The organism is Embleya sp. NPDC005575 (genome assembly GCF_040605455.1).
In the GTDB taxonomy this organism is placed as follows: domain Bacteria; phylum Actinomycetota; class Actinomycetes; order Streptomycetales; family Streptomycetaceae; genus Embleya.
On record NZ_JBEXCV010000039.1, the window covers coordinates 1 to 57671 of the forward strand.

Consider the following 57671-nt stretch of genomic DNA (forward strand, 5'->3'; position numbering starts at 1 on the left):
CCGCCAACCGCTCCACCGTGGCCCGCTCGAACAGGTCCGTACGAAACTCCACCGCGCCCCGCAGACCACCACCCGACAACTCCACAACCGTCAGCCGTAGGTCCGTTCCGTCGCCGTCCGCCGGCCGGTTGTGGAGCGCGGTCGGCGCGGCCTCGTGGCCCGCTGCCGGCATGGCGAACATCGGCGTGCGGGACAACTCGCAGGCGGCGTCGAACTCCTCGACGAGGCGCGCGAACGGCAGGCCGCCGTGCTCGTCGGCAGCCGCCGCGGTGCGCACGACCCGGTCGAGCAACTCGGTGAAGGTCGGATCGTCGGACAGGTCGGTGCGGATGATCAAGGTGTCCGAACTCCCGCCTGTCGCAGGGAAGTCGGCTTCGGCGGCGGGAGTGCCGACAGCGATGTCGTCCTGGCCGCTGTATCGGGACAGCAGCACCTGGAGGACCGACAGCAGCGCCGTGGACAGGCGCGCGTCGCGGCCGGCCGCGAGCTTCGCCAGTCGGCCGTGCACGTCGGCGGGGATCGCGAAGGTGATCGCGTCGCGGTCGGCCGCACCCTCTGTCGTGGGCCGGCGCCGGTCGGTCGGCAGCTCCAGCGGTTCCAGACCGGCCAGCGTCTGCTGCCAGTAATACAACTGGTGATCGGTCACCGTTCACTCCCAATATCGTCGGCGCATTCGGAGATATCCGCGATATGGAAGCTAGGGCGACCCCGTCGGCGACCGCAGTGGTCGGAAGTGCCGCACCGGCAGGTGGTCAGAAGTACCCAGTTTTCCCGGTGCGTCCTGCCGGAGACGATAAGCCCGTCACCTGTGGACAACCAGGTCACCCGGCACGGTGGAAGACCATTCACGATTTCCGGCCCCGATCGTCTCCGATCGCGGCCTCGCTCACGACGTGGAAAGGCAGGTCGGTTGTGGCACTGCGTCGGCAGTCCCCGAGCAGCGAATTATCCCGAGCCCGCAATATCGTGCTCAGTACGATCCCGTCCGATTCGCACACCTGGAATCTGCTGTTTCTCCAGTTGTTCCTGGAGGAGCACGGTTGTGTGGTCACCAATCTCGGCGCCTGCGTGCCGCTGGAGACCCTGGTGGCGGAATCGGTGCAGAGTCGGCCCGATTTGATCGTGATCAGCACCGTCAACGGACACGGCCTGCACGAGGGGCTCGAACTGGCCCGGGCGGTGCGGGCCACGGCGGAACTGCGCGGGGTTCCGCTGGTCATCGGCGGCAAGATCGACACGTCCGGATCGCATACCGCGGCGGATTTTCGCCCGCTGCTCGACGCGGGCTTCGACGCGGTGCTCGTCGGCGAGACGGCCGTACCGGATCTGCTGTCCTGGCTGGATCGTATTCCGGTCGAGGAATCGGTCGGATCGCTCGAGACGGCATACGCCGATGCGACCTTCTGAATCCGACCGAGGCGGCGCATTTCACGACTTCCTGGCCGCTGCCCGTCGTTCGCGCACTCTGGTCGTACAACCCCGGATGGGATTCGGCGACCCTGTCCGGATGCGGGAGGGCCTGATCGCCACCAAGGGGGCGGCGGCCACCACGGTCGGCACCCTGACCCTGGACAGTTTCACCCGGGTCGGCGATTTCGGCTCGGTCGAGCGGGCCCTGAGCGAGGGTCGGTGCCTCAACGGCTACCCGATCGTCAACCTCGGCGCGCACACCACGAGGGCAATGCTCGACGGCGTCTGCGGGCGGGATTTCCCGCTCCAGGTCCGGCACGGCTCACCGCTGCCGGGGCGCATCTTCGACGCGCTGATCGACGCCGGCATCGACGCCACCGAGGGCGGCCCGATCTCGTACTGCCTGCCGTACAGCCGCACACCCGTGCAGAAGTCCGTGCAGGCGTGGCGGGAGGCCTGCGTCAAGCTCGCCGCGTTGCGCGAGCTTGGTGTCGAGCCGCACCTGGAGAGCTTCGGCGGGTGCATGCTGGGCCAGTTGTGTCCACCGTCGCTGCTGATCGCGATCGCCGTGCTGGAAGGCATGTTCTTCCGGCAACACGGCCTGCACAGCATCTCGTTGAGCTACGCCCAGCAGACCAGTGCGGAACAGGACCGCGAGGCCGTGCTGGCCCTGCACGAGATCGCCGGCGAGCTGCTGTCGGACACCGCCTGGCACGTGGTGATCTACGCGTACATGGGCCTGTATCCGAGCACCGTGCCCGGCGCGCTGGGGCTGGTCGAGGACGCGGCGCGGTTGGCGGTCCGGACCGGGTCCACCCGGCTGATCGTCAAGACCGCGGCGGAGGCGGAGCGGATCCCCTCGATCGCGGAGAACGTGACCGCACTCGAAGTGGCCGCCGAGGCGGCCCGCGGCACCGACGGGAATCCGCCGGCACCGCCGTGTACGGGCATCAAGGCCGAGGCCCGCGCGCTGATCGACGCGGTCCTGGACCTGAACGCGGACCTCGGCAAGGCGCTGGTAAGGGCGTTCGCCCAAGGCTACCTGGACGTGCCGTACTGCCTGCATCCGGACAACGCCGGCCGCACCCGGAGCGTGATCTCCGATCGCGGTCACCTGGAGTGGTCCCGAACCGGCTCGCTGCCGATCGGCCACCTCACGCCCACCCATCGGGCCGCGCAGCCGACCTCGGCCGGTCTGTTGCACGCACTGAGCTACGTGAAATCCCGCTACGACGACGCCGAGCTCGTCGTGCCGGGCCGACCCGGTTGATTCGAGGGAGGTCGATTTCCGTCCGTAGAACGGCAGTTCACCAATCCCACGCGCGTTTCCCGAGTAAGGACCGGACATGGCCATGCGTATCGATCAAGCCCTCGTCGTAACCGCCGCCGACACCCTCCCCTCACCCAGGGTGCACCTGGGCAACCCGCGTACCGGCGCGACGCTGCGAATCCAGCAGACGCTCATCGCCGGTGCTCGCGAATTCCTGCGCGCCGGCGGGGCGGTGGAGATGTCGCACCCCATCATCGGACCGGTGACCGACCCCGGTTCGCGCGGCGCGAAGCAGGCGGACATCGACTACTACGGGCACCAATACAAGCTGATGACCAGCGCCATCCTGTACAAGCAGGCGTCGTTGCTGGCCTTCGACCGGATCTTCCTGGTCGCGCCCAACGTGCGGCTGGAGCCGATCGAGACGAGCTCCACGCACCGACACCTCACCGAGTTCCGGCAGATCGACGTCGAGGTCGCGGGGGCCAATCGGGATGATGCGATGGCTCTGGCCGAAGGGGTGGTCCGGCACGCGGTGACCAAGGTGCTCGTCGAGTGCGCCGCGGACCTCGCGATCCTGGACCGCGACCCGGCGGTGCTGGAGGCGTTCATTCGGGAGCCGTTCGCCCGGGTTCCGCACGGCGAGGTGGTACGGCGGTTGCGCAGTGGCGGATACCCGCAGGCGCCGGGCACCGAGATCGAGTGGGAGGCCGAGGAGCTGATCTCCCGGGACGCGTCCGCGCCGTTCTTCATCGCGGGCTACCCCAAGGGATCCCGGGGCTTCTACGACAAGGAGAGCACGGCGGAGCCGGGCACGCTGCTCAACTTCGACCTGATCGCGCCCGAATCCTGCGGCGAGTTGTGCAGCGGCAGCGAGCGGGAGTTCGAGTACGCCAAGATCATCACCCGGATGCGCGAGACGGGCGAGAACCCGTCGAAGTACGCGTGGTACCTCGACGTGGTGCGCAACGGCATCCCCGCCAGCGCCGGGTTCGGTATCGGCGTCGAACGGCTCACCCGCTGGGTCGCCGGACTGGACTCGGTGTGGCAGGCGACCGCGTTCCCGAAGCTCGCCGGGGTCGTGTCGCCATGACCTGTCTCGACGCCCCCGGATTCCCCGAGGCCGCCGTGCGACACCGCGCCCGCGAGGGCGTGGCGGCCGTCTTCCCGCCATCGGCCGCCTACGGCACCACCGTATTCGGCGCCGAGCCGACCGGCCGGGGCGGGTTGCCCGGCGACGACATCGACGCGTTGCGGCTGGCCCCGCCGGTGTTCATGCCGGGCCGGCTCGCCACGCTGATCGAGTTGGGCCGCGAGCCGCTGTATTCCGACGTTCGCCTGGACGCGGACTTCGGCGGCCTGCGCTCACCGCTGCCGGTCTACGTCTCGGCGCTCGGCTCCACCCGGGTGGCCAGTACCAGCCTGGCGATCAGTCGCCAGGCGGGTCGGATCGGCATGCCGATGATCATCGGCGAGAACGTCGCACCGATGAACGGCTTCCGCTCCACCGGCGACGAGCACCGCAAGGGCCTGCTGGAGCGGATCCACGCCTACCTGGAGGAACTGCCGGACGGGGTCGGTGGGATCTGCGTGCAGCAGAGCACCGAGGACGCCAACTCCGAGGTGTGGAACCACGTGTACAGCGATCCGGCGGTCGGCGAACTGCTCGCCACCGGCCGCCTGGTGTTCGAGCTCAAGGTCGGTCAGGGAGCCAAACCCGGACTCGGCGGACTGACCATGATCAGCGAGGACGCGGTCGCCGGGCTGGACGAGCAGTACGCGATCGAGCGGCTGAACTCCGGGGGTGCGGTGCTGCGTTGCTCGTGCCCGGGGACGTTCACCGAGGAGATCTTCCGACAGCAGATCCATCTGATGCGGAACAACTATCCGCGCGCTCGCTGCTGGGTCAAGCTCTTCCCGGGCCGCGACGTCGGCGCGGCCGCCTCGGTCGCCTGGCGAGCCGGCGCGGACGCGGTCACCGTGGACGGCGCGGAGGGCGGGACCGGCTGGGCGCCGACGTCCTTCCTCGACCACGTCGGCCTGCCGCTCGCCGAATGCCTGCGCCGGGTGCGCCCGGACGAAGGCACGTTGCTGACCAGCGGCCGGGTGTGGGACGGGCCGCGCGCGGTGAAGCTGCTGGCGCTCGGCGCCTCGGCGGTGGGATTGGGGCGGGCCGCGCTGATCGCGGTCGACGAGGACCCCGAGCGCGGACTCGAACGGCTCGCCCATGCCCTGGCGTTCGAGATGCGCCTGCTGATCAGCGCACTGGGCAAGTACGGCACGGACGAACTCGGCGGCGAGGACCTGTGGGCGCCGGCCGATCGAGCGCCGCTCGGGGGCGGGTGATGGCGATGCCATGCCCGGCCGCGCGGCCATTGGGTATCACTCATCGATCGTGGGCGGAGGCCTCATCGTGATCTATGACAACGCCTATGACGTCGTGACCGACGACATCTTCATCCGGCTCCCGGAACTGGCCCGCAACGCGGACGTGTTCCTCAAGATCGAGGGCCTGAATCCGGCCGGCTCGGTCAAGCTGAAGACGGCGCTGAGCCTGATCGAGGACGCCGAATGGCACGGCGGGCTCAAGCGCGGGGCCAGGATCATCGAGTCCTCGTCCGGGAACCTGGGCATCGCGCTCAGCTCGATCTGCGCCACGAAGGGCTATCCCTTCACGTGTGTCGTGGACCCGAACACCTCGACCACCAGCACCGATCACATGCGGGCCCTGGGCTGCGAGGTCGTGGTGGTGGACAACCTGGACGCCAACGGCGGCTACCTGCAATCGCGGATCGCCTACATCCGCGAGCGCATCGCCGCCGATCCGGGCATGGTGTGGCTCAACCAGTACGCCAACCCGGCCAACCCGCGGGCGCACTACGTGCAGACCGGGCGCAGCCTGCTCAAGGAACTCCAGCAGATCGACTACCTGTTCGTCGGGACCGGGTCCACCGGGACGTTCGTCGGGTGCGCCGAATACCTGCGCGAGTACTCGCCGGAGACCCGGATCGTCGCGGTGGACGCGCTGGGCTCGGTGATCTTCGGCACGCAGCCCGGGTCCCGGTGCATCCCGGGCCTGGGCGCGAGTCGCCGACCGGAGTTGTGCCGGCCGGAACTGGCCGACGAGGTGGTGTTCGTCGCCGAGCGGGACGCGATCCGCGAGTGCCGCCGGCTGGCCCGCACCCAGGGCCTGCTGGTCGGCGGTTCCACCGGATCGATACTCGCCGCCATCCGACAGTACGCCGGACCCTTTCCGCCGGGGAGTCGGGTCGCGGCGATCTCCCCGGACCTGGGCGAGCGCTACCTCCGGACGATCTACAACGACCTCTGGGTGAGCGAGCGGTTCCGTGATCCGGTGTAGCGCGGGAGTTCGCCCGCCGCCCGCTTCCACCGGAACCGAGGCCCGTGCCGTATGCGAAGCCCGTGTCGGAGTCGAGGCCCGAACCGCAGTCCGTGCCGTCGCCGGTGTCCGCACCGGCGGCCGCACCGGCGTCCGTACCAGCGACAAAGGTGGTCCCGCATGTCTTTCCACGTGATCGATGCAACGGTCGCGCAGGAGGTGATCGCCGCGTCGCCGGCGACGATCCTGGAACTCGTCCGCGACACCTATCTCCAGCACAGCGCGGGCGCGACGGTCAACCCCAACAGCTACTTCCTGCGCTTCCCGGAACAGCCGACCTGCCGAATCATCGCGCTGCCCGCCCACCTGGGCGGTGAGCAGCCGGTGTCCGGGCTGAAGTGGATCGCCAGCTACCCGCCCAACGTCGCCCGGAACCTGCCCCGCGCGTCCGCCGTGCTCATCCTCAACGACGCCGAGACCGGATATCCCTTCGCGTGTCTGGAGGCCTCCGGGATCAGCGCCGCCCGGACCGCGGCCTCCGCGGCGCTGGCGGTGGAGACGCTCGCGCCGAGCGACCGCCCGCGCACCGTACTGTTCGTCGGCGCCGGGGTGATCGGCCGGACCGTGTCGGACTTCCTCGCGGCCCGCGACCTGGCCGTGGCCGAGTGCCTGGTCCACGACCACGTGGACGCCTACGCGCAGACCTTCGCCGGGTATCTGCGGGCCACTCACGACTGGTCGGCGCAGGCGGTGACCGACATCGATTCCGCGCTGGCCACCGCGGACCTGGTGGTGCTCGCCACCACCGCGCCCGCCCCCTGGCTCGGCGATGCGCAGACGCTGCGCCCGGATCAGCTCATCCTCAACCTGTCGCTGCGCGACGTGCATCCCACCGTGATGATCAAGTGCCACAACGTGCTCGACGACTTGGACCACTGTCTGACCGCGCAGACGTCCCCGCATCTGACCGAAATCGAGTACGGCACTCGCGACTTCATCGACGGCACGCTGGCCGACGTGCTGCTCGGCCGAGTACGCGTGTATCCGGACCGGCCGATCGTCTTCTCGCCGTTCGGCCTGGGTGTGCTCGACCTCGCGGTGGGCCGGCACATCTACCGGGTGGCCCGGGAGCAGGGGCGGGCCACCGAGATCCCGGCCTTCCTGCCCGAACCGACCCGCTGGTGAACCGGACCCGCCGGCGAACCGGAGCGATCGGTGAACCGGAGCGTTCCGTGAAGCGGACGCACCGGTGAAACGGAGTAACCGACGAACCTGACCCACCGGTGAACGCGCCCGACGCCCCGTCGCAGCCCGAGCGGCGACCCGACCGGTACCACCCGACGCGGCGACCACCCGCCGGGTGGTGCCGGCGCGGGTCCGGGCATACGGTCGAACGAGTGGGCGAAACCACCGCCCGCCCGGGCGGCGCACCGCACCTCCCGCCGGACGGCGCCGCACCGACGCGGCCCTCGGCAGAGCGCAGCCCCGTAGGGCTCGCAGGACCCGCAGGATCCATCATGGCGACACCGTACGCGTCACACTCGCAGACCGCCGCGGCATCCCATCGAAGCGGCGGTAGTGGCGCCGCGCTCGCGGTGATCGCCTCGTGTCAGTTGATGGTGGTCCTGGACATCACCATCGTGAACATCGCCCTGCCGCACATCCAGCGCTCGTTGGCGTTCTCCACGACCAGCCTGTCCTGGGTGCTCAACGCGTACACGCTCACCTTCGGCGGCCTGTTGCTGCTCGGTGGGCGGGCCGGCGACATCCTGGGCCGGCGGCGGGTGTTCATCTTCGGCGTACTGTTGTTCGCCTTCGCCTCGTTGCTCGGCGGACTCGCGCAGAGCGCCCCGCAACTGCTGGCCGCCCGGGCGCTCCAGGGGGTCGGCGGCGCGATCGCCTCGCCCACCGCGCTCGCGCTGATCACGACCACGTTCGCCGAGGGCCCGGCCCGCAACCGGGCCTTCGGCGTGTTCGCGGCGGTCTCCGCCGGCGGTGGTGCGATCGGACTGCTGGCCGGCGGGATCCTGGTCGAGTGGTTGGACTGGCGGTGGGTGTTCTTCGTCAACGTGCCGATCGGCGTGTTCATCGCCTTGGCCACGCCGCGTTACATCCGCGAGTCCGAGCGACATCCGGGCCACTTCGACCTGCTCGGCGCGCTCACCTCCACACTCGGCGTCAGCGCGCTCGTCTACGGCTTCATCCGCGCCGCACAGGAGGGCTGGCGGGACGGCGTGACCCTGGCCGCGTTCGGGATGGCCGTGCTGCTGCTCGCGACCTTCCTCGTGGTCGAGCGCAACTCCCGGCAGCCGATCACCCCCCTGGCGATGTTCGCCGACCGCAACCGGGCGGGCACGTACGGCATGATGTTGTGCCTGGCCGCGGCGATCTTCGGGATGTTCTTCTTCCTGACCTTGTTCGTGCAGGACATCCTGGGCTTCAGCCCACTGCGGGCCGGTCTCGCGTTCCTGCCGATCAGCGCGGTGATCGCGGTGGGTGCGGGGGTCACCTCCCAACTGCTGCCGCGCTTCGGGCCCAAGCCGTTCATGGTCGGCGGCGCACTGTTGGCGGCGGCCGGACTCGCCTGGCTCACCCGTACCGACATCCACAGCACCTACCTGGGGAGCATCCTCGGGCCGACGCTGGTGTTCGGTGTGGGTATGGGCATGCAGTTCGTGTCACTGACGCTGATGGCGGTGTCCGGGGTCGCGCCCCGGGACACCGGCGCGGCGTCCGGCCTGCTCAACGCCATGCAGCAGGTGGGCGGATCGCTCGGGCTGTCCATCCTGGTCACGGTCTTCGGCACGGCCAACCGCAACGAGGCCAAGGATCAGGTGCCCGACTTCCTTGCCCAGGCGAGCCCGGCCGAGCGGGCGAACTTCGAGCGCACGGGCATGCTGCCCGCGCCGTGGAGTGACCAGGTGCTGACCACGGGCATCTCCGCCGCGTTCGTGGTGGCCGCGATCTTCGCGGTGATCGCGGCGGTGGTCGCCCTGTTCGTCATCCAGGTACGTGCCTCGGACCTGGAACGGCTGCGCGGCGGAGCGCCCGGGCCGAGCGGTTGAGCGGCGGGGCACTCCGAACGATGGCTGAGCGACGGAGCGCCCGGGCCGATCGGCGGAGCGGGTCGCCACACGCACCTGGACACGATGACTCCCACCAGGCGTACGCACCCGGCTCCGGGCCGGCCGCCGGACCGATCGAGGCCGTTGGGGTGGCCGGCCCGTCCGGCGCGATCTGGAGGAGATCGGGCGACGGGATGCCTACAGCGCCTTCCGGCCTGGTCGGCGAACGCCCCTAGCCGGCGGCCCGAGGGTGTCGCTACGAGCCGGACGATCCCCGGGTGGTTCCGCTGGTCAGCGCCCGGGTAGAGGCGTTGGTGTTCACGGGCCGCGTGGCGGATCCAGTAGTTCTCGAAGTCGCCGTTCGTGATCAGAGCGCGGAGCGGGAGGACGGCTTCGGCGCCGTCGAGTCCCCAGCGGGCGCCGGTCGTGTCGAGGCGGTCGGCGATCAGGCGGCGGCAGGCGTCGTCGACGGCGCAGGTGGCGATCGGCCGGCCGGATAGCCCCGCGGGACCCACCAAACAGGCGAGATCTATTCTTGCCCCCTGATGTCAGTGATTCTCAACAGGGGGACGCTTGCGAACAGTTCCACGCCGTTCCATAGGGCTCTTGGCGACATGCGCCGCGGTGATATCCGGTGGGGTCTTCGTCGCCACTCCGTCCGGGGCCGCGGCCCCGAACTGCTCACTTGGCTCGGGTCCTTGGCTCAGTCCCGAGGTGACTGTGGCTCCGGCGGCGACCGCGGCACCCGGCGTCCTCATCGGCTCGGTCGCATCCGCGGACGGCTCGACCGCGGTATACAACGTTTCCGGCGACGACGGCCGACTCCTGTACACCCGCAACCTCTGGTCCACGAGATCGGGCGTCGTCGCCTTTCAGTACCAGGGCCACCCGGCATTCGCCCAACGCGACGGGTACGTGTGGCAGGTCAAGACCGCCGACGATTCCGTCATCCGTGAGATCCCCGACGAGAACTACGCCGAGGGCGTCGAGCACAACCTCACGCCGTCCGCCGACGGGACGCGGGTTCTCCTCTCGACCTCCGAGGAAGTCAAAACCGACCTCAGGCCCTTCGGCGGCACGGCCAACGCCGTGGTGCAGGAAGGCGTCGTCCAGGAATACGACCTCGCCACCGGGGCGAAGCTGTTCGAGTGGAAGAGCCTGGGCGCGTCCGGTGTGCCGCTCGGGGACACCCGGATCAATCTCGCGCAGTCCGGGGATTATCTTCACCTGAATGCCGCGTCGTACGATTCTGACGGCAATGTTCTTGTTTCCGCGACCAACACCGGCGCGGTCTACAAGTTGAACAAGTCGACGGGCGCCATCGCGTGGACCCTCGGCGGCGAGCACAACCAGTTCACGGTGTCCGGTGACACGACCGGACTCGCCCGCCCGCAGGATGTCCGCCGCCAGGCGGACGGTCGGCTGAGTGTCTTCGACGACCACGCCGCGCCCGCCGGCGCCCGCGCCGTCACGTACACACTGGACGAGCAGGCAAAAACCGCTTCGCTCGCGCAGCAGTTCGTACCGACGTCGCCTCTGTCCGACGCGGGAACCGGCGGCAGCCAGCCGCTCCCGAACGGCAACCACCTTGTCACGTTCGGCGCCCAGCACCTCGTCCGCGAGTACACGCCGGACGGATCCGTCGCCTTCGAGGCCCGGTACCGGGACAACGCGGTGCCGTACCGCGTGCAGCGAGGCACCTGGACTCGGGCCAAGGGGCCCGACAGCGTGGTGCGTACCCCGTGCTGGTCGGTCACCGAGGGCGGCTCCGTCAGCACCGCGGCCTCGTTCAGCACCATGGCCTCGGCCGACGGTGTGACCGGTGTGACCGCCTGGGAGGTCTGGGCCGGCGCGACCGCGCAGGGCGCGCTGCACAAGGTGTCCAGTCACCCCGTCACCGGCTACTACTCGCCCGTCGAAGCCGCGCTCAACTGGTCGGAAGCGTGGATTCAGCTCCGCGCGGTCGGTGCCGATGGGCAGGCTCTCGTGACGGCGGCCCCGGTCGGCCGCGGGCTCATCTCCGAGAAGTACGCCGCCATCGGCGGCCCCGGCTCGTGGCTCGGCAACCCGGTCGACGCCGCGTACACCGACGCCAAGGGCCGACCGGCACGGGGCTACGAGCACGGCTTCATCGTGGACGGCGGGGTCACCCTCGGCGGCGTACGCCAGGTCGCGGCGATCTCCAAGCAGGTCATGGCGGTCTACCTGGGGTCCACGTCGACCCTCCCCGGCGGCAGCGTGGGCGTCCCCATGGGCGACACCACGCCGCTCCCCGGCGGTGGTGACTCCACCGAGTTCCTCCAGGGCTGGGTCGTCGGCGCGGAGGGCCAGGGCTGGCACGCCATCGACAAGCGCCTGTACGCGGAGTGGACGAAGAACCGCCGGCTCGGGTTCCCCACCGCCAACCAGGACTACACCTGCGGGAACTGGTACGACTACCAGTTCCTTCCCGCATGGCGGGTGCGCTTCGCGGGGGCGGAACTCCTCGGTTACTCGGGAACGGGGGACTACAACCGCGTCTACACGGTCCAGGGCTCGATCCTCGGTACTTGGCAGCGCCTGGGCGATCGATGCGGCCCCCTGGGTCTGCCGGAGTCGAACGAGACCGCCACAGCCGACGGCGTCGGTCGCTACAGCGCCTTCCAGTACGGCGTCGTGTACTGGTCTCCGAACACGGGGGCATTCCAGGTAGGCGGCAACATCCTCACGCGGTGGACCCAACTCGGCCAGGAGCACGGCTTCCTGGGCTATCCCACAACGGATGAGAGCTATGCGGTCGGCGGCCGCTTCAACCACTTCCAGGGCGGCTCGATCTACTGGAGCCAGTCCACCGGTTCGAACGAAGTGCACGGCAGCATCCGGCAGAAGTGGGCCGACTACGGCTGGGAGAGGAGCTTCCTCGGCTTCCCCGTGACGGATGAGCTCGCCACTCCCGACGGCGCCGGACGCTACAACCACTTCCAGGGCGGCTCGATCTACTGGGCGCCGTGGACCGGTACGCACGAGGTCCACGGCAAGATCCGCACCACCTGGGAGAACCAGGGCTGGGAACGCGGCCGCCTCGGATATCCCACGAGCGACGAGTTCACCCCGCGCGCGGGGCAGCGGCAGAGCAACTTCGAGGGCGGATACATCCTCTGGACTGCCTCGACCGGGCAGACCCAGGTCTTCTACACCCGCTAGTCATACTGATCACGAGCGGTGTCGACGCTCGTCTGGTCTTGATCATGACGAAGACCTCCGATGTGGTGGAGCTGTCTGGGACTGCCCCATCGGAGGTCTTCATGTCCCACCGTAAACGCCCGGCTGACCGTGTTTGGACGCCGGATCCTGGTCGAACGGGTCGCGTCGGCCGTCCGGTTGCGCACGTCGCCGCCGAGATGGGCGTCTCGCGTACGACCGCACCAGTGGGTGCGCCGCCGGCGCACCCACTGGCGAACCCGGCCTGCTCGACCGCTCCTCACGACCGCGCACGACACCGCACCGGACCGCAGCCGCGGTGGAAGCGGCGGTGTGCCGGCTCCGGGCCGAGCGCAAGCTCGGCCCGGCCCGCATCGGCCCGATCCTGGGCTTGCCCGCCTCGACCGTGCACCGGATCCTGGTCCGGCACGGCCTGCACCGCCCGGCGTGGATGGATCGGCCCACGGGCCGGGTGATCCGCCGCTACGAACACCCCGCTCCGCGACCTGGTGCACGTCGACGTCAAGAAGCTCGGCCGGATCCCCGACGGCGGCGGCCACAAGGCCCTCGGCCGGGAAGGATCCCGCCGGACGAAGACCGGCGTCGGCTTTGACTACGTGCACTCCGCCGTCGACGACCACACCCGCCTCGCCTACAGCGAGATCCACCCGGACGAGAGGGTCGCCACCTGCGCCGGGTCCCTCACCCGCGCCGCCGCGTCCACCGCACGTTCGACCGGATCACCACCGTCCTGGACCCGGCTCGCCGTGACCGACGCCGCCGACTGCTCGCGGCCGAAGCCGACCGCGTCGCCGCGGCATGGGAGTCGCCCGCGAACGCGATCGCCCTGCTGGACGACCTGGCCGAACTCGGCCTGCCCACAGGAGTCTGCGCGGCCGACCGCGCCTACACCGGCCAACGCCCCAGAAGTTCCGGACCCCAGTCCGCCGCCGGGGACGAGTCGAAGATTCGTCCGGTTTCCCGTGAGCCGAATGATTGTTTCCCACAGGGCGCGGCGTCAAGGATCGACCGCGCCCCTGTGTGCGTGACTACGAGCTCGGCTCGGGCTCGACGAGGGAGGCGATCGTGGATATCACCTCGTTGAGCGTCGTGACCGTGGTCGTGGGGAGGTCGTCGAGTTCCCCACGGTCGAGCGCGACCGCGTAGATCGTTTCCAGCGTTCCGGCCAGTGGATGCAGGTCGTCACGTACCGGTCCCGGGTCCAGGGATTGCACGGTGTACTCGATGTCGTCGACGAGCCGACGGAGGGAGGTCTTCCCCTCGCGGAACTCGGCCACGCTCTCCCGGATGTAACCCAATCGAGCCTGATGTGTTGCCACCTTGCCGTTCTCCGTTCGCATGACCGTCCGGGCGTCTCGGCCCGAATATGCTCACGATACGTCGCTGAACCAGCCGCTTCCGCAGGCTGATCGCGACATGGCCGAGCCCTGAACATGCCGTCTCCCCAGGCGTATACGGCAGTTTGGCTTTGTTCACGAGAACAAGCAGCGGATGTTCGCCACTTCGGGAGGCACCTGGCACATCGAGGGCTCGAACGGTGACGCTACACACCGTGGCGGTGCACGGTCCCGCGCGACGAATGAAAAACATGTTGGCCGGTCCACCGCGGAGTTGCGATGATGCCCCCTGTTTCTCTGGCGGAGGACATTTGTTCGTCTTCGTGTGTGCCGGGTGTGGCGCCGGGCTGACCATCCCGCTGTCCCAGGTCGCGCTGCCCGTCCACGCCCATCAGAAGTACGGGAACGGGATTCAGCTCCCGGTGCTCATGGAGTCGGGCACGTTCGCCGTGGAACGGGAGCCCTGGGGGCCGCCGTGGCGGATGTGGGAGGACATCGATCCGGACGAGGCAGCGGCCCGCGGCATCCACGCTCCGGTCCACGCCTTGTCCGCCGCCGCACCCGGCACCGTCGTCATCGCGCCCGGGGATTCCCGCGGCACCGTGCTCATCCCGGAGAAAGGCGGCGGCTACTGCTGTGGCCTCGACTGGGGTGACGGCCCCAACATGGCCTGCGAGGCGTGCGGCCTGCCCGTGGCGAACCGGATCGACGACTGCTCACTCTGGCAGGCGGTCTGGCTCGCGCCGGACGCCGTGCACCGCCTCGCCGTCGGCAACGCCGACACCGCACCGCTCTCCTGGGCCGAACTTTTGGTGGAGGGGAAAGGCACACCCCCGATCGAGCCGATCACCCGATGGGGCTCGCTGCTCGGCCTGGACCACTGGTGGTCGTGGAGCCCGCAGTGGGAGGCGGCAGCGGGACGGGCGCTGGCCCACCTGTTGGCAGCCTCGGACGGCCGACCGGTGACTGTCCCGCACGGCCTGATCGCGGAGGTGTTCCAACGTGCCCTCGACGCCTTGCTGCCCGCGGCCCGGCCGGCGCTGCGCGCCGTCCTGGCCGGACCGGGGCTGCCCGCCCCCGACACGGACGCCGAAGTAATCCTCGTGCCGACCCACCCGCAGACGGGGCAACCCTGGAGCCCGGCCCGCCCGTGCGCATCGGCATACCCGGTTCCGCTGCCGTTCGGGGTGTGGATGTGGATGGCCTTCCCCGAGCCACACCTCCACCTCCCCGCGTCGGGAACCATGCCCGACGGTGTTCTCCGCGACGACCCGCCCGCGCCGCGCCCCCATCACCCGTTCCGGGCCGACCCGGGAACCTTCCGGCACACGCTGGTCCGGTTGCCGGCCGTCCGCAGCCCGTGGCTTCGCGAGATCCTCGAAAACCTCACACACCACATGCGCGCCGGTCTCTTCTAACCGACCGACGCGGGGCGCCGGGTACTCACTCTCCGGAACCGCCGAAATCGAACAACACCAGGCAGTGGTGCCTCCCGAAGTAGGGTTCTGGCCCAAGTTTTGTGGACGGCACACACTGAGTCACGACCGTGGGTCGTCTGGGCCGTGGGGAAGTTGCCCGAAATTGGCCTGTGGTCGGGTTGGTATGGCTGACAGTTCGGTGTCGTGGATGAGATCTTGCTTCGACCTGCGGAGCTGCTGTTTCCGTCGATCGTGAACGTCGCGGTGTTGTCGATCGACGCGGACAACGAGGCCGTGCGAGTCGAGGCCCGGTGCACGACGGCCGGTGCCTCCTGTCCCGCATGCGGAACCTGGTCGAACCGTGTTCACGGTTCCTACCTGCGGTTTCCCGCCGATATGCCGTGCGGAGGGCGGCGGTTGGTGCTGCGCCTCCGCGTTCGCCGGTTCGTCTGCCGCGGCGAGTCGTGCGCTCGGAAGACGTTCGTCGAGCAGATACCGATGCTGACCCGGCGCCACGGCCAACGGACTGAGCGCCTGCGTCACACGTTGGCCGAGGTCGGACTCGCGCTCGCCGGGCGGGCCGGCTCCCGTCTGGCTCGCGTCCGGGGGGTTTCGGTGAGCCGCAGCACGATCCTGCGGTTGGTCGAGGCCCTGCCCGAGCCGGTCGTTCCCGCCCCGCGCGTGGTCGGCGTCGACGAGTACGCAACACGCAAAGGCCGGTTCTACGGCACCGTGCTGGTCGAGGTCGAGACGCGCCGGCCGATCGACATGCTTCCCGACCGGGAGGCGGCGAGCCTGGCCGCCTGGCTGACCGAACGGCCGGGGATCGAGGTCGTATGTCGAGACCGCGCCCCGTTCTTCGCCGAGGGCGCCACTGCCGGCGCACCCCAGGCCGTCCAGGTGGCCGATCGATGGCACCTGTGGAACAACCTCGGCCAGGCCACCGAACGAAGCGTCGCGGACCACCGCGGATGCCTTCGTGTCCTGGTCCCGGACGTGCCCCGCACCGGTCCGGAACCCGGGTCGGTCGAAGTCGATCCGTCGGGCTCGCCGTGGCCCACCGGCCACCGGTTCGCCGACCGGACTCGGGCCAACCACGCCAAGGTCCACGCGCTGTTGGCCGCCGGCAACAGCCGCCGCGCGGTCGAGAGACAACTGCGGATGACCAGTCGCACCGTGAAGCGCCTCGCCGACGCGGCCGTTCCGGAAGACCTCTTCCGGGGGCAGTGGCAGGGCCGTCCGTCCGTGCTCGACGCCTACAAGCCCTACCTGGACGACCGCTGGAACCAGGGATGCACCAACGCGTGGAAGCTCTGGGAGGAAATCGTGCCGCTCGGCTACCGAGGCAGCTACCAGCGAGTCCGCGCGTACTTCCGCGCGAAGCGCCTCTCGCCCGATTCGCCGGCCACAACTCCACCCTCTCCTCGCACGGTTGCCGGATGGATCCTCCGCCACCCCGACTCCCTCGACGAGGCCGAACACCTCCGGCTCAAAGCCGTTCTGGCCAACTGCCCGGAAATCAACGCCCTCACCGGCCACGTCCGATCCTTCGCGCGAATGCTCACCGAACGCCGAGGCGAACAACTCCCGGACTGGCTCGACGCAGTCCGCCAAGACGACCTTCCCGCCCTCCACACCCTCGCCGCGGGCATCGACCGTGACCGCGACGCGGTCATCGCCGGCTTGACCCTGCCCTGGAATTCCGGCGTCGTCGAAGGACACGTCAACCGCATCAAGATGCTCAAGCGCCAGATGTTCGGCCGCGCCGGATTCACCCTGCTACGCAAGCGCGTATTGCTCGCCACCTGATCAACGGCCCGGCTCCTGATGGTAGGACTTCGTCCACGGGAAGAAGCGAGGACGGAGGCGATGCACGGCATGGACGCAGTGGTGGCGATCGGTTTGATCCGCATGGCGGCCGCAGACCGAGTTCTGGCGCCTTGGCAGCGTCCCTCGGACGAACGACTTGTCCAATTGGGCCTGGACGCTCTTCTGGCCGACGTCGAGGCCCCCTCGCTTGCGCTCCTGGCCGGGCTCGGGCGCAACGAGTACCACGAAGCGCCCGAGCTGTTCGAGCGCGTGCTGGAGGAACTGGGTCTGCTGCCGCTGATGCCGGAGGATCTTGCCGAGGCGCGATGGATCGTGGCCCTGTGGTGGGCCCGACGGATCCTGGAGCGAGACCTTGATCCGCTATGCGGAGCCAAGCTCATCCGTCTCGAAGTCGCGGCCGAACTCGACTACCCCGACATCCTGCAGCCGATCGTCGATCTGGCGATGATGATCGAGCCACTCGACGATCAGGCCCAGAATCAAGGGAACGTCCGGGGCGATGTCATCGCTGCAGCACAGGCCTTTCTCAACGCAGAAACCCACCGGAGAGACAGCGCATGAGCTGTCTCGATCGTTACCGAACGTGATTGCTCCACAGAACCTGAGGCAGAACCCGAAGTAGTGAACATCTGCTGTCCGTTCTCGTGGACAAAGCCACCAAAAGCCGAAATTCCGCCCGACCTCAACGGTCGAAACGGGATCTCGTCAATTCATCTCAGGCCATCTCAAGAACGGCCCCTCTGTGGGGCGTTCACGAGTTGGGTGTGACCTGGAACGAGTGGCCGCATGCGCGTTCGATTTCCCGCGCGGCGAATGATCGTTTCCCGTCGAGTCAACGAAGGCCTGTCGTGTCGCAGCTGCTTGCCGACCGAACCCTCCGGGCTGCTTCATGCCTCACTCGCATCGCCCTCGCGGAGAGTCGATGTCGATCGGGAGTATCGCGCTCGGACTGCTTCCACGATGTCGTGCTCGTTGGCTGCTCCGGGTTGTGCGGCCACCGTCCAAGACGTGCTGTCGAATGCCTCGAGCACCACCAGGCAGTGGGAGAAGTCGTCGACGTCGAGTTCGGCGGCAACGAGTTGCTCAGCCGACCGCACCGCGACGACGAGAAGGAAGTGATTCGACTCGAGGCTCGTGGCGAATGTCTTCAGTTCGGGCCAGTGCAGGACGAAGCCCGTCGGGCTCGCGTGGACCATTTCCTCGAATGCGTCGATGCTCATACCGTTGGGCATGATTCCCGTTCCGTCGCATTCCAGGATGCTCCAGACCCAGTCGTTGTCCGGGATCGAGGGCAAGAGGTCCGCCAGGCGGACGTAGTTGCCCGGGCCTTGCATTCGAAATGTCGTCGAGTCCATCACCGAAAAACCGTTCCGCTCGTACCGACTGGCTCTTGCGCTCACTCGCCCCGGGCTCGTGACTACACCCGGTCTGCCCTGGGCGGCGCTTCGCGACTGCCGTGCGGATGCGCCGCCGTGCCGGTGCAAAGCCGGTCCGGGTCGGATCCGATTGTCGGTCGTGATGGCAGATCCCCAATGCGTAAGGCACACCTCGGTCGCGTGACCATCTTCCCGCCCCACGATCGTGCCGATGCTCCGGGTACCGCAGCGTGTCCCAGCGAACGGCGTTGACCGGCGCACGGATTCGGGAGCGCCCGCGCGATTGCGTGACCCGGGTGTTTGAGGCCCGATGCCCGGGCCTCCGCCGCGACTGGTTTGCGGGCGGGCCGACTGCATGTCCGGCGAACCGGGAAAGTGGTGGTTGTGGCTAATCCGGCCGTCGGGCAGCGGGACCCAGATCGCGGCCGTCGAGGACTTCGATGTGGGTGATGGTCGTCGTGGTGGGATCCAGGCTCAGCCAGATCACGACCTCTCCGTCACGTTCCAGCTGAGCCATGAAGGAGCAAGACGAACCCACCGGTGCAGTCAGCAGGTTGGTACACGTCGGCGAGCACGTACATGGTCCGAAATACCGCAGGTCGCCGACTACGTCGGCCAGGGCGTCATCGCCATCGGCGAGCAACAGCTCGACGATCTCGGCGGCGAGCTTCGGGAAGACGTCTACCACCCTCGGATACTGAACTGCCGTCATGGCAAAGAACCGTACAGGTGGTGCGTCTTCCCGATCCGAGGCCAAGAGGCAAGCCGAGGGGGTCGGTTGGCTTGGGGCCCGAGTTGGTGTGATCCGCAGCGAAGTATCGAACGTGCACGCGAATTCCCGTGGTAGAGGTGATCGTTCCCGCGAACGTGCTGAGGGAGTGCCAGGGGTCGACGGGCTCAGGCCGGTTCTGTGCTGCCGACAACTGTGACGGCTATCAGCGCTATCAGGTTGTCGGTCCAGCAGTCCGATTGCTTGGTGGCGACGTCGGTACCGCAGCGTGAGCAGACGAGGTTGGGGCCGTCCTGCCCGTCGAGCCCGCAGCATCCGACGCTACGCCCGGAGTCGGGGTGCAGGGCGGTACCCGGCACGTCGTCGGGATGCAGGATGAACCGGGTGGCGTCGTGGTTGATCGCATAGGTGCCCTGCGCCACCGCCGGGTCGGCGATGCGGTGGTCGAAGAGGACATCGCCGGGCGGGGCAGCCTGTGCTTCACGAAGATCGTTGGTGAGACGGTGTTCGCAGTTCGTGCAGGTGAAGACGGTCACCAGGGCATTGTGCCGGGTTCAGTCACACCCGGCTGTGGTGGGTTGTCCCTGAGCTGTGTGAGCCGAACGGCATCGACCCGGTCGCCGGAGCCGTGCTGGTGCTCCGGGGTCCGCAGCGTGCTCCGGCGAACGCCGTCGACCGCCGCAACGGATCCCGGAGCGCCCGCAGGACTGCGTGACCCGAGTGTTCGAACCCTGACTCCCGAGCCTGCACTGCGGTTGGCCCGCAGGCGGGTTCGGTGCCACGTGATCTCCGGGAGTTCACCTTCCTGATAAGGGAGTTGCCGAAGAACGAATCGCTCCGAGAATGGGCGCGAGGGGTATTGGGAACGTTCTTCGGATCGAACGGACGTCACCGCTCGCGAGATTTCTCGAACGGATATCCGATGCGGTGCCCCCATGAAATGGGTACCCCTTTTCCATTGTTTGCGGTTCGGCTGCAAGGGGCGTCTGCGTGTCTCTACGATATTGAGGGACGTCGACACGGTTCGGAGGGTCGCATGCTCGAAGAGGACCAGGTACCCGAATGGGACGCGTGGTCGGGCGAACTCCGGGAGTTCATGGACTTTCACGCCGCCCGGGTCGCCGACATGAGGACATCCCGGGATCGCCTGCTGGCGGAAGTCGCCGCCCTGGACGAGAGGTTGGTGCAGGCGGAGGCGAGCCTGCGGCATCTGAACGACATGCTCGCCGAGTTCAAGGCGGGGAGCCGGACGCCCGACCCCCCGGAGCCCGATCACCACCCCACCACCTGCGACGACGAAGAACCACGGGGTCCCGGTCCCGCTTCTCGGGGCGTGCCCGCGGAACGCAGGAATGGTCGTCCCACGGGAACGGGGCTGAAATCCGGGCAGTTGGCGCAGGCGGTGCTGCGGGTGTTGGCGACGTCAGGCAGGCCGATGCGGGCGCGTGAGATCACCGAGGCCCTGGGCCGGCCGACGCACCGCAAGAAGGTGGAGACGACCCGCGTCACGGCGAAGAGGCTGGCTACGCAGGGCAAGCTCGTGGAGGTCGAGCCCGGCCTGTTCCGTATGGCCAATCCACTTCGGGGGGGTGGCGTGAAGTGATATTCGATGCCCCTCGTCGGGATGAGGGGAGACAGGAGAGGCGCCGACGGGATTAAGGGTCCCGCCGGCGCCGGTGACGTGGTCCCATCTATGGGTTCACGCATTCCCGAGACTAGGGCAATTCGGCTCGTCTCGTGGGTCGCGTGGCCTAATTCGTCGTCCCCGGATCCGATACGGAACGGGGACGGGAAGGCCGGTCCTCATGCGCGACATGCGCTTTTGCCGTGAACGACGGATACAACGCGACCCCCAGGAACGCCTCGAGTCGGGAGACCGTGGCGACGTCGGGCCACGCGGCCCCGGCGAGGAGGTTGGCGATCGTCTGCCGGTTCACGCCCGAGCCGATCGCGGTCTGACGCAGGCTCAGGTCCCGTTGTCCCATGAGGGTACGCAGACGCCGGGCGATGGTTTGGACCACGGCCGCGGCGATGTCGGTGATGTCGGCTTCGGGCCAGGATTCGGGATCGCGGGCCAGCTCGAGAGGGCTTCGTTGCCGCGTCACACCTCCGACCATGTGGTTGCACTCCTTCGTGTGGTTGTGGCGACCGATCCCTGGTCCGGCCGGTTGACTAGCACCTTTACTTTCGCCATGACGCTCGGCGAGGAGGTCTCACGGCGAATCGCCGGCTATCGACCCCGCATGCCCGCGCACGTGTGGGTGAGGGTGGGCCCACAGGTGCGGGCGGTGGTGGCCGCCGCCCGACCGGCGACGCCCGATCAGGCCCGCCAGGCGATGCACGCCCTCGCCCGGTTGGCGTCGTGGGCCGACGCCGGCGGAATCCCGCCGGAGCCGGACCTGTGGTTGCGCACCGAGACCATCGACGCGTTCGTCCTGGCCGGTTGCGCGAGCCGAAGCCCTCGCTCGGCGGTGACCTACCGCTCGATGCTGCGGCGGTTGCGCGATGCCCTGGTCTGGGTCCGGCGGGGCGAGGCGCCACCGGTGAGGATGGCCGTCCCCACACCCCGAATCGCCCCCTACGACATCGGCGAGATGAGTGAACTCCGCTGCTGGGCACGGTTGTTGCCCGGCCAAAGGCGAGCGGACGCACTCGGGCTCCTCGCGCTGGGCGCCGGATGCGGCCTCGCTCCGGGGGAGATCGTCGCCGCCCGGGGCACCGACTTTCGGGTGACCGGCAACGGGGCGGTCGTGTTCGACCCGCCCGGGCGGGGACGACCGCTCGCCTGCCGGGCCGACTGGGAGGACGAGTTGGCCGAACTCGTGGCCGAGGCGGGTCCGTTGCCCCTCTTCCGGCCGGGGCGCACGACGGCGGCCTCGCGGAACCTGATCGGTAACTGGTGCACGCGAACCCGCACCGACCGGCGTCTGCCGCGTCTGTCCACCCGCCGACTGCGAGCGACGTGGATCGTCGATCTCCTCACCGACCGCATCGACCACGCGGTGATCGCGGAAGCCGCCGGGATGGCCTCGCCGGCCGCGTTGGCCGCCTACCACCGCTTCGTCCCCGAACTGGGCGAGACCGAGGCACTGGCTCTGTTGCGTGGGCATCGCCCGTGATGCGCCCACAACGGGACCCGGCCCGCGCGTCGCGGCTGCGACCGGGACGACGCCCGGACCCGAGCCGGATCGCGGACTCCAAGGTCGGGCAGTTCCTCACCCTGCTCAACGCCTCCGGCGTCGTCGCCGAACTCGACGCGCTGCTGGCGGGACGCCCCGGCCCGCGCGGCATCCCACCGCGCACAGCGCTGGTCGCGCTGATGCTCGCCGCGCACCACACCGGCCGGGCTGCGGTCGCGGACGCCTGGTGGATCCTGCACTTTCGACTCTCGCCCACCGCCAGGACCTGGCTCGGCCTGCCCACGCACCCACCCGCGGACGCCCACGCCCGGATCGCGAGCAGTCGCCGGCTCTACCGGGCCGTGGACCGGATCACCACCGCGCTCGACCCGGCGCGGTGCGACCGCCGCCGCAGGCTTCCCCGCCACGAGGCCGACGCGGTCGCGGCGGTGTGGGACGCGCCCGAGCACGCCGCCGCGGTCGAACGTCTTCGCGCCCTGTTCAACCGGCTCGTCCTCACCCCCGTCCGTCTCGCGCGGCGACGCGGTCACCTGCGCGGATGGCACGGAACGCTCGGCATCGACGCCACCTCGATCCCGGTGATGTCCCGGCCCGCGGGCATGCGCAGCGGGCTCGGCTCGGTCGAGGTCACAGCGGGGTGGCACTTCAGCGGAGGATCCGACGACGGGGTTTTCGGCTACAGCGCCCACCTGATCGTGGCCGCGCACCGGGGGCGCCGAACCTCGGTCCCCTACCCGCAGTTGTGTCTGGGGTTCACCCTCGACTCGCCGAGCCGGCGCGTCGGCGCGAACGCGGTGGCCCGGCTGGAGGACCTGGCCCAACTCGACCCGCCCACCGACCTGATCGCGGTCGACCGGGCCTACACCGGACAACACGACACCGAGTTCCAGATCCCCGCCCGACGCATGGGCCACCTCCTGGCCCTGGACTACAAAGTCGCCGAACGAGGACGCCAGGGCAGCCACCGCGGATCCCCGCTCGTCGACGGGGTTCTGGCCTGTCCGTGCATGCCCGAACCCCTGCAGACGGTGACCACGGGTCTCGACGACGACCAAGTCCGGGTCCGCGGCGAGGAACTCGACGCCGCAGTCGCCGCCCGCGATCCCTACTGGCTGCACCGCAAACAAGGCCCCGACGAGCGTGGTTCCATCCGCTACCAGTGCCCGGCCGCCGGCCCCTCGCCCAGCGTCAACTGCTCCCGGCGCGACCGTCTCCACCCGCCGAAAGGCACCCCGGGGCCGCGTCCCACCACCCCGATCGACCTCACCGACACCCGATCCCGACGCGCGCACCCGGCGGCCAGGCCCACGGTCCCGATCACCGACGCGGAACGGCTCGACCCGCCACCGCCCGACCACCTGCCGACGATCTGCCGGCAGACGACCATGACCGTCCACGCGGACGAGGCCCTGCCGAAGTATCGCCAGGACCTGCCCTACCTCGGGGTCTCCTGGCTGGCCGCATACAAAGCTGCCCGAAGCCATACCGAAGGGCTCAACGGGCGGCTGAAGGGACAACACTTCAACATCGGTGACGCACTCAGGCGCCCGATGCGCGGACGCGTCGGCCACCACCTGGCCGTCGCCGTGATCCTCATGATCGCCAACCTGGCCATTCTCGACACCTGGGTCGAACAGAACACCGGCGAACCCCTGCCCGACACCGACGACACGCACCGGAGCCCGGTCGAGGCGGACCACGCAACGACCCTCGATCTCGGCCGCACCACCCGGCCGCCGCCGGCCGCCCTCGAATAGCCACCCGAACGACCAACCCCACGGCACGATCCGAGCGCCACCACGACCACCCCGGGTCGTGGGGCGCTTCCGCATGCGCGCATCACCAGGACACGCACCGCGAGACCCCACCGACCACCACCCGACACCGCACACCAGCACGAATACGCCCCGAAATGCCGAAATCCCGCCCGACCTCAACGGTCGAAACGGGATTCGTCAATTCAAATCAGGCCGTCTCAAGAACGGCCCTCTGTGTCCGAGGGGGGACTTGAACCCCCAAGCCCTTTCGGGCACTAGCACCTCAAGCTAGCGCGTCTGCCAATTCCGCCACCCGGACCGGGTGGTCTCCGCTGGTGTTTCGTGCGGCGACGTGGAGAACCATATCAAAGATCCAGGTGGGGGCTTACCTGGGTTCCGGGTGAGTCAGGTCGCAGCCGGTCACCGACTTGGCTTGACTGTGGAGGGCTCGGAGGACCTGGGGGCGGGTGAGGCGGCCGGAGAGGACGTCCATCTGGCGGCCGTCCTCAAGGGCGACGAAGTTTTCCGCGAGGAGGCGGGCGCTGTCGGTCAGGCGGAAGTGGCCCTGGGCCTCGCCGAGGACGAAGACGCCGTAGTAGACCGCGATCTGGCGTTCGGTGAGGGTGTTGTCCAGGGCGGCCACTCGGGAGTCGCGCAGGCTCATCGGCCAGAACTCGAAGAGCAGGTGGGGGAGGGTGTCCTCGGGGCCGGTGGCGACGCCGGTGGAGATGACCGTGCGCAGGCGGTCGCGGGCATCGGTGAGTTGCTCCACGGCCTGTTCGCGCTGGTGGCAGAAGCGGTCGATGGCGTTGCGGTAGGTCTCCTGGAGGAGGTCCTCGACCGCTTCGTAGTAGTAAAGGACCGCGCCCGAGGTCAGGCCGGCCTCGTCGGCGATGTCGCGTAGGCGGAGGTCGGCGAGGCCTCGATTGAGGACGGCGCGTTCGGTGGCTGCGGCGATCTGGGCCCGGCGGCCCTCCTGGTCCTTGCGTCTGGCCATGGGGTGGATTCTGCCCTGTCGTGGGAGTGCGGGTTCCTTGGCGTTCCTTGAAGATTCTTTGAAGGTCCTTCAGATTATCACGGAGGGTGCTGCGCCGGTACGGGAAACGGGTCTTGACCAGGTGGATGTGAGTTATTTGAATGTGCGTTCAAAGAACTCCTGTCCTTGTGACACCCCTCGTGACGCGCCTCTCGGGCTCCGTCCCGCCGCTGTTCCACCTTTGTCCCACCCCCGCCCCGGCACCCTGGAGTACGCATGAGCACGGCCCAAGCGCCCGAAGCATCCGGAGCGGCCGAATCCCCGGGAGCACCCGCTGCGCCGGAAGCCTCGGACAAGGGTCTGCGGTCCGGATCGGTCGGCCTGCTCGGCACCGTCGCGCTCGGCCTGGCGTCGGTCGCGCCCGCCTACAGCTTCGCCGTCACCCTCGGCTTCGTGACGCTGGTCGCCGGAGACCTCGCGCCCGCCGCCCTGCTGGTCGGCTTCGTGCCGATCCTGCTCACCGCGTTCGCCTTCCGTGAGCTCAATCGATCGATGCCGGACTGCGGCACGACGTTCGTGTGGGGGACCCGTGCGTTCAGTCCGTACCTGGGCTGGCTGTCCGGCGGCTGGGTCGTGCAGGTCTGCACGGTGATCGCGATGACCGCACTCGCTCAGGTCGCCTCGGCCTACCTGCTCGACGTGATCGGACTGGACGCGTTCACCGACGACACGTGGGCGGTGGCCGGCACCGGCGTACTGATCCTGGCCCTGGTCACCGTGATCGCCTATCGCGGCATCTCGATCGCCGCGGGCATCCAGTACTTCCTGCTCGGCCTGCAACTGGCGGCGCTGCTCACCTTCGGCATCGCGGCGTTCGCGCAGCACGGCGAGGCGGCCGGCGCGTTGTCGCCGACGTTGTCCTGGCTCAATCCGCTCGGGTTCGACGGTTGGGGTGTGTTCGCGCAGGCGGTACTGCTGTGCCTGTACATCTACTGGGGCTGGGACGCGCTGATCACGGTCAACGAGGAGACCAAGGACAGCGCGAACACGCCCGGCAGGGCCGCCGTCATCTCCACCGTCGTACTGCTCGCGACCTACCTGTTCACGGCGTACGCCGCGATCTCGTACGCCGGCGTCGGCTCCGATGCGCTGGGGCTGGGCAACGAGGACAACGCGGCCGACGTGGTCGCGACGCTCGCGCCGGGCCTGGTCGGCTCCGGTCTCGCCGCCGTACTGAAGCTGTCCGTGGCGATCTCGGCCATCGCCGCGCTGCTCACCTGCGGCGTTTCCACGTCGCGCGGCACGTTGTCGATGGCGGCGCACGGGGCCGCGCCGGCGCGGTTCGGCCGGATCCACCCTCGGTACGCGACGCCCGGATTCGGCACCGCTTTCTTCGGTACGGCCGCCGCGCTCGCGCTGGTGGTGCTGTCCGCGCTGTCCGGCGACTTCCTCGGCGACGCGATCGGCTCGGTCGGTCTGCTGATCGCGTTCTATTACGCGATCACCGGCTACGCCTGTGTCTGGTACTTCCGGCGCGACCTGCGCGAGGGACCGCGCGACCTGCTCTTCAAGGGGATACTGCCGCTGATCGGGGCGACGATGATGCTCGCCGCGTTCGGGCGCAGCGCGTACGACATGTGGCAGCCGGACTATGGGCACACCTCGGTGTTCGGGGTGGGCGGGGTGTTCCTGCTCGGGATCGGCTCGATTCTGCTCGGTGTGGTGGTGATGCTCGCCTATCGGCCCAGGGCCCGGCGCTTCTTCGCGCACGGCCGGGCGGAGGTCGCCCGGGTGACGGTGACCGACGACGTGCTCGCGGGCTGAGCCCGACGCGGCGCCCCCACGCCGAGGATTCGACTCGCAGCCCGTCCCACGGTCCGCTTCACGAGGCAGTCGGCGCGCCGCCCGATCCGCGAACCGACCGCCCACTGCCGATGACCCTTCTCTTACAGCACCAGGGAATTCCATGCGCATCCTGAACATCGCCGCGATCCAGACCACGGCCGTGCCCCTCGACGTCGACGCGACGTGGACCCGCTTCGCCGAGCAGGTACGCACCGTGCGGAAGCTCTTCCCCCACGTGCAACTCGTGCTCGCGCCCGAGCTGTTGCTCGCCGCGCCCGGGTCGATGTGGGACACGCCCGCGTCCTGGATGACCGACACCGCCGAGCCGATCGACGGGCCGACCGTGCGTCGGGTCCGGGACCTGGCCCGGGAGACCGGTCTGTGGCTGGTGCCGGGCTCGTTCTTCGAACGTGCCGAGGACGAACGGATCTTCAACACCGCGATCGCGGTCTCGCCGGCCGGCGAGGTGGTCGCCACGTATCGCAAGGTCTTCACCTGGCAGCCCTACGAGGACGCCGAACCAGGCCACTGCTTCGAGGTGTTCGACATCCCGGACGTGGGCCGGATCGGGCTGGCGATCTGCTACGACGGCTCGTTCCCGGAAACGGTGCGGCAGTTGGCGTGGATGGGGGCCGAGGTGATCCTGCAACCGGTACTCACCACCACGCGCGACCGGGAGATGGAGCGGGTCTGCGCGCGGGCCAACGCGTTCAGCAACCAGGTGTACGTGGTCAACCTGAACATCGCCGACCCGGCCGGAGTGGGGGAGAGCCTGATCGTCGACCCCGAGGGGATGGTTCGGCAACAGGCGGGCGGCGGTGAGGAGGTGTTGGTGGACGCGCTCGACCTGGACGCGGTTACGCGGGTACGCCGGTTCGGCACGGCGGGCCTCAACCGGCCGTGGACGCAGATCGCGAAGGACGGCGCGAAGCTGCGACTGCCCGCGTACGGCGGCGGCGGGATGGTCGCGCCGGAGTGGGTCGAGCGGGACTGATCGGCGCGGGACGCCTGCGGCCGACCCGGTACCGGAGGGAACCCCCGGTGCCGGGTCGGCCCGTTCCCGTCCACGGCCACGGAAGCGCGGTGCACGCCTCGGCCGGAGAGGGGCGGTGCATGCCTCAGCCGCGGAAGCGCGGCTCACGCCTCCTTGATCAACCGGGCCTCCTCCTTCGCCGACAGCCCGACGGACAAGGGCGGTTCGCCCCGAGCGCGGTCCCAGGCGAGCACGTCGGCCGCGGTTGCCGACAGTGGTGTGGTCGGCATTCCGGCGGCTCGGGCTCGGGCGGCGCTGCGTTGGCGGGTGTGCCATTGCTCCTCGGGGCAGACCAGTGGGAACGGACCGGAAACCGCGTCGGGCGAGACCGGCACGATCTCCACCTCGGTGCCCGCCACCTGCGCGCAGACGCCGACCAGTTTGGCCAGTGTGGTCGGTTCGGCCGGGCCCACCGCGTGGAACGCGCCCGGTCGGTCGTCGATCAGCAGGCGGGTGACCAGGCGGGCCAGGTCGCGCGAGTCGACCACCTGGATCGGCTGTTCGGGCCGACCCGGCAGCGCCACCCGCCCGCCGCGCGCGGCCCGGCGGGACCAGTACGTGAAGGTGTCCTGCACGTCGTGCGGCCCGGCCACCTTGCCCGGCCGCACGATCGTCGCGCGGTCGCCGTACCGGGCGAGCACGTCGTCCTCGCAGGCGACCTTGCATGGTCCGTAGGTGTCGTTGTCGAGCACCTCGGTGTCGCGAACCGGTGCGCGCCGAGGGGTGTCCTCGTCCGAGTCCGGGCCGATCCCGGACTGGACGTACACCGCGTGGCTGGAGAGGAACAGGTACCGCCCGATCCGGTCGCCGAGCACCGCCATCGCCTGTCCGACGTGGCGCGGGACGTACCCGCTGACGTCGACCACCGCGTCCCACTCGCCCTCGCGCAGCGCCGTGTAGTCGCCGGTGTCGCGATCACCGATCCGTCGGCTCGCTTTCGGGAAGAGCTCGGCGCCGGTGCGGCCCCGGCCGAAGAGGGTCACGTCGGCGCCCTCGCGCAGCGCGTCCTCGACGATCGCCCGACCCACGAATGCGGTGCCTCCGAGTACAAGAATTCGCATGGTTCGCGACCGTAGCGGGTCGGACGGTCGCGACGTGGTGGTCCGAATGCTTGTCAATCACGGTTGACAGACGGTCTGTGTCAACATAGGTTGACAGTCATGACCGAAGCAACCGACCTCGCCAGTCGTGCGGGGGATCGCGATCCACGGGTGGGCCTACGGGCCGTGGCCGCGCTGCGCCGGCTGCTCGAACAGCTCGAGGCCGTGCAGGTGCGCAGTGCGCGCGTGCAGGGCTGGTCGTGGCAGGAGATTGCTGCGGAGCTCGGGGTGAGCCGGCAGGCAGTGCACAAGAAGCACGGGAGGAACTGATGTTCGAGAGGTTCACGGACAGTGCCCGAGGCGTCGTGTACGGGTCCATCGAGCAGTCGCGGCGGGCCGGGGACGCCTGCGTGGAGGAGGGACACATGCTTGCGGCGCTGCTGGACGCGGAGGGTACGCGGACCTCGGTCGCGCTGGCCACGATCGGGTTCGTGGCGAGCCGCGACGAGATCGAACGCGGGTTGGCCCGAGCCCGGCGCCGCGGCGGCATCTCGCATGCCGACGAGGCCGCGCTCGCGGACCTGGGGATCGACGTGGGCGAGATCGTCGCGCGCGTCGAACAGACACACGGCGAGGGCGCGTTGGCGCCGGCCCGGCGGACCCGGCGGCTGTGGCCGTTCGGCGGTCGGACCGGGCACGTACCGTTCACGCCGGGCGCCAAGAAGGTGCTGGAACAGTCGCTGCGCGAGTCGGTCGCGCGCGGTCAGCGGCACATCGGCGACGAGCACATCCTGCTCGCGCTGACGGCCCGGCCGGGGGTGGTCGCGGACCTGCTCGCGGAGTACGGCGTCACCCACACCGCGGTACTGAGGGCGCTGGCGCCGAGGGCCCAGGCGGGTTGACGGGGCCTCGTTCCGGCGTTCGGCCCGGGCCGCCCCGCGCTCGCGCCCGCCCGGGGACCCGGGCCACGTTGGTGGCCGGGCCGACGCCGCGCCACATTGGCCGCGCTCGCCCCGTGTGCTCGCCGGGCGGCCCGGGTCACGTCGACGGGACCGCCGCCGGCGCCGTACCGACCGGGCCGTACCGACCGCGCCGCACCGACCAGACCCCCCGCACCGGCCACGCGCGCTCACTGGGTGACCCCGTTACGTCGGGGGCCGATGTCCGCGCTGTGCCGGTCGGGTCCACATCGGCCGCGCCGCCGGGCAACCCGGGTCACGCCGGCGGCGCGGCGCGGGCCGCCGTTCGCGCCAACCGTTCGCGCTGCCCCGACCGGGCTGTACCGACCGGCCCACAGCAGACGCGACACACCAGCACGCCGCCACCGACCCGGCCACATCACACGCACCGCACCGCACCGCACCGGGCGGATCGTGGCGTAGACCTCGCCTCCGCCCGGTGCACCCGCACCCGCACCCGCGCCCGCCCTGTCCGGCTTCGTGAGCCCGGCTCTCACGCGATCGCAGCAACCACCGACCTCACTCCACCAACCCGGCCCGTCGCAGCGCGTCCGCGATCGCGCCGCCGCCCCCGGCCGGCCCCTGCGGACCGCGGGTCTGCTTCGGCGGCGTGGCGGCCCGTCGTCCCTGACCCCCGCCACCCGCAGCGCCGTTGCCGCCCTGGCGCGCACCACCCTGGCGGCCGTCTCCCGACCGCCCTTCGCCCCGCCGCCCGTCGCCCTGCGGTCGGCCCTCGCGCGGCCCGCGCTCACGTGGGCCCCGGTCGGCGCGGTCCCCGCGATCCGCACGTGGCCCGCGCTGCTCCGCCTCGTCCTCCAGGCGCAGCGTCAGCGAGATCCGCTTGCGCGGGATGTCCACGTCGAGCACCTTGACCCGGACCACATCGCCCGACTTGACCACGTCGTGCGGGTCGCTCACGAACGTCTTCGACATGGCCGAGACGTGCACGAGGCCGTCCTGGTGCACGCCGACGTCCACGAACGCGCCGAATGCGGCCACGTTGGTGACCACACCCTCCAGGAGCATCCCGGGTTGCAGGTCGGACAACTTCTCGACGCCCTCCTTGAAGGTCGCCGTCTTGAACGCCGGTCGCGGGTCGCGGCCCGGCTTCTCCAACTCGCGCAGGATGTCGGTCACCGTCGGCAGGCCGAACTTCTCGTCGGTGAACGCCTTCGGGTCCAGCGCGCGCAGCCTGGGCGCCGCGCCGATCAGGGTCCGCACGTCACCGCCCGCCGCCGCGGCGATCTTGCGCACCACCGGGTACGCCTCCGGGTGCACGGAGGACGAGTCCAGCGGGTCGTCACCGGCCGGGATCCGCAGGAAGCCCGCAGCCTGCTCGAACGCCTTCGGACCCAGCCGCGCGACGTTCTTCAGGTCGCGCCTGGTCTTGAACGGGCCGTTGGCGTCCCGGTGTTGCACGATGTTCTCGGCCAGCGTCGCGCCGATCCCGGACACCCGGGTGAGCAGCGGCGCGGACGCCGTGTTGACGTCCACGCCGACCGCGTTCACGCAGTCCTCGACCACCGCGTCCAGCGACCGGGACAACTTCAGTTCGGACAGGTCGTGCTGGTACTGGCCGACGCCGATCGACTTCGGGTCGATCTTGACCAACTCGGCCAGCGGGTCCTGGAGTCGGCGAGCGATGGAGACCGCACCGCGCAACGACACGTCCAGGTCCGGGAGTTCCTGCGAGGCGAACGCCGAGGCGCTGTACACCGACGCGCCCGCCTCGGAAACCATCACCTTGGTCAGGCCCAACTCGGGGTGCTTGGCGATCAGTTCGGCGGCCAGCTTGTCGGTCTCGCGCGAGGCGGTACCGTTGCCGATCGCGATCAGGTCCACCCGGTGTGCGGCGGCCAGCTTCGCGAGTGTGGCGATCGACTCGTCCCACCGGCGACGCGGCTCGTGCGGGTAGATCGTCTCGGTGGCGACCACCTTGCCGGTGTCGTCGGTGACCGCGACCTTGACCCCGGTACGCAGGCCCGGGTCCAGACCCATGGTGGCGCGGGTGCCGGCCGGCGCCGCGAGCAGCAGGTCGCGCAGGTTGGCCGCGAACACCCGGACCGCCTCGTCCTCGGCCTCCTGCCGCAGCCGACCGCGCAGGTCGATGCCCAGGTGCACCAGGATCCGGGTACGCCAGGCCCAGCGCACGGTGTCCGCGAGCCACTTGTCGGCCGGACGGTCGCGGTTGACGACGCCGAACGTGTGCGCGATCGAGCGCTCGTACTCGGTCGGGCCGTCGACCTCCTCGTCCGTCGAGGGCGCGAGGGTGAGGTCGAGAACGTCCTCCTTCTCGCCGCGGAACATGGCCAGGATCCGGTGCGAGGGGAGCCGGGTGAACGGCTCGGCGAAATCGAAGTAGTCGGCGAACTTGGCGCCCGCCTCCTCCTTGCCTTCGCGCACCTTGGCGACGACCCGTCCGCGCGTCCACATCTTCTCGCGCAGCGCGCCGATCAGGTCGGCGTCCTCGGCGAACCTCTCGACCAGGATCGAGCGCGCGCCGTCCAGTGCCGCCTGGGCGTCGGCGACGCCCTTGTCCGCGTCGACGAACGCCTCGGCCGCGGCGACCGGGTCGCGCGAGGGGTCGCCCAGCAGGTCGAGCGCGAGCGGTTCCAGGCCGGCCTCGCGGGCGATCTGCGCCTTGGTCCGCCGCTTCGTCTTGTACGGGAGGTAGATGTCCTCCAGTCGGGCCTTGGAGTCGGCCGCCAGGATCTGCGCCCGCAGGGGGTCGTCCAACTTGCCCTGCGCCTCGATCGCGGCGAGCACGGCCGTGCGGCGCTCCTCCAACTCCCGCAGGTAGCGCAGGCGCTCCTCCAGGTTGCGCAGCTGCGTGTCGTCCAGGGTCCCGGTGACCTCCTTGCGGTACCGGGCGATGAACGGCACGGTCGCCCCACCGTCGAGCAACTCGACCGCGGCCCTGACCTGCCCCTCCCGAACCCCGAGCTCCTCGGCGATCCGCCGATGCACATCCTGCCGCACGACCTGCTCCGAACCCTGCTGCCCCGACACCGACATCGTCACGTCCCGATCCACCTCATCACCAACCATCACCCCCGGCATTCTCCCGGGCTCGCCCACGTTTGTCGTGCAGCGGGGGCGCGCGGTGCGTCTCGAACACAGGCATTCGCCCCGACACGGTGGACGGACGTCCGGTCCGGAGCAGGCGATCAGCCGTCCCAGGGATCCCACTCGGCCGTATCGAACTCGAACCCGAACGGCGCCGGAGGGTCGCCGTCGCCGACCTCGAACATGTTGAGGTCGGTGGTCTGCACCGACCGCCAACCGAAACCCGGAACCGAGAGCTCCGCGGCGAAGAGACCGCCACGTCGGCGGCCTCCTCTCCGATCCGAGTCGAGCGATGCCGTGCGCGCACGGGTGCCGAGATCAAGGCTACCGAGGGACGAAGTGGACCGAGGCCGTATCGCCGGGCGCTACGCCGGGTGCTCGCGCAAAGCCGGGACGCGGGTGGGGCGGGGGCGTTTTTGGGCTTCGAGGAGGGGGAGGGTGCGCATCGGGACGACCTCGGACAGGACGATCACGCTCGTGGAGCGGACCACCTCGGGGATGCGGTTGATGTCGATCAGGATCTGTTGCAGATCCTGGTTCGAGGTGGCGGCGATCCGACAGTGCACGTCGCCGGTGCCGGTGGTGCCGTACGCCTCCAGCACCTGGGGGACCGCGCTCAGTGCGGCGGCCACGCCGGACAGGCCGCCCTGGGCGATCTCCAGTGTGACGAAGGCCAGAACCGGGTATCCGGCGGCGACCAGATCGACCTCCGGGCCGTAGCCGGTGATCACTCCGGCGGCCTCCATGCGCTCCAGGCGGGCCTGGACCGTGGCGCGGGAGACCCCGATCACCCGGGACAGCTCCAACATGCCCGCCCGCGGGTGCTGGCGGCCCGCTCGGATGAGACGCACGTCCAATTCGTCGAGCGTGCTGCGCGAATCCTGAAGATCGTCCCGCATATGGCCGCCTCACCTAGGCAATCTGTATAGCTCCCGGGCTTGATGTTGTCAGATGTTGCATTCGGAAGTGTACTTCCGGCATCCGTTCCTTTCCGAGGGGATCGCGCGTCATGAGCACCTTCACCACCCTTGAGGACACCGACGCCCTCGTCGGCGCCGTCGAGCACGACCCGGCGGGGGACCCGTTCCCGGTCGTCGCGATGGACCATGTTCGTTTCTTCGTCGGCAACGCCAAGCAGGCCGCGCACTACTATTCGACGGCGTTCGGGATGACCTGCGTCGCCTACCGCGGGCCCGAGACCGGGTGCCGCGACGTCGCCGAGTACGTGCTCGTGTCCGGCAAGGCACGTTTCCGCATCACCGGCGAGGTCCACGCCGGCACCGAGGTCGGCGTCGCGACCGCCGCCCACGGCGACGGCGTCTCCGACATCGCCATCGAGGTCCCCGACGTCGACAAGGCGATCGCCTTCGCGCGGGAGAACGGCGCGACCGTGCTGGTCGAGCCGCACGACGACACCGACGAGCACGGCACGGTGCGTACCGCGGTGCTGGCCACCTACGGCGAGACCCGACACACGCTGGTGGACCGGTCCGGCTACAAGGGCCCGTTCCTGCCCGGCTTCGTCGCCGCCGAGCCGCTGTTCCGCGCCAAGCCGGCCGAGCACCCCAAGCGCTACTTCCAGGCCATCGACCACTGCGTGGGCAACGTCGAGTTGGGCCGCATGGACGAGTGGGTCTCCTTCTACAACCGCGTCATGGGTTTCACCAACATGAAGGAGTTCGTCGGCGACGACATCGCCACCGAATACTCCGCGCTCATGTCCAAGGTGGTCACCAGTGGCAACCATCGGGTGAAGTTCCCGCTGAACGAGCCCGCGATCAGCCGCAAGAAGTCGCAGATCGACGAGTACCTCGAGTTCTACGGCGGCCCGGGCGTGCAGCACATCGCGCTGGCCACCGGCGACATCGTGGCCTCGGTGCGCGCGATGGCCGAGATGGGCGTCGAGTTCCTGTCCACCCCGGACAGCTACTACGACACGCTCGGGGAATGGGCCGGCGAGACCCGGGTACCCGTCGAGACGTTGCGCGAACTGAAGATCCTGGTCGACCGCGACGAGGACGGCTACCTGTTGCAAATCTTCACCAAGCCCGTCCAGGACCGGCCGACCGTGTTCTTCGAGCTGATCGAGCGGCACGGTTCGCTCGGCTTCGGCAAGGGGAACTTCAAGGCGCTGTTCGAGGCGATCGAGCGCGAGCAGGAGCGGCGCGGCAACCTCTAGGTCCCGTCCGGCAGGACAGGACCCAGGCCGTGGGCCGGCCGTCGCGCGCGGCGGCGGTCGGCGGAAGTCGGGCCGGGCACGGCGGCACGGGTAGCAGACGGAGGAGTCGGGCAGTCATGGCGTACTACCGCAGCGTGGGCGAGGTGCCGCCGAAGCGGCATACCCAGCACCGCCGCCCGGACGGCGGCCTGTACTACGAGGAGCTGATGGGTGAGGAGGGCTTCTCCTCCGACTCCTCGCTGCTCTATCACCGCGCGATCCCGTCGGCCATCGCCGACGCGAGCGTGTGGGAAGTCCCCGACCAGAGCGTCACCGCCAACCATCCGCTCAAGCCGCGCCACCTCAAGCTGCACGAGCTGTTCGCGGACAACGAGTGGAAGGCGGTCGACGCGGTCACCGGCCGCCGGCTGGTGCTGGGCAACGGCGACGTACGGATCTCCTACGTGGTCGCGGGCAGCCCCTCGCCGCTTTACCGCAACGCGCTCGGCGACGAGTGCGTGTACATCGAGTCCGGCTCCGGGACGGTGGAGACCGTGTTCGGCGCGCTCACCGTCGGCCCCGGCGACTACGTGATACTGCCGCGCGCCACCACCCACCGGTGGGTGCCCGGCACCGAGGAACCGCTGCGCGCGTACTGCATCGAGGCCAATTCGCACATCACGCCCGCCAAGCGCTACCTGTCCCGGTTCGGCCAACTGCTCGAGCACGCGCCGTTCTGCGAGCGCGACCTGTGCGGGCCGGTCCAGCCGCTGCTCGCCGAGGGCACCGACGTCGAGGTACTGGTCAAGCACCGCGGCCTGGGCGGCGAGATCGCCGGCACCCGCTACGTGTTCCCCACCCACCCGTTCGACGTGGTCGGCTGGGACGGGTGCCTGTACCCGTACGTGTTCAACATCTCCGACTTCGAGCCGATCACCGGCCGGATCCACCAGCCGCCGCCCGCGCACCAGGTGTTCGAGGGGCAAGGCTTCGTGATCTGCAACTTCGTGCCGCGCAAGGTGGACTACCACCCGCTGTCGATCCCGGTGCCGTACTACCACTCGAACGTGGACTCGGACGAGGTCATGTTCTACTGCGGCGGCAACTACGAGGCCCGCAAGGGGTCCGGGATCGGCCAGGGCTCGATCTCGCTGCACCCGGGCGGGCACGCGCACGGGCCGCAGCCCGGTGCCTACGAGCGCAGCATCGGCATCGAGTTCTTCGACGAGCTCGCGGTCATGGTGGACACCTTCCGCCCGCTCGGCGTCGGCGAGGGTGGCCTCGCGAGCGAGGATCAGGGTTACGCGTGGACCTGGGCCGGGAAGGCGCCTCGACCATGAGCGCACCCACCGACGCCCCCGAGACCCTGTACCAGGCACTGTTCACCGGACTGTGGGACGACGCGGCGTTGTTCCCGCCCGGCAACGCCCCGATGACCGAAGCGGTGCCCGCGCACCGGCTGTACCGCACCGAATGGTTCGCACCGTTCGTGCGCAACTTCCTGGTCGGCACGGCACACGTGCCCGACCTGCTCGCCCTCGCCGATCCCGACGCGCCACTGCGGATCGTGCTCGTGGCCCCCGGCGGCCCCGCCACCGTGGGGCCCGCCGTACGCACCATCCTGAACACCCCCGGGTTGTTCCTGGAGGGCATCGAGGTCGCCGGCGACGGCGAGATCGGCAAGGCGGTCGCGGCGCTGCACGAACACCTGCCGGAGATGACGGCGGGCTACGTCGAGGTCCTCAAAGGCGCGGGCCTCGACGCTGACCTGGACAATCTCGCCGGCACGTACGGGCGGCCCAAGTTCCGCACCGGCGGTACCGCCGCGCACGCGTTCCCGGACGAGGCCGAGCTGGCCGCGTTCGTGTACGCGTGCCGGATCCGCGAACTGCCGTTCAAGGTCACGGCCGGGCTGCACAACGCCGTGCGGCACACCGACCCGACCACGGGTTTCGAGCACCACGGTTACCTCAACCTGTTGCTCGCCACCCACCACGCCGTCGCCGGCGCCGAACCCGACGCGCTCGCGGACGTACTCGCGCTCCGCGACAGCGCGGAACTCACCCGGATGGCGCACGATCTGACCCTGACCGAGCGCACCCGCCTGCGCGGCTACCTGACCTCGTACGGCACCTGTAGCGTCGCCGAGCCGCTCCAGGACGCGCTCACCCTGGGTCTGCTCGGCGAACCCCCGCGTCACCGCGACTGATCCGATCGAGGAGCCTCACGCCATGCCCACCACCTGGGTCCCGCTGCCGACCGACACGGTGTACGGCATCGACAACCTGCCCTACGGCGTGTTCACCACCGACCGCGAGCCGGATCGGCCGCGCGTGGGGGTGGCGATCGGCGACTTCGTGCTGGACGCCGGCGCGGCGGCGCACGCGGTCGGCGCGCCGGCCGACGTGCTGGACGCGCCGAGCCTGACCGCACTGATGGCGGCCGGCCGGGCGACCTGGAGCGCGGTGCGGGCCTCGCTCACCACCTGGCTGACCGACCCGGACCTGCGGGCGAGCGTCGAACCGCACCTGATCTCGCGTCAGGAGGCGGTGCTCCGACTGCCGTTCGAGGTCGCCGACTACGTCGACTTCTACGCCTCCGAGCACCACGCGAGCAACCTCGGCAAGATCTTCCGACCCGGCTCCGAGCCACTGACGCCGAACTGGAAGCACCTGCCCATCGGTTACCACGGCCGCGCCGGCACCGTGGTCGTCTCGCACACGCCGATCGTGCGACCCAGCGGGCAGCGCAAGGCGCCCACCGACGCGGCGCCCTCGTTCGGGCCCACCCGCCGGCTGGACATCGAGGCCGAGGTCGGCTTCGTGGTCGGCGTCGGCTCCGAACTCGGCACTCCCGTGGGCCTGGGCGACTTCGCCGAGCACGTGTTCGGCGTGTGTCTGCTCAACGACTGGTCCGCCCGGGACATCCAGGCCTGGGAGTACGTCCCGCTCGGCCCGTTCCTGGGCAAGTCCTTCGCCACGTCGGTGTCGCCGTGGATCGTCCCCCTCGAGGCACTCGGCGTCGCGCGCGTGGCACCCCCCGCGCGCGACGTCGAGCCACTGCCCTACCTGGACGACCGTGCCGGCGAACCGTGGGGCCTGGACCTGGCCCTGGAGGTCCGGCTCAACGGACACCTGATCTCCCGGCCGCCGTTCGCGGCGATGTACTGGACCGCCGCACAGCAGCTCGCACATATGACCGTCAACGGCGCGGCGCTGCGCCCGGGCGACCTGTTCGCCTCCGGCACGGTCAGCGGCCCCGATCTCGATCAGCGCGGCGCGCTGATCGAGATCACCTGGAACGGCGAGAACCCCCTCAAACTCCCGGACGGGTCCACCCGGACCTATCTGGAGGACGGCGACGAGGTCACGATCACCGCTACCGCCCCCGGTCCGAACGGCACTCGTATCGGATTCGGCGAGGTAAGCGGGCGAATCCTGGCGGCGCGCTGACTCGATGCCGGCTCCCGCAACTTGCGGGAGCCGGCATTTCGCCGTGGTGCGACCGCGCTGCGGCACATGGCCGCGCGGGGTGTCCGTGTCGCCGTTTCCGGGCCATCGCGCCGGGGCCCACGCCCGGCCCTCGTGTCGCGCCGTGTCGGCCGCGCACGGATCCGTGCGTGCGGCGATCTCGGCCCGAATCGCCGAATCGCCGAATCGCCGGATCGGTGGTCGACCGGGCCCGGTAGGCGTGCATGGCCGAAAAGTGACGCACCGCGTCCGTCCCGATCGCGGCGGCACACTCGCTGCGCAGCGCCCAGATGCCGGGTGCGGCCCGGCCGACCGTCCATCCGGGATCACTCCGGGACGGCCACCGGCGGCGTTCGGGCGGCCTCCGGGCGACTCCGAGCCGTCTTGGGCGGTCGTGTGCCCGACGTACTTGCGGCGGCCCGTGCGGGCGAGGCCAAGGCGGCCTCGTGCGGCTGCGCCGTGCCCCCGGCCGGCCCGGCCACGGTTCGCCGCCGATACCGTCGACGAGCGTCCGCAGCGGATGTGGCCCTCGCGGTCCACGTCTCGGGCGCGTGCATACGCTGCCCCTTGGTAGGTCGGGTGACCCGCCGGGGACGGCGGGAGCCGCCGTTGCCCGCCCGGGACGGCCGGAGCGGCCATCCCTCGCCCAGGAGGGCCGGAGCCGCCGTTCCCGGCCCGGATTCCGCCGGGGACTCGTCCAGCACCGCGAGGCACCGAGCGGTGGAATCCGGCCGGCCGTTCAACCGATCGAGGATGTCGTGGACCTCGCCGAGCACATCCTCGGCGGTGATCCACGGATCCGGTTCGTCGAGGCGCCACGACGCGGTCTCGTGCACCGGCCGCTCGCACCCGCCTCGATCTCGGTCGCGACCCACCCGGACTCCACCTGCTCGGTGAATTCCTCGAAAGTGACCGGGTCACCCGATACGAGTCACCCGATCGCAGGTCATCCGTTCCGGATCAACCGGTCCGGATCGCTCGGTGCTGGCCGCTTTTGTCGTAGTAGCCGGGACTGGCCACCAGCGCGGTGCGGAAGTACAGGCCCTCGCCGACCACACCGTTGTTGTTGCCGTGTCCGGGCACGAACGGTTGCCACAGTGCCACCAGCAGGTCCGGGGCCACCAGCGAGGCGCCCTCGGTCTCCACCCGCACGGGTGTCAGTTCACCGAGCAGTCGGGTGACGTCGACGGCCGGCGCGCCGAAGACATCGATGCCCAGACACAACACCGTGTCCGCGAAGTCGTCCTCGGACCGGTGCACCTCGATCGCCTCGACCAGCCCGTCCTTGTCGCTCACCACATGAATCGAGAGGTCCGCACCGAAGTGGGCGAACCCACGAGTGCGTCCCGACAGATCTCCTCCGAGTTCGCGCAGAGCCGCCTCTGCCTCGTCCATGGACATGCCGATCTTGATCGGCCCTACGCCGTAAGGCGGATCCAACTCAAGCTGCACGTGATCTCCCTCGCCTCGAACAACCGAGTATGGCGCACCGTCATCGAGGCCCCTCGCACCCGGTTGCCGGTTCGGCGTGGCAGGCCGACCCGGTACCCGTACCCGAACGGCAACGTTCCGGTCGGTGTCGGCGCCGGCTTCGGCTTTGTACCCATTCGGGTCAATCGGGCCGACCGCCGACACCGGCTCCGGGAGCGTCAGCGCGGGGTGCCGAAGACCTGGGTCCACGAGGTGCCGTAGGTGCCGCCCGTGACATACCCGACACCGATCTCGGTGAACTCCGGGGTGAGGATGTTCTTGCGATGGCCGGGAGAATCCATCCAGCCCTGCACCACCTCGGCCGGGCTCTGCTGGCCGCAGGCGATGTTCTCACCTATCCGGCTGTACACATAGCCCGCCGCGACCGCCCGGTCCCACGGCTCGCGGCCGTCCGGATCGGTGTGCGAAAAGAACGCCCGGCTGATCATGTCCGCACTGAACGCCTGTGCACACGCCGTCAGTTGTTCCTGCGGCGCAAGCGGGCGCAGGCCCTGCCGGGCCCGTTCGACGTTGGTCAGCTCGACCACCCCACGCTGGAACTCGGTGAGCCCCGACGGGGTTTGCGTCTCCTCCTCGACCTCGACGCCGAAGTCCCGAGCGATCCCGGCCAGCCCGTCCGCGTAGCCCTGACCCAGTGCGCGCACCTTCCAGTCCGCGCCCCGCCGGTAGATCTCCGCCAACAACAACACCGTCTCGGTGCGCGGCCGCGGCGGGGTGAACCGCGCCAGCAGCGTGCCGCCCGCACCGGTGAGGGTCATCGCCGGCGGTGGCAACTCGCCCAGGGTGTGCGTGGTGTCGGCGGGACTGATCACCACCGTCACGCGCGTGGCGCCCGCCCGCAGGCCGCTCGGGTCCACCGTGACGGTGTCCCCGCCCAGTTGCACCCCGGGTGCGCGGAGCTGGTTGAAGAAGACGAAGTCCCCGTCGCCGGACACCCGTCGATCCTCACCCGTGATCAACGCGGAGATGTCGAACGGACCGGGCACACGCACGCGCACGACGCCGCCCGGCAAGGATTGGTTGGCGCCCGGCGGCAGTTCGTTCATGACCTCGGATTCTAACGACCAATCAGACCTCGGTGACCCGGCCGTCCGCGACTTCGATCCGCCGGGTGATGTGCACTGCGTCCAGCATCCGCCGGTCGTGGGTGACCAGCAACAGGGTGCCCTCGTAGGACTCCAGCGCGGACTCCAACTGCTCGATCGCGGGCAGGTCCAGGTGGTTCGTCGGCTCGTCCAGGACCAGCAGGTTGACCCCCTCGGCCTGGAGCAGCGCCAGCGCCGCACGGGTGCGCTCGCCCGGGGACAACGTCGCAGCCGGGCGCAGCACGTGCGCCGCCTTGAGCCCGAACTTGGCCAGCAGCGTGCGTACATCGGCCGGAAGCAGGTCCGGGACCACCGCGCAGAACGCGTCCAGGAGCGGCAGGTCGCCCAGGAACAGCCCGCGTGCCTGGTCCACCTCGCCGACCACGACGCCCGAGCCCAGCGCGCCTTGACCGGCCGTCAACTCGGCCCGCCCGAGCAACGCCGCGAGCAGCGTGGACTTGCCCGCGCCGTTCCCGCCGGTGATCGCGACCCGATCCGCCCAGTCGATCTGAAGCGTCACCGGACCCAGCGCGAAGCCGCCGCGCTCGACCACCGCGCCGTTCAGCGTGGCCACCACCGCGCCCGCCCGCGGGGCGGCGGCGATCTCCATTCGCAGCTCCCACTCCTTGCGCGGCTCCTCGACCACCTCCAGGCGCTCGATCATCCGCTCGGTCTGCCGCGCCTTGGACGCTTGCTTCTCGCTCGCCTCGGATCGGGTCTTGCGGCTGATCTTGTCGTTGTCGGTGGACTTGCGGCGCGCGTTGCGGGTGCCCTTGTCCATCCACCCGCGCTGCATCCGGGCCCGGGCCTCCAGGTCGCCGCGCTTGTCGGCGTACTCGTCGAACTCCTCGCGCGCATGCCGACGGGCCACCTCGCGCTCGGCCAGATACGCCTCGTAGCCGCCGCCGTAGCTGCGGATCTGCTGCTGGACCAGATCCAGCTCGACCACCCGGTCCACCGTGCGGGCCAGGAACTCGCGGTCGTGGCTGATCACCACGGTGCCCGCCCGCAGCCCGGTGACGAACTTCTCCAACCGGTCCAGACCGTCCAGGTCCAGGTCGTTGGTCGGCTCGTCGAGCAGGAACACGTCGTAGCGGCTCAACAGCAGCGACATCAGACCCGCGCGCGCGGCCTGACCACCCGACAGAGCGGTCATCTCGCGATCCAGGTCCACCGCCAGGCCCAGATCGGCGGCCACCTCCTCGGCCCGCTCCTCCAGGTCCGCACCGCCCAGGTCCAGCCAGCGATCCAGCGCGACGCTGTACTCGTCGTCGGCGCCCGCGCGGCCCTCGACCAGGCCCTCGGTCGCGGTGTCGAGCGCGGCCTGCGCGGCGGCGACACCGGTACGCCGGGCCAGGAACGCCCGGACCGTCTCGCCCGGCCGCCGCTCCGGTTCCTGCGGCAGATGGCCCACCGACCCTGTCGGCGGGCTCAACCGGATCGATCCCGCCTCCGGCTCGGCAAGGCCGGCGAGCAGTCTCAACAGGGTGGACTTGCCCGCGCCGTTCACCCCGACCAGGCCCACCACATCGCCCGGGGCGATCACCAGGTCCAATCCGGAGAACAGGACACGGTCACCGTGTCCGGCGGCAAGGTCTTTGACGACGATCGTGGCGCTCATGAGGATACGAATCCTATCGGCCGCTGCGAGGATGACGACGTCCGCGTAGCACCGGCCCCTGCGGCCACCTGGGAAGGACCATGCGATGACCACCGAACCCCGGCCCGAACCGTACGAGGCGCTGCCCGAGGACTGGGAGCGCGCCGTCGCCATCGTCGCGCACCCGGACGACCTCGAATACGGCGCCGCCGCCGCGATCGCCCGCTGGACCCGGCAGGGCAAGCACATCACGTACGTCATGGTCACCAGCGGCGAAGCCGGCATCGACGGACTCGATCCGGACGAGTGCCGCCCGCTGCGCGAGGCCGAACAGATCGAGTCGGCGCGGATCGTCGGCGTCGAAACGGTCGAGTTCCTCGGCTACCCGGACGGTGTGCTCGAGTACGGCCTGCCGCTGCGCCGCGACCTGTCCCGCGTGGTCCGTCGGCACCGGCCCGAGATCGTGATCACCGGCAACTTCCGCGACACCTGGGGCGGCGTCGCGCTGAACCAGGCCGACCACATCGCGGTGGGCCGGGCGGTCGTGGACGCGGTGCGCGACGCGGGCAACCGATGGGTGTTCCGCGACCTGCTCGCCGAGGGGCACGAGCCGTGGGGCGGGGTGCGCGCGGTGTGGGCGGGCGGCTCGCCGCAGGCGCGGCACGCGGCGGACACCACCGAGGACTTCGCGCTCGGCGTCGCCTCGCTGGAGGCGCACGCGGCGTACCTGGCCGGGCTGGGCCAGGGGCAGATGGCGGACGCGGGGGAGTTCCTGGAGGGCATGGGCCGGGCGGCCGGCGCGCGCCTGGGCACTCGGTTCGCGGCCGCTTTCGAAGTCTTTCCCATGACATGACGATCAGCTGACGAACGCTCAGTACGCTTCGCGAATGAGCCGTAGGCAGCATCCTCGTGGCCGGGTCCTCGCCGTATGCGCGGCGGGGGCGCTGGCCGTCACCGGAATCGGCGCGTGCGGCAGCGACGGTGACGACGTCCCGCCCCAGTCGTCGAAGCGGTTGAACGTCGAGAAATTCCGGCAGGCGGTCCGGCCGATCGGGGCGAGCGGCCCGCAATGCCCGCTGCCGTTCGACGTCGCCGCGGCCACCGCGAAGATCCACCTCGACGGGCCCGTCGCCCCGGGCGATCCGGCCGCGGACGGCAGCGAGGGCTGGTCCGACGACGACGCGAAGGCACACGACCTGCGCTCGGACCTCTCCGCGATGCAGCGATCCAACGGCGTCGAGGTCACCTGTCGCTACAAGGTCGGCACTGTCGAGATCCACGTGGACACCTGGGCCGCGCGCCGCGGTCCCGCGATCAACCCGGCGCTGCCGGTGATCCAGCGTGATGCCGGCGTGAGCGTGGGCACGCTGAGCGACTTCGCCACCCGGATGACCAAGATCGCTCCGCAACAGGTGGTCCCGGTCGGTGAGGGCGGCGTCGCGGTCGTCCGGCTGAACGTGGACGGCCCCGGCGAGGCGGTGCTGTTCGTCTCCGCCGAGACGCTGGCGCCCGATCGAATAGCCACGCTCGCGAGCACGTTCGCCAAGCAACTCGACTGAGCCGCCGACGGTATCGCCTCGGCTCAGTCCGACCCGCCGCGCGTCGCGTTGAGCACCTCCACCGCTCCTGCCGCGTCGCCGATCGTGGCGTAGTCCACCGCGACGAAGTTCACCGGCCGCCCGCGCTGCGCCTCGCACGCGCGGGCCCGGTCGAGCACGTATTGCCGGGCGTTGACCCGACCCGCGTCCAACCGGCTGCCACCCAGGTTGGTGACGAAGTGGTTCAGCAGGAACAGCCGCTTGTCGGTGCCGCCACGGTTGGGCAGGCACGACATCTCGGCGGGGGAGGCGAACGCGAACGGCGTCTCCATGCCGTACTCGTAGAAATTGCGGTACCACGGCGCGGGACCGCCGCCCTGCTCGGCGAACACCACCAGGCGTTTGTCCTCGCGGACCATCTCGCCCAGCTTGGGCCACCTCGCCGCCGGATCCGGGGACGGCGTGTACAGCAGCCGCTCCACGCCCGCCTCGCGGAACGCCTGCTCGGTCTGCTCGCCGGTGATGTCGTTCTGCAGGATCAGCGTCACCACCTCCCCGGGATTGTCGTCCAGCCAGGCGCCGATCCTGTGCAGCGTCGGGGCCAGCGTGATCGCACCCGCGCGGCACAGCGCGTGGCACAACCACAGGCCCGGGCGCGGTGGGTTGGCCAGGTCGATCAGGCGCAGGACCTCGGCCTGCATGTCCGGCGCGAAGCCGGACACGCTCAGTCGCGGCTGGACCTGCTCCGGCAACTCCCAGGTATAGGTGTCCAGTTGCAGCCCACGGGCGCCCGCGTTGAGCTGCGCGATGATGTCCGGATCCTGGAGCGGGCCGATGAACCGGTCGGCGGTGGTGGCCATCGCGTTGTGCGTGGTCAGGTAGGCGACCTCGTCGTAGCGGCGGTCGCACAGCTCGATCGAGCCCAGACAGTGCCGCTCCTCGACCTTGCCCGCCGCGACCGGGACCACGGTGGCGCCCAGGACCACGGCCGCCAGCGCGAATCCGCCCACCGTCGCGGCGATCGCGATCCGGTGCCGCGGCGGCAGGTTCAGCGCACGGCGCGCGGCCGCCCGCCGCCAACTCCACGCGCCCGCGACCAGGGCCAGGCCCAGCACGAGCGGGACCAGCGCGGCGAACAGGCCGACGCCGGTCAGCGACGAGATCGCGGCGTGCTGGACGTCGCCCACCAGCGAGTTGACCGAGTGCGGCCAACTCGGCGCGGGCTCGGCCAACACATTCGGCAGGCGTGAGCGGATGAGCAGGACGAGCGCCCCGGAGAGCGCCCCGCCGACCACGAGCGCCCAGGCGATCGCGGGCACCCGACGCGACCAGGATCGCGGCCCGGTGAACCACAGCAGGACCACCGCGGCGATGCCGAGCACGGTGGCCAGTACCTGGACCGGGCCCAGTGCCAGTTTGGTGAAGGTGCGCGCGGTCGAGAGGCTGCTCGGGTTCAGGCCGGCGTGCTCCAGGTCGGGGAGTACGTCCCACTGTCCGTCGTCGGTACGGGCGGCCAGGTCGGAACGGGCCGAACCGGTGCTGCCACCCAGTACATACGGCCCGACCACCGCGAGCGCGCCCGCGATGTCGCCGGTGCCCAGTGCGGCGGTGACCTGGGCGCGCACCTGCGTTGCGGCGTCCGCGGGCACGATCGAAACCAGCGCGTCGGTGGTTGTGGCGATGCCGGCGGCGTCCAATGCGAAGGTCGGGAAGTCGGCCGGGCGGCGCCCGGCGGCCAGATCGTCGAGGGTGGCATCCAGGCCGGATCGAAACGCGGCGAAGTCCGCCGACGGGTGGCCCTGCACGTTGGCGATCAGATCGCCGAGGTAGAGCTCGGCGAGGTCGCCGACGTTGCTCAGCACCGGGCGCAGGTCCACGGTCAGCCGCAGCCTCGATTGCTCGCCGCGCAGATACCCGATGGTGTTGGCGATCTGGTCGTCCACGATGCCGCGCAGGGTCGCGGGCGGCAGCACGCTCTTGAGGTTGGCGGTGATCACGGACGGCGGCACCGGGATCCGGGCCAGCAGGTCCCGGGTGACCTGCTCGGCCGCCGGGTCGACCAGGACCTCGTCGTACATTCGGTTGTAGGCGCGCTCGTCGTCCAGGGCCGCCTGGTAGAAGGCCCGGTTGAGCACGGTGCTTCGCGCGGTGCCCGCTGCCGTGAGCACCACCACCGCGAGCACGACCACGACACCTGCGGCCACGCGCAGCGCGATCAGCCATCGGCCTGCCACCATCTCCCGACGGTCGCCCCGCGCCAGTGGCCTCAAACGCCGGCCGGGCCGAATTCACACCGGCCGGCAACAGGGCGTGTCCAGCGGGATCTCGGCGGGTCCACCAGGATCCGCCGGACACGCCCCGGCGGTGAGGCTGCTCAGGCCGAGGCCGACCGTACCTCGCCGGCATGCTCGTGTACCCGGACCACCGCGTCCGCGACCCGGCGCATCGTCGGCTCGTCCATCTGCGACCACAGCGGCAGCGTCAGCACCCGGGACGACACGTCGTCGGTGATCGGCAACGGCCGCGAAGGCAGGTGCGCGTACGCCTTCTGGCGGTTCACCGGCGGGTGGAAGTAGCGGCGCGAGTCGATCCCGTCCGCCTCAAGCGCCCGGGCCAGCATCGGCACGTCCAGGCCGAAGGCATCCGGGTCGACGATCAGGGTCAGGTCCTTCCAGGTGGACAGGTCGCCCTCGGCGAGCGCCGGCAGCCGCAGTCCCGGCACATCGCGAACCGCCTCCGCGAACACCCCCACCAGGTGCGAGCGGGCGGCCACCCGCTCCGGCAGGCCCCGGAGCGAGACCAGCGCCAGCGCCGCGTGCAGCTCGGACATCCGCGCGTTCAGGCCCGGGAACAGGCAGTCGTAGTCGCCCGGATTGCCGTAGCCGCGGCCCAGCCGGCAAGCCTGCGCCAGCCCCTCGTCACGGGTGGCGACCAACCCGCCCTCGCCCGCGATCACCACCTTCGTCGGGCTCAGCGAGAACACCTCCGCCGCGCCGAAGCCGCCGATCGGCGTGCCCGCGCGCCGGCTGCCCAACGCGTGCGCCGCGTCGTAGACGATCGGCACGTTCGCGTCTGCCGCGACCTTCGCCAATTCCTCCACCCGACACGGCGTCCCGTACACGTGCGTGGCCATCAACGCGGACGCGCCCGACTCGGCCAGCAGCGCCGCCGCGTCGGTCGGGTCCAGGGTCAGGCTGTCCGGGTCCACCTCGGCGAACACCGGGGTCGCCCCCGCCCAGTGCGCCGCGTGCGCGGTGGCCGAGAAGGTGAATCCCGGCATCGCCACCGCACCGCTCACCCCCAGCGCCTGCAGCGCGAGCATCAGCCCGCTCGTGCAGCTCGACACCGCCACCACGTACGGCACCTCCAACTGCGCCGCCGCGGCCTCCTCCAACTCGCGCACCGTGGACCCGTTGGTCAATTGACCACTGGTCAGGATCGCGTCCAGCCGCCGGGTCAACTCCTCCCGCTCGGGCACCTGCACGCGTGTCAGCGGCAGGCCCTCCGGGAACATCGCATCCCCACCGAGCACCGCCGGCTTGCCGGTCACCGCCATACCGCATCCCCCCTGGATTCACCGGGATACCCCGGACTGGTCGAACTCGCTTCCCCACTCATGGCATCGGCCGCGGAGGACGGCGTGTGCCGCCCCATCGTCCGCCGCCGCCTGCGCTCCGAACTCCCACCCTTGTCGGTATCGGTCCGATCCGGCTTCGACACCGCGAGCAGCACCAGCACGAACGGGAACACCTGGACCCGCTCGCGGGTGAGGATGCCGAAGTTGCGGATGTTCGCGAACGCGAGCGCGAACACCAGCGTGTAGACGATCACGAAGGCCACGTAGGGTCTTCGGATCAGCAGACCCGGGATACGTTTCAACCGGGGCAGCGCGACCACGAACAGGCCCATCAATACGACGCCTTCGAACGACGCCACCAGGGCCTGGATGTTGTGCGCCTCGAACGGGAACGGCCGGAACAGCACGGTCACCAGCGATTGCGGCAGCGCGGCCGGCGAGATGGACAGCGCCGCCGAATCATCCACCGCCTGCGCCGAACCGCCCTGCGCGGTCTGGGTTTGCGTCTTGGCGATCACCTGGTTGGCCTGCGCGGCCCCGATGCCCGGCGTCCCGAAGAAGGTGCCGACCTGCTGGAGCGCGAGCACACAGCCCACCCCGAGCACGAGAATCCCGAACCCGGCCCGCAACGGGCCCAGCGCGGAAGCCTGTTGCGGCCGGTTGCGCAGCAGGTAGCCGACACACAGCCCACACAGCAGCAGCACCGTCACATGCGGGCGCACCATCGTGGTGCCCACCGTCCCCAGGATCAGGAACACGAACGCCCCGCGCCGGCGCACCAGGAGCAGTGCCACACCGTAGGCCGCCATGCCCAGCGTGAACATCATCCAGGTGTCCTTGCCGATCCCGGACGGCCAGAACAGCAGCGACGGCAGGAAGAACAGCAGCTTGCCGTAGCGGCGCCGGTCGCCGTCCGGATAGGCCACGTTGAACGCGCGCCAGAACAGGTACAGGCCCCAGAACCCCAGCCACGAATAGACCAGGTAGCCGGCCAGCAGCGACTGCCCGACGATCGCGTACACGATCCCGGTGACGATCATGATGAAACCGGTGCCGATCACCTTGCGGCCGATGTCCACGGTGAAGTCGCCGTCCCGGAAGTGCGGCGCGATGGCCCGCCCGACCAGGTCGTAGGTGGCCGCGTCGGCTCGGCCCTCGTAGAGCACGAAGGACATCCAGTACCGGGCGAAGCACGCGAGCAGCTTGGCCACCAGTGCGCCGATCACCAGTCGGCGTACCCACGGCGGCTCGTCCCGCGAGAACCGGGACAACAGCGGGACACTGATCGTCAGCAGCAGCGGGAAGACGATCAGCGCGCCCCACGTGTCGTACGGGCGGTACTCCATTGCCCACGCGAACACCGAGACGTAGCCGCCCACCGCGGTGAGCGCGAGCAGGGAACCCCACGGCAGTCGCGACGGAGGCACCCACCGGGTGTACGGCGCAAGACGGGACGACAACGGAGCTCCTTGCGGGACGGCGTACCTGTGCGGCGTCGGGCGGGCGGCGGTGGGAGCCGGCTCGGGGCCGGACCGGCGGCTTCCCTCCGGATGGCTAGAAGACCTCCAAGTCCCCCAGGGAGAGCTGCCACGAGCGCAGGTCGTGGACGTCGATCGGATGCGGATGCACGGTCCGTGCGACCAGCAGCATGCCGGTGCGCGGCGGCGTCGCGTATCCCGCGTAGCGGGCCGCCCGCGCAGCCTCGGAGCCGCGGGCCAGATGCGTGGCGACGTGGTCGCAGCCGGACATGGCCACCCCGGAGAACAGCTTGCGTGCGGTGTCCCGATCGCCGGGGCGCACCACCATCTGGGAAAGCGTGAATTCGACCAGCGGACCGCGCAGCCGCGGGCGGCCGAACACCACGCCGGTCAACTCGCCGCTCTTGTACGAGGCCACCACCCGGTAGTCCAGGCCCGGCGCGTCGCCGTAGCGCCAGCGCAGGAAGTCGCCGGTGAGTGCGGTGCGCAGCTTGTCGTGCCCGATCGCCGCGTCGCCCGCGTCCGCCTCGGCGACCAACTCGTCGAAGCCCACCGCGGCCTTGGCATCGGAGAAGAACTGACGAGCCGTCGGGAAGCGGCAACGGGTCGCCGGATCGATCGAGTTCCAGGACTGCGAGGTGCCGGACAGATCACCGGTGGCGCGCAACTCCTTGAGCCCGCGCGCGAACGCGATCGGCCGGATCGGGTGCAGCGACACCGGTACCTTGCCGACCTCGTGCCAGCCCATCTTCAGATAGCCCGGCAGGCTGTTGCCGTTCGGGGTGTTGAACACCAGCGAGGTGTCCACCTCGATCCGCTCCAGCAGGTCGGTGGTCAACCGGCGGAACAGGCCGCGGCCCTGGACGTCCGGGTGGGTCGCGGTGTCCACCGCCCGCACCGCCCGGATCACCTCGCCGCCGAGCACGAACTCCCAGCGCAGGAAAAGCCGTACCGCGACCACCCGGCCGGCCGCCTCGGCGACCAGGCCCGGGCTGGCGCCGAACGGGTTGTCCCGATGCTTCCACCGGAAGAACTCCGAGGTGCGCTCACCGGTCGGACCGCCCGACAACGCGTCGCCGAGCAGCGCCAACACCCGGGGCTCGTCGTGCTTGCCCAACTCGCGCACGGTGAACGGCGAACCGCCTGCCTGTTGCCCACTCACCGCGATCCCTCCAGCACTCTCGCGTACACGTCCTCGATCCGCCGCTGCGCGCCCGCGACATCGAACGCGTCGGAGCGTTCGGCCGCGGCTTCGCCGCACGCTCGCCGGCGCGCCGGATCGCCGGCGAACGCCGTCAACGCGGCGGCGAACGCCGCCGGATCACCGGCCGGCACCACCGTGCCCTCGACCCCGTCGGTGACGATCTCCGGCATACCGCCCACGGCGGTCACCACCGACGGCAGACCGACCGTCATCGCCTCCATCAGCGAGACCGGCAGCCCCTCCTGACGCGAACTCAGCGCGAACACGTCGAACGCCGACAACAGCGTCGGCACGTCGCCGCGCGAACCGGTGAAGACCACCGAGCCCTTGAGATCGGGACGGCTCGCCCGCTCGCGCAGCGTCGCCTCCAGCGGCCCGGAGCCGATCAGCACCAGGACCGCGTCCGGATGCCGGGCCCGCAGCAACGCATGCGCGTCGAGCAGGCCCAACTGGTCTTTCTTCGGCGTGAAGTTGGCCACCGTGCCGACCGTGAACGCGTCCTGGTCCAGGTCCAGCGCCTGCCGGGCCCGCTCCCGCGCGCCCGGGCCGGCGAACGCGTCGCCCAGGTCCGGGCCGTGGTGGATCACCGTCGGCGCGGTCCCGCGCCGCAGCCGGGCCGGCTCGATGCTCTCGGCCACCGCGCCGGAGACCGCGATCACCCCGCTGTTGCGCCGGTAGGTCCAGGCGTTGGCGATCCGGGTGGGTCGCCGATAGCGCTGCCACAGGTTGTGCTCGGTATGCACGATCGGCACGCCGCGCGAGAGCACCCGCGCGGCGACCGCCGGGACCGGCATGTGCGTGTGGATCAGGCCGTACCCGCGCGCCCGCAACAGCGCGCGCAGCCGCAGCGGCCAGGCCCGGCCGCCGCCCAGGCAATGCACCGTGATGCCCAGTGCGCGTAGGTTCGGCACCAGCGCGTCCTTCCACGGCAACACGTAGGCGACCTCGACCTCGTAGCGTTCGCCGTCCAGGTGCCGCGCGCAGTTGACCAGTAGCTGCTCGGCGCCACCGCGTCCCAGACCCTTGGCGAGCCACAGGACGCGAACGCGGTCACCCATCAGCGATCCTCCGAGCCGAGTTCGACGGTTGACCACGTGTCGAAGTGCGGCCCCAGGTGTGCGCCGTCACCGGCGCCGTTGCGCAGCGCCCGCTCCGACGCGGACTGCACCCGGAAGCCGGGGTCGGCCGAGTCCTCGGTCTCAGCGACCGCATCGGCGCGATGCGCACCCCGACCGCTCGCGGGCGATTCGTGCTCGCCCTCGGTGAGTTCGCCGCGCTTGGCCCAGCTCGGCGCGGGACGCTCGGCGTCCTCGTCCTCGACCGGGCTCGGCTCGGCCGAGCGGCCGCGCAGCACCAGGCCCGCGGTCGAGCCGATCCGGCCCACCGTGCCCGTGCGAGGTCCGCGCTTACCGCCGCCCATCGACCGCTGCGGGTCCACCCCCAGCAGCACGACCCCGGCGATCGGCACCCCGGTACGGGTCAACAGCTCGCCCACCCGGGACGCCTGATCGGCCGTCAGGTTGCCGCTGCGGGCCACCACCAGCATCGCGTCGGCGTGCTGCACCAGGTCGTTGGTGTCGTTCGCGTACAGCAGCGGCGCACTGTCCACCAGCACCACGTCCGCGTGGTGCCGGGCGCGTTGCACCACCTCGCCCGCGCGCAGCAACAGCGCGGCCGGATAGGCGGCCGGTGCGCCCGCGGTGATCACCCGCACATTGGGGATGTTCGTGCCGCGCACCACGTCCTGGAGGTTGATCTCCTGCTCGGCGAGCAGTACCTCGGACATGCCCTTGCCGGGCTTGGCGCCCAGATACAGCTGGGTGGCCGGATTGCGGAAGTCGCAGTCCAGGACCAGCACCGAGCGGCCCGCCTCGGCCAGCGCCGCGGCCAGGTTGGCCACCGTGCTGGTGCGTCCGTCGCCCGGTCGCGGCGACACCACCAGGATCACCGGCGCCGGGTCGCTGATGCGCCGGACCGGCATCGCGGTGGCCCGGGTCTGCCGCGGATCGGTGCCGCTGAGCCGATAGGCCAGCCCGGGCGGCCCGGACAGCAGCAGCGCCGACCGCAGCGTGCGATACGCCTCCGCGACCGGACTGTCCGGGCGACCGGCGACCAGCACCGCATGCCCCGCGCGCTGACGCCGAGTCGCCCTCGGCACCTCGGCGATCACCGGGAGGCCGAACGCGTCCTCCAACTGGATCCGCCCGCGCAGCCGCACGTCCATCCGATCCACCATCAGCGCCGCGATCAACCCGAGTGCCAGCCCGAGCGCCGCCGCGAGGCCGATCCGCAGCGGACGCGAAGTCGGCGCCAGGATGCTCGTGGTCGAGTCGGGCGTGCTCTTGAGGCCGTCCATCACCTCGACCTTGGGGTCGTTCAGCGGGTTGATCAGCTCCTGCTGTTGGCCCACCAGCGTGGTGTACTGCCCGCGCTTGGCGTCGAACTCCGCCTGGAGCGTGGCCTTCTTACCCACCGGTGCGTTGGTGGTGCTCTTCTCCAGACCGTCGATGTCGGTCTTGAGCTTGTCCAACTGGGCGGTCATGCTGTCCGCCTGACCCTGCCGGGTCTTGCGCTGCGAGTCGGCGAACGCGGCCACGGTCTCCTGCGCCCAGGCGGTGGCCAGATCCTCGGCCGCCTTGCGACTGGGCGCCTTGGCCGCGATCTGCACCAGGCCCAGGTCCGGGTTCAACTGCGAGGTGACCTTGGACGCCAGGACGGCCGGGTCCGGGTTGTTCAGTCGTTTCGCCACCCGGCGGGCCACCTCACCGCCGTCCGTCATCAGTTGTACGGGCGCCAGATTGAACTCCTTCGCCGAGTTCGGCGCCGGCACCACGTTGACCGAGCTGGTCCACTGATTGCCCGTGCCCTTGGGGTCCGACGGCGTCAGGATCAACCCCGCGAGCAGTCCGATCGCGAGACACGCGAGTACCAGCGGCCAACGGCGCTGGAGAACGGAGAAGTAGCTAGAGGTTTCCACCGGTCCCCCTCCGGTTCGAGTTGCCGCCCTGCGCACAGACCGCGGGGCAGGCCAAACGTAGAGCACTCGCGGTGCCGATCGGTCCCGGGACTGTGCCGGAAGTGTGGAGGTTCCGTCGAGATCCAACCGGATGTGTTCGCGTGGCCGTCACCGCACCGGACCTGACGACACGTCACGGCCGGCTCGTGGGTCGATGGCCCGGGCATAGAACGCGACCATCCGGTCGCAAACGCTGTCGATCGTGTACTCCTCGCCGAAACGTCGATACGCCGCTTCCGTGCGCATCGCGGTCTTCTCCCGCTCCGTCAGGGCCGCAACCAGCGCAGTCGCCAGCGCCTCGGGCGAGTCCGGCGGCACCAGCGCCGCACAGTCGCCCGCCCCGGTGATCTCGCGCACCGGGGGCAGGTCGCTGGTGACGATCGGCGTCCCCACCCCCATCGCCTCGATCAGCACGCTGCCCAGCCCCTCCCAGCGCGAGGGCAGCACGAACACATCGGCCGCGCCCATCAGATCGGGCACGTCGTCACGGTGTCCCAAGAACCGTACGGGCTCGGCCCCGCCGGCGGAATCCCCGATTCCGCCGGTCTCGGCGGCCAGTCGGCGCAGCGACTCGGTCCGGCTCCCGTCCGGTCCGGCCAACAGCAGGACCGCGTCCGGGACCTCGCGGCGAACCCGGGCGAACGCGGTGATCAGCACGTCCAGGCCCTTCTGGTACTCCTGTCGGGCGGCTGTGACCAGGACCGGGACGTCCGTGCCGATGCCCAGCGCGGCCCGGGTGAGCTCGCGGCGATCCCGGGCGGCGGCGAGCAGTTCGCGATCGCGCCCGCGCGGCACCACCTCGATCCGCGAGCGGCGCACCCCGAGCCGGCGGGACATCACGCAGGCCACGTGCTCGGTCAGCGCGTGGAAGCGGCGCACACCGCGCGCGCTGGCCGCGTCCAAGCCCTGGGCGGCACGCAGCTTCCACGGCCGAATCCCGGGCTGGGTGCGCATCTCCGCGCCGTAGGAGGTGTTCACCAGGCTGGACACGACCGGAACACCGGTCGCCACGGCGGCGATTCGCCCTGCGATGTCCGCCTCGTACAGGGTCGTGTGCACCAGATCCGGTCGGCGATCGCGGATCACCCGCGCGAGCCCGCGCGCCGAGCCGGCCCGCGATCCGCGATGCACGCCGAACAGCGACACGCCGGCCTCGGCCAACTCCGGTTGAAAACCGTCCAGATCCAAGAGATACGCGATGTCCAGCGTGATCCCCCTGCGGATCAACTGCGGGGCCATCGCCACCGCCGCCCGTTCGGCGCCACCGACTCGATCCACGCTGTCGATCACCTGGAGCACGTGCACTGCATCACCTCTGCCATCCCCGCCAACTCCCCGGCAAGCCGCCGCCCACAGGGCGCCCCCACCCCACACGGCTGAGCATGTCATCGATACGCCCCCGGCGGGGCGGGATTCGTGACAACCTGTCACCTCATGGGGACACCGACGGACCGGCGTGCGGTCCTGCACGTCGTGACCGACCCCCGACGCCGGGGCTCACAGGCGTTCGCCCACGACCTGGACGCGGCGCTGCGCGAGCGGGGCCGGGCGTCGTCGATCGTCGCGCTCGCCGGCACCGGGGAGATGGACATCCCGATCCTGGGGCCGGGCCGGCTGCACCCGCGCACGCTGCGCGCCCTGCGCCGGCGCGCGGCGGGTGTGGGCCTGGTGATCGCCCACGGCTCGACCACACTGGACGCCTGCGGGATCGCACTCGCGGGCGCCGGGACGCCGTTCGTCTACGTCAACATCGGCGATCCCCGACACTGGGCCAGGGACGCGCTGCGGCGGGCCCGGGTCGGACTGATGTTGCGCCGCGCGGCGGCGATCGCGTCGGTGTCGCCGATGGGGCGTGATCTTCTGCTGCGCACCTACCGGTTGGCGCCCGAGCGGGTGCGGGCGATTCCCAACGGCCGCCGACCGGAGCGATTCCTGCCGCCGAACGAAAGCGATCGGGCCAAGGCCCGGGCCGAGTTGGGGCTGCCGGCGGAGGCGACGGTGCTCGCGGTGGTCGGCGCGTTGGCCGGCGAGAAGCGGGTCGCGCTCGCGATCGAGGCGTTCGGGCTGCTCGCGGGCGCCGAGCCCGCGACCGGAACGGGCGACCTGAGTGACCGTCAAGCCCTGGGCCATCGCCTGCTCGTGGCCGGAGAGGGCCCCGAACGGCCGGCCCTGGAGGCGCTTGCCGAACGACGGGTACCGGGCCGGGTCACCTTCACCGGCAACCTCGCCGACCCGGGCCCGGTGTACCGGGCCGCCGACATGCTCGTATTGTCCAGCACCAGCGAGGGCGTCCCGGGCGTGCTCGTCGAGGCGGGCCTGAGCGCGATCCCGGCCGCGGCGACCGATGTCGGCTTCGTGCGCGACGTGGTCGTGGACGGGGTCACCGGCGCGCTCGCCGACGTCGGTCCCGACCCCGGGGACCCGCAGGCGCTGCTCGCCGCGATCCGCCGGGTGTTGAGCGACCGGGATGCGATGGGGCGAGCGGCCAGGGCCCGTTGCCTGGAACGGCACGCGATGGAGACCGTGGTGGACGCGTGGATCGCGCTGCTCGATGAGCGGAGCCGATGACGCGCCGAGACCGCGTGGAGGAGAAGAAGTAGAGCGGGAGCGCCGAGTCCCGTACGGCCGAATGCGACTCGTGGGGAGATCGCATGTGCCAAGGTTGTTGTCGAACCAGGGAGGGGGAGTCCGTGGGGGAGTATGTGGGGGGTGCCGTCGGCATGCCCGGCGACGGCATGGGCCGGGTCGACGATGTCGGCCGGATGGGCCGGCACGCGCGGCCGGGCGGCAGTGTCGACGAACCCGCCGACCACCGAACACACGTCAAAGGAGCGCCCATCGCGGGCCACGGGGGAGCGACCACGCCGACCATCGACAGTCGCACCGGTACCGGACGACATGCGGCGCCCACGGCGGGCGTCGGCAGCGGGACCGGCCGGATCGCCGCGGCACAGGCACCCGACCCCGAGATCAAGGGACCACCGCCGGAACTCAAGTTCAAGCGCCGCACCAGCCTGGTCCGAGGCATCCGCGAGCTGTGGCACTCGCGCGAACTCGTGCGCACCCTGGCCGAGCGCGACCTCAAGGCCCGCTACAAACAAGCCGTTCTCGGCTTCGCGTGGGCGGTGATCACGCCCGTGTTGCTGATGCTGGTGTTCACCGTCGTCTTCCAGCGCGTGGGCAACCTCAGCGAGACCGCGCACAAGTATGACGTGCCCTACCCGCTGTTCAGCTACCTCGGATTGCTCCCGTGGACGTTCTTCATGTCCTCGGTGACCCAGGGTTCCTCGTCCCTGGTGTCCAACGGGCCGCTGCTGAACAAGGTCTACTGCCCACGTGAGGTCTTCCCGTTCGCCACCGTGATCGTGGCCACCGTGGACATGCTGATCGCCTCCTCCGTACTGGTCGTGCTGTTCGCGGCGTACACCACGCCGCCCGCGGCCACCGCGTGGGCGCTGCCGATCCTGCTGCTCATCCAGTTCGAGGTCACCCTCGGCGTCGTGCTCGTGCTGTCCGCGGCGGTGGTCTACTTCCGCGACATCCGACACGTGTTGCCCCTGCTCATGCAGATGGGCATGTTCGCCACCCCGGTCGCCTACGGTATGGACCAGATCACCAAGGACTGGCTGCTCCCGTACGTGATCTTCAACCCGCTCGCCGCCGTGATCGACGGCTACCGGCGGTCGATCCTGTACGGACAACAACCCGACTGGGAACTCACCGGCGCCGCCGCCGGATCGGCGACCGTGCTCCTGATCGTCGGATACAAGATCTTCAAGAAGCTCGAAGCGGGGATCGCCGATGTCGCCTAGCCTCACGACGACCAAGGCACCGGCCAAGCCGGGCACCCTGCCGCTGGGCACCGTCCGGGCCGAGCACCTGTGGAAACGATTTCGCGCGGACAGTCAGCGCATGCTCCTGCGGGACAACCTGGGCCGCATCGCACGCAAGATCTCCGGTCGCGACCAGGCCGACTGGCGCTGGGCGTTGCGCGACATCGACATCCACATCGACCCCGGCGAGGCGGTCGGCCTGATCGGCTCCAACGGGTCGGGCAAGTCGACGCTGCTCAAGATGCTCACCGGGGTGATGTACCCCTACGCCGGCCGACTTCAGGTGCGTGGCCGAGTCGGCGCCCTGATCGAGGTCCGAGCGGGCATCCACCCGGATCTGACTGGCCGTGAGAACGCGTTCCTGTACGGCTCGTTGCTCGGCCTCAAACGGGCCGAGGTGGCCAACCGGTTCGACGACATCGTGGATT

At 70.2% G+C, this 57671-nt stretch carries 48 protein-coding genes, 1 tRNA gene and 2 pseudogenes (1 of these 51 running past the window's edge); 28 read left to right on the forward strand and 23 right to left on the reverse strand.

Going from position 1 to position 57671, the window contains the following annotated elements; genetic code table 11:
* Nucleotides 1–646: condensation domain-containing protein (locus ABZS54_RS15845; RefSeq protein WP_355535163.1), on the reverse strand; the 646-nt coding region annotated here is incomplete at its 3' end.
* Between the two features lie 266 nt (nt 647–912).
* Between ABZS54_RS15845 and ABZS54_RS15850 the strand changes: the two genes are divergently transcribed.
* From ABZS54_RS15850 to ABZS54_RS15880, 7 genes are all read left to right on the forward strand, one after another.
* Nucleotides 913–1407 (forward strand): cobalamin B12-binding domain-containing protein, encoded by a 495-nt coding sequence (locus ABZS54_RS15850; protein ID WP_355535166.1) that lies wholly within the window; start codon nt 913–915, stop codon nt 1405–1407.
* Complete coding sequence (locus ABZS54_RS15855; RefSeq protein WP_355535169.1) at nt 1394–2680, forward strand: methylaspartate mutase; 1287 nt, start codon at nt 1394–1396, stop codon at nt 2678–2680. Before ABZS54_RS15850 ends, ABZS54_RS15855 begins: the two co-directional genes overlap by 14 nt.
* Nucleotides 2681–2756: 76 nt before the next feature.
* Entirely contained in the window at nt 2757–3773 is a 1017-nt protein-coding gene (locus ABZS54_RS15860) for an asparagine synthetase A (RefSeq protein WP_355535172.1), read from the forward strand.
* Complete coding sequence (locus ABZS54_RS15865; protein WP_355535175.1) at nt 3770–5026, forward strand: glutamate synthase-related protein; 1257 nt, start codon at nt 3770–3772, stop codon at nt 5024–5026. The genes ABZS54_RS15860 and ABZS54_RS15865 overlap by 4 nt, the downstream gene beginning before the upstream one ends.
* Before the next feature lie 67 nt (nt 5027–5093).
* Entirely contained in the window at nt 5094–6041 is a 948-nt protein-coding gene (sbnA, locus tag ABZS54_RS15870; protein ID WP_355535178.1) for a 2,3-diaminopropionate biosynthesis protein SbnA, read from the forward strand.
* 159 nt (nt 6042–6200) lie between these two features.
* Nucleotides 6201–7205 (forward strand): 2,3-diaminopropionate biosynthesis protein SbnB, encoded by a 1005-nt coding sequence (gene sbnB / locus ABZS54_RS15875; protein WP_355535181.1) that lies wholly within the window; start codon nt 6201–6203, stop codon nt 7203–7205.
* A gap of 332 nt (nt 7206–7537) precedes the next feature.
* Nucleotides 7538–9085 (forward strand): MFS transporter, encoded by a 1548-nt coding sequence (locus ABZS54_RS15880; protein ID WP_355535184.1) that lies wholly within the window; start codon nt 7538–7540, stop codon nt 9083–9085.
* A 338-nt stretch (nt 9086–9423) separates the two neighbouring features.
* On the opposite strand, the pseudogene ABZS54_RS15885 reads toward ABZS54_RS15880, so the two are convergent.
* Nucleotides 9424–9582 (reverse strand): annotated as a pseudogene (locus ABZS54_RS15885) (ISKra4 family transposase); the annotation flags it as partial.
* Nucleotides 9583–9799: 217 nt separating this feature from the next.
* Between ABZS54_RS15885 and ABZS54_RS15890 the strand changes: the two are divergent.
* Together ABZS54_RS15890 and ABZS54_RS15895 are read left to right on the forward strand one after the other, a co-directional pair.
* The gene (locus ABZS54_RS15890; RefSeq protein ID WP_355535187.1) at nt 9800–12268 is read left to right on the forward strand and encodes an arylsulfotransferase family protein; all 2469 of its coding nucleotides are present in this window, start codon (nt 9800–9802) and stop codon (nt 12266–12268) included.
* Nucleotides 12269–12328: 60 nt separating this feature from the next.
* Nucleotides 12329–12945 (forward strand): annotated as a pseudogene (locus ABZS54_RS15895) (leucine zipper domain-containing protein); the annotation flags it as partial.
* Here the strand turns inward: ABZS54_RS15895 and ABZS54_RS15900 are convergent.
* Both ABZS54_RS15900 and ABZS54_RS15905 read right to left on the reverse strand, forming a co-directional pair.
* Nucleotides 12918–13184, reverse strand: a complete 267-nt coding sequence (locus tag ABZS54_RS15900) for a hypothetical protein (protein ID WP_355535303.1) — start codon at nt 13182–13184, stop codon at nt 12918–12920. The pseudogene ABZS54_RS15895 and the gene ABZS54_RS15900 overlap by 28 nt on opposite strands.
* A gap of 130 nt (nt 13185–13314) precedes the next feature.
* Nucleotides 13315–13605, reverse strand: coding sequence for a hypothetical protein (locus ABZS54_RS15905; protein ID WP_355535190.1), 291 nt, complete (start codon nt 13603–13605; stop codon nt 13315–13317).
* Between the two features lie 329 nt (nt 13606–13934).
* Between ABZS54_RS15905 and ABZS54_RS15910 the strand changes: the two genes are divergently transcribed.
* The 3 genes from ABZS54_RS15910 (at nt 13935) to ABZS54_RS15920 (ending at nt 17432) form a co-directional block, all read left to right on the forward strand.
* On the forward strand, nt 13935–15041 hold the full coding sequence (locus tag ABZS54_RS15910; RefSeq protein ID WP_355535193.1) for a hypothetical protein: 1107 nt from the start codon (nt 13935–13937) through the stop codon (nt 15039–15041).
* Between the two features lie 294 nt (nt 15042–15335).
* Complete coding sequence (locus tag ABZS54_RS15915; protein WP_355535294.1) at nt 15336–16850, forward strand: ISL3 family transposase; 1515 nt, start codon at nt 15336–15338, stop codon at nt 16848–16850.
* 60 nt (nt 16851–16910) lie between these two features.
* Entirely contained in the window at nt 16911–17432 is a 522-nt protein-coding gene (locus ABZS54_RS15920) for a hypothetical protein (RefSeq protein ID WP_355535196.1), read from the forward strand.
* 326 nt (nt 17433–17758) lie between these two features.
* Here the strand turns inward: ABZS54_RS15920 and ABZS54_RS15925 are convergent, their stop codons facing one another.
* The 3 genes from ABZS54_RS15925 to ABZS54_RS15935 all read right to left on the reverse strand — a co-directional run bounded on the left by ABZS54_RS15925 (nt 17759) and on the right by ABZS54_RS15935 (nt 19513).
* Nucleotides 17759–18229: a hypothetical protein gene (locus tag ABZS54_RS15925; RefSeq protein ID WP_355535199.1), complete on the reverse strand. Its 471-nt coding sequence runs from the start codon at nt 18227–18229 to the stop codon at nt 17759–17761.
* Between the two features lie 406 nt (nt 18230–18635).
* Complete coding sequence (locus tag ABZS54_RS15930) at nt 18636–18959, reverse strand: hypothetical protein (RefSeq protein ID WP_355535202.1); 324 nt, start codon at nt 18957–18959, stop codon at nt 18636–18638.
* A 185-nt stretch (nt 18960–19144) separates the two neighbouring features.
* Entirely contained in the window at nt 19145–19513 is a 369-nt protein-coding gene (locus tag ABZS54_RS15935; protein ID WP_355535205.1) for a hypothetical protein, read from the reverse strand.
* Nucleotides 19514–20013: 500 nt separating this feature from the next.
* Here ABZS54_RS15935 and ABZS54_RS15940 point away from each other — a divergent pair, with 500 nt between their 5' ends.
* Complete coding sequence (locus ABZS54_RS15940) at nt 20014–20580, forward strand: hypothetical protein (RefSeq protein WP_355535208.1); 567 nt, start codon at nt 20014–20016, stop codon at nt 20578–20580.
* A gap of 148 nt (nt 20581–20728) precedes the next feature.
* On the opposite strand, the gene ABZS54_RS15945 is transcribed toward ABZS54_RS15940, so the two are convergent.
* On the reverse strand, nt 20729–21094 hold the full coding sequence (locus ABZS54_RS15945; RefSeq protein ID WP_355535211.1) for a helix-turn-helix transcriptional regulator: 366 nt from the start codon (nt 21092–21094) through the stop codon (nt 20729–20731).
* A gap of 75 nt (nt 21095–21169) precedes the next feature.
* Here ABZS54_RS15945 and ABZS54_RS15950 point away from each other — a divergent pair, with 75 nt between their 5' ends.
* Nucleotides 21170–22096 carry a hypothetical protein gene (locus tag ABZS54_RS15950; protein ID WP_355535214.1) on the forward strand — a complete coding sequence of 309 codons (927 nt, stop codon included), beginning with the start codon at nt 21170–21172 and terminating at the stop codon, nt 22094–22096.
* Nucleotides 22096–23874, forward strand: coding sequence for a hypothetical protein (locus ABZS54_RS15955; RefSeq protein WP_355535217.1), 1779 nt, complete (start codon nt 22096–22098; stop codon nt 23872–23874). The genes ABZS54_RS15950 and ABZS54_RS15955 overlap by 1 nt, the downstream gene beginning before the upstream one ends.
* A 235-nt stretch (nt 23875–24109) precedes the next feature.
* On the opposite strand, the gene ABZS54_RS15960 is transcribed toward ABZS54_RS15955, so the two are convergent.
* Nucleotides 24110–24193, reverse strand: a tRNA-Leu gene (locus ABZS54_RS15960).
* 66 nt (nt 24194–24259) lie between these two features.
* On the reverse strand, nt 24260–24871 hold the full coding sequence (locus ABZS54_RS15965; protein ID WP_355535220.1) for a TetR family transcriptional regulator: 612 nt from the start codon (nt 24869–24871) through the stop codon (nt 24260–24262).
* Between the two features lie 255 nt (nt 24872–25126).
* Between ABZS54_RS15965 and ABZS54_RS15970 the strand changes: the two genes are divergently transcribed.
* Nucleotides 25127–26674, forward strand: a complete 1548-nt coding sequence (locus ABZS54_RS15970) for an APC family permease (protein WP_355535223.1) — start codon at nt 25127–25129, stop codon at nt 26672–26674.
* A 142-nt stretch (nt 26675–26816) separates the two neighbouring features.
* Nucleotides 26817–27689, forward strand: coding sequence for a carbon-nitrogen hydrolase family protein (locus tag ABZS54_RS15975; RefSeq protein ID WP_355535226.1), 873 nt, complete (start codon nt 26817–26819; stop codon nt 27687–27689).
* Between the two features lie 143 nt (nt 27690–27832).
* Here ABZS54_RS15975 and ABZS54_RS15980 read toward each other — a convergent pair whose 3' ends face one another.
* Nucleotides 27833–28789: an NAD-dependent epimerase/dehydratase family protein gene (locus ABZS54_RS15980; protein ID WP_355535229.1), complete on the reverse strand. Its 957-nt coding sequence runs from the start codon at nt 28787–28789 to the stop codon at nt 27833–27835.
* Nucleotides 28790–28888: 99 nt separating this feature from the next.
* Between ABZS54_RS15980 and ABZS54_RS15985 the strand changes: the two genes are divergently transcribed.
* On the forward strand, nt 28889–29098 hold the full coding sequence (locus tag ABZS54_RS15985) for a helix-turn-helix domain-containing protein (protein ID WP_026218136.1): 210 nt from the start codon (nt 28889–28891) through the stop codon (nt 29096–29098).
* Nucleotides 29098–29670: a Clp protease N-terminal domain-containing protein gene (locus ABZS54_RS15990; protein ID WP_355535232.1), complete on the forward strand. Its 573-nt coding sequence runs from the start codon at nt 29098–29100 to the stop codon at nt 29668–29670. The genes ABZS54_RS15985 and ABZS54_RS15990 overlap by 1 nt, the downstream gene beginning before the upstream one ends.
* Nucleotides 29671–30246: 576 nt before the next feature.
* Here the strand turns inward: ABZS54_RS15990 and ABZS54_RS15995 are convergent.
* The gene (locus tag ABZS54_RS15995) at nt 30247–32742 is read right to left on the reverse strand and encodes a Tex family protein (RefSeq protein ID WP_355535297.1); all 2496 of its coding nucleotides are present in this window, start codon (nt 32740–32742) and stop codon (nt 30247–30249) included.
* Between the two features lie 416 nt (nt 32743–33158).
* Nucleotides 33159–33692: an Lrp/AsnC family transcriptional regulator gene (locus ABZS54_RS16000; protein ID WP_355535235.1), complete on the reverse strand. Its 534-nt coding sequence runs from the start codon at nt 33690–33692 to the stop codon at nt 33159–33161.
* Between the two features lie 200 nt (nt 33693–33892).
* Here ABZS54_RS16000 and hppD point away from each other — a divergent pair, with 200 nt between their 5' ends.
* The 4 genes from hppD to fahA all read left to right on the forward strand — a co-directional run bounded on the left by hppD (nt 33893) and on the right by fahA (nt 38403).
* Nucleotides 33893–34972: a 4-hydroxyphenylpyruvate dioxygenase gene (hppD, locus tag ABZS54_RS16005; RefSeq protein WP_355535300.1), complete on the forward strand. Its 1080-nt coding sequence runs from the start codon at nt 33893–33895 to the stop codon at nt 34970–34972.
* Between the two features lie 116 nt (nt 34973–35088).
* Nucleotides 35089–36291: a homogentisate 1,2-dioxygenase gene (locus tag ABZS54_RS16010; protein WP_355535238.1), complete on the forward strand. Its 1203-nt coding sequence runs from the start codon at nt 35089–35091 to the stop codon at nt 36289–36291.
* A complete protein-coding gene (locus tag ABZS54_RS16015; protein ID WP_355535241.1) occupies nt 36288–37160 on the forward strand; it encodes a hypothetical protein in 873 nt (290 codons plus the stop codon). The genes ABZS54_RS16010 and ABZS54_RS16015 overlap by 4 nt, the downstream gene beginning before the upstream one ends.
* 22 nt (nt 37161–37182) lie before the next feature.
* On the forward strand, nt 37183–38403 hold the full coding sequence (gene fahA / locus ABZS54_RS16020) for a fumarylacetoacetase (RefSeq protein WP_355535244.1): 1221 nt from the start codon (nt 37183–37185) through the stop codon (nt 38401–38403).
* A gap of 978 nt (nt 38404–39381) precedes the next feature.
* Here the strand turns inward: fahA and ABZS54_RS16025 are convergent.
* From ABZS54_RS16025 to ABZS54_RS16035, 3 genes are all read right to left on the reverse strand, one after another.
* Nucleotides 39382–39873, reverse strand: coding sequence for a hypothetical protein (locus ABZS54_RS16025; protein WP_355535247.1), 492 nt, complete (start codon nt 39871–39873; stop codon nt 39382–39384).
* 197 nt (nt 39874–40070) lie between these two features.
* On the reverse strand, nt 40071–40958 hold the full coding sequence (locus ABZS54_RS16030) for a CAP domain-containing protein (RefSeq protein ID WP_355535250.1): 888 nt from the start codon (nt 40956–40958) through the stop codon (nt 40071–40073).
* Between the two features lie 22 nt (nt 40959–40980).
* Nucleotides 40981–42618, reverse strand: coding sequence for an ABC-F family ATP-binding cassette domain-containing protein (locus tag ABZS54_RS16035; RefSeq protein ID WP_355535253.1), 1638 nt, complete (start codon nt 42616–42618; stop codon nt 40981–40983).
* Between the two features lie 85 nt (nt 42619–42703).
* Here ABZS54_RS16035 and ABZS54_RS16040 point away from each other — a divergent pair, with 85 nt between their 5' ends.
* The gene (locus ABZS54_RS16040) at nt 42704–43450 is read left to right on the forward strand and encodes a PIG-L deacetylase family protein (protein WP_355535256.1); all 747 of its coding nucleotides are present in this window, start codon (nt 42704–42706) and stop codon (nt 43448–43450) included.
* 34 nt (nt 43451–43484) lie between these two features.
* On the forward strand, nt 43485–44156 hold the full coding sequence (locus ABZS54_RS16045; RefSeq protein ID WP_355535259.1) for a hypothetical protein: 672 nt from the start codon (nt 43485–43487) through the stop codon (nt 44154–44156).
* A gap of 23 nt (nt 44157–44179) precedes the next feature.
* Here ABZS54_RS16045 and ABZS54_RS16050 read toward each other — a convergent pair whose 3' ends face one another.
* From ABZS54_RS16050 to ABZS54_RS16080, 7 genes are all read right to left on the reverse strand, one after another.
* Nucleotides 44180–46372, reverse strand: coding sequence for a hypothetical protein (locus ABZS54_RS16050; protein WP_355535262.1), 2193 nt, complete (start codon nt 46370–46372; stop codon nt 44180–44182).
* Nucleotides 46373–46509: 137 nt separating this feature from the next.
* Complete coding sequence (locus ABZS54_RS16055) at nt 46510–47691, reverse strand: DegT/DnrJ/EryC1/StrS family aminotransferase (RefSeq protein ID WP_355535265.1); 1182 nt, start codon at nt 47689–47691, stop codon at nt 46510–46512.
* Nucleotides 47682–49172, reverse strand: a complete 1491-nt coding sequence (locus tag ABZS54_RS16060; RefSeq protein ID WP_355535268.1) for a hypothetical protein — start codon at nt 49170–49172, stop codon at nt 47682–47684. Before ABZS54_RS16060 ends, ABZS54_RS16055 begins: the two co-directional genes overlap by 10 nt.
* Before the next feature lie 94 nt (nt 49173–49266).
* Nucleotides 49267–50352, reverse strand: coding sequence for a GNAT family N-acetyltransferase (locus tag ABZS54_RS16065; protein WP_355535270.1), 1086 nt, complete (start codon nt 50350–50352; stop codon nt 49267–49269).
* On the reverse strand, nt 50349–51452 hold the full coding sequence (locus ABZS54_RS16070) for a glycosyltransferase (RefSeq protein ID WP_355535273.1): 1104 nt from the start codon (nt 51450–51452) through the stop codon (nt 50349–50351). Before ABZS54_RS16070 ends, ABZS54_RS16065 begins: the two co-directional genes overlap by 4 nt.
* The gene (locus ABZS54_RS16075; protein WP_355535276.1) at nt 51452–53371 is read right to left on the reverse strand and encodes a CpsD/CapB family tyrosine-protein kinase; all 1920 of its coding nucleotides are present in this window, start codon (nt 53369–53371) and stop codon (nt 51452–51454) included. The genes ABZS54_RS16070 and ABZS54_RS16075 overlap by 1 nt, the downstream gene beginning before the upstream one ends.
* Nucleotides 53372–53518: 147 nt before the next feature.
* Nucleotides 53519–54715, reverse strand: a complete 1197-nt coding sequence (locus ABZS54_RS16080; RefSeq protein ID WP_355535279.1) for a glycosyltransferase — start codon at nt 54713–54715, stop codon at nt 53519–53521.
* 129 nt (nt 54716–54844) lie between these two features.
* On the opposite strand from ABZS54_RS16080, the gene ABZS54_RS16085 reads away from it, so the two are divergent.
* The 3 genes from ABZS54_RS16085 to ABZS54_RS16095 form a co-directional block, all read left to right on the forward strand.
* Nucleotides 54845–55978, forward strand: coding sequence for a glycosyltransferase (locus tag ABZS54_RS16085; protein WP_355535282.1), 1134 nt, complete (start codon nt 54845–54847; stop codon nt 55976–55978).
* 122 nt (nt 55979–56100) lie between these two features.
* Nucleotides 56101–57222, forward strand: a complete 1122-nt coding sequence (locus ABZS54_RS16090; protein ID WP_355535285.1) for an ABC transporter permease — start codon at nt 56101–56103, stop codon at nt 57220–57222.
* Nucleotides 57212–57671: the beginning of an ABC transporter ATP-binding protein gene (locus tag ABZS54_RS16095; RefSeq protein WP_355535288.1), read on the forward strand. 761 nt of this gene lie beyond the right edge of the window; only the first 460 of its 1221 coding nucleotides appear in the window; its start codon is at nt 57212–57214; its stop codon lies off the right edge, out of view. The genes ABZS54_RS16090 and ABZS54_RS16095 overlap by 11 nt, the downstream gene beginning before the upstream one ends.

Bases quoted from the DNA above. Each gene is read 5' to 3' on its own strand.
- ABZS54_RS16050 (WP_355535262.1), bottom strand. From the start codon at position 46,372: ATGGTGGCAGGCCGATGGCTGATCGCGCTGCGCGTGGCCGCAGGTGTC.
- ABZS54_RS15990 (WP_355535232.1), top strand. From the start codon at position 29,098: ATGTTCGAGAGGTTCACGGACAGTGCCCGAGGCGTCGTGTACGGGTCC.
- ABZS54_RS16055 (WP_355535265.1), bottom strand. From the start codon at position 47,691: ATGGCGGTGACCGGCAAGCCGGCGGTGCTCGGTGGGGATGCGATGTTC.
- ABZS54_RS15920 (WP_355535196.1), top strand. From the start codon at position 16,911: ATGCACGGCATGGACGCAGTGGTGGCGATCGGTTTGATCCGCATGGCG.
- ABZS54_RS16035 (WP_355535253.1), bottom strand. From the start codon at position 42,618: ATGAGCGCCACGATCGTCGTCAAAGACCTTGCCGCCGGACACGGTGAC.
- sbnB (WP_355535181.1), top strand. From the start codon at position 6,201: ATGTCTTTCCACGTGATCGATGCAACGGTCGCGCAGGAGGTGATCGCC.
- ABZS54_RS16040 (WP_355535256.1), top strand. From the start codon at position 42,704: ATGACCACCGAACCCCGGCCCGAACCGTACGAGGCGCTGCCCGAGGAC.
- ABZS54_RS15940 (WP_355535208.1), top strand. From the start codon at position 20,014: ATGCTCGAAGAGGACCAGGTACCCGAATGGGACGCGTGGTCGGGCGAA.
- ABZS54_RS16000 (WP_355535235.1), bottom strand. From the start codon at position 33,692: ATGCGGGACGATCTTCAGGATTCGCGCAGCACGCTCGACGAATTGGAC.
- ABZS54_RS15995 (WP_355535297.1), bottom strand. From the start codon at position 32,742: ATGTCGGTGTCGGGGCAGCAGGGTTCGGAGCAGGTCGTGCGGCAGGAT.
- ABZS54_RS16010 (WP_355535238.1), top strand. From the start codon at position 35,089: ATGGCGTACTACCGCAGCGTGGGCGAGGTGCCGCCGAAGCGGCATACC.
- ABZS54_RS15965 (WP_355535220.1), bottom strand. From the start codon at position 24,871: ATGGCCAGACGCAAGGACCAGGAGGGCCGCCGGGCCCAGATCGCCGCA.
- ABZS54_RS15970 (WP_355535223.1), top strand. From the start codon at position 25,127: ATGAGCACGGCCCAAGCGCCCGAAGCATCCGGAGCGGCCGAATCCCCG.
- ABZS54_RS15855 (WP_355535169.1), top strand. From the start codon at position 1,394: ATGCGACCTTCTGAATCCGACCGAGGCGGCGCATTTCACGACTTCCTG.
- ABZS54_RS16070 (WP_355535273.1), bottom strand. From the start codon at position 51,452: ATGGGTGACCGCGTTCGCGTCCTGTGGCTCGCCAAGGGTCTGGGACGC.
- hppD (WP_355535300.1), top strand. From the start codon at position 33,893: ATGGACCATGTTCGTTTCTTCGTCGGCAACGCCAAGCAGGCCGCGCAC.
- ABZS54_RS15985 (WP_026218136.1), top strand. From the start codon at position 28,889: ATGACCGAAGCAACCGACCTCGCCAGTCGTGCGGGGGATCGCGATCCA.
- ABZS54_RS16015 (WP_355535241.1), top strand. From the start codon at position 36,288: ATGAGCGCACCCACCGACGCCCCCGAGACCCTGTACCAGGCACTGTTC.
- ABZS54_RS15880 (WP_355535184.1), top strand. From the start codon at position 7,538: ATGGCGACACCGTACGCGTCACACTCGCAGACCGCCGCGGCATCCCAT.
- ABZS54_RS15950 (WP_355535214.1), top strand. From the start codon at position 21,170: ATGACGCTCGGCGAGGAGGTCTCACGGCGAATCGCCGGCTATCGACCC.
- fahA (WP_355535244.1), top strand. From the start codon at position 37,183: ATGCCCACCACCTGGGTCCCGCTGCCGACCGACACGGTGTACGGCATC.
- ABZS54_RS15980 (WP_355535229.1), bottom strand. From the start codon at position 28,789: ATGCGAATTCTTGTACTCGGAGGCACCGCATTCGTGGGTCGGGCGATC.
- ABZS54_RS15930 (WP_355535202.1), bottom strand. From the start codon at position 18,959: ATGACGGCAGTTCAGTATCCGAGGGTGGTAGACGTCTTCCCGAAGCTC.
- ABZS54_RS16045 (WP_355535259.1), top strand. From the start codon at position 43,485: ATGAGCCGTAGGCAGCATCCTCGTGGCCGGGTCCTCGCCGTATGCGCG.
- ABZS54_RS15945 (WP_355535211.1), bottom strand. From the start codon at position 21,094: ATGGTCGGAGGTGTGACGCGGCAACGAAGCCCTCTCGAGCTGGCCCGC.
- ABZS54_RS15860 (WP_355535172.1), top strand. From the start codon at position 2,757: ATGGCCATGCGTATCGATCAAGCCCTCGTCGTAACCGCCGCCGACACC.
- ABZS54_RS16085 (WP_355535282.1), top strand. From the start codon at position 54,845: ATGGGGACACCGACGGACCGGCGTGCGGTCCTGCACGTCGTGACCGAC.
- ABZS54_RS15955 (WP_355535217.1), top strand. From the start codon at position 22,096: ATGCGCCCACAACGGGACCCGGCCCGCGCGTCGCGGCTGCGACCGGGA.
- ABZS54_RS15865 (WP_355535175.1), top strand. From the start codon at position 3,770: ATGACCTGTCTCGACGCCCCCGGATTCCCCGAGGCCGCCGTGCGACAC.
- ABZS54_RS15975 (WP_355535226.1), top strand. From the start codon at position 26,817: ATGCGCATCCTGAACATCGCCGCGATCCAGACCACGGCCGTGCCCCTC.
- ABZS54_RS16030 (WP_355535250.1), bottom strand. From the start codon at position 40,958: ATGAACGAACTGCCGCCGGGCGCCAACCAATCCTTGCCGGGCGGCGTC.